Annotated in this window: 47 protein-coding genes and 2 pseudogenes (2 of these 49 only partly in view); 35 read left to right on the top strand and 14 right to left on the bottom strand. The window is 54.1% G+C overall.

What is annotated here, in order from left to right:
* The 10 genes from gntK to ETA_RS17410 form a co-directional block, all read left to right on the top strand.
* On the top strand, positions 1-340 hold the 3' portion of the coding sequence (gene gntK / locus ETA_RS17455; RefSeq protein ID WP_012442925.1) for a gluconokinase. 209 nt of this gene lie to the left of the window's left edge; the window shows 340 of its 549 coding nt (coding positions 210-549); the start codon falls outside the window, past its left edge; it ends in the stop codon at positions 338-340.
* Entirely contained in the window at positions 337-1,677 is a 1,341-nt protein-coding gene (gene gntU, locus ETA_RS17450) for a gluconate transporter (protein WP_012442924.1), read from the top strand. Before gntK ends, gntU begins: the two co-directional genes overlap by 4 nt.
* Positions 1,678-1,864: 187 nt before the next feature.
* Entirely contained in the window at positions 1,865-2,974 is a 1,110-nt protein-coding gene (gene asd, locus ETA_RS17445) for an aspartate-semialdehyde dehydrogenase (RefSeq protein ID WP_012442923.1), read from the top strand.
* Positions 2,975-3,384: 410 nt separating this feature from the next.
* Positions 3,385-5,568 carry a 1,4-alpha-glucan branching enzyme gene (gene glgB / locus ETA_RS17440; RefSeq protein ID WP_012442922.1) on the top strand — a complete coding sequence of 728 codons (2,184 nt, stop codon included), beginning with the start codon at positions 3,385-3,387 and terminating at the stop codon, positions 5,566-5,568.
* Entirely contained in the window at positions 5,568-7,544 is a 1,977-nt protein-coding gene (gene glgX, locus ETA_RS17435) for a glycogen debranching protein GlgX (protein WP_012442921.1), read from the top strand. The genes glgB and glgX overlap by 1 nt, the downstream gene beginning before the upstream one ends.
* Before the next feature lie 12 nt (positions 7,545-7,556).
* Complete coding sequence (gene glgC, locus ETA_RS17430; RefSeq protein WP_012442920.1) at positions 7,557-8,843, top strand: glucose-1-phosphate adenylyltransferase; 1,287 nt, start codon at positions 7,557-7,559, stop codon at positions 8,841-8,843.
* Between the two features lie 54 nt (positions 8,844-8,897).
* The gene (gene glgA / locus ETA_RS17425; protein ID WP_012442919.1) at positions 8,898-10,331 is read left to right on the top strand and encodes a glycogen synthase GlgA; all 1,434 of its coding nucleotides are present in this window, start codon (positions 8,898-8,900) and stop codon (positions 10,329-10,331) included.
* Positions 10,332-10,353: 22 nt separating this feature from the next.
* The gene (gene glgP, locus ETA_RS17420) at positions 10,354-12,801 is read left to right on the top strand and encodes a glycogen phosphorylase (protein WP_012442918.1); all 2,448 of its coding nucleotides are present in this window, start codon (positions 10,354-10,356) and stop codon (positions 12,799-12,801) included.
* Between the two features lie 177 nt (positions 12,802-12,978).
* Positions 12,979-13,806, top strand: coding sequence for a hypothetical protein (locus ETA_RS17415; protein WP_012442917.1), 828 nt, complete (start codon positions 12,979-12,981; stop codon positions 13,804-13,806).
* Positions 13,807-13,953: 147 nt separating this feature from the next.
* Positions 13,954-14,385 carry a hypothetical protein gene (locus ETA_RS17410; RefSeq protein ID WP_012442916.1) on the top strand — a complete coding sequence of 144 codons (432 nt, stop codon included), beginning with the start codon at positions 13,954-13,956 and terminating at the stop codon, positions 14,383-14,385.
* 96 nt (positions 14,386-14,481) lie between these two features.
* Here the strand turns inward: ETA_RS17410 and glpD are convergent, their stop codons facing one another.
* Positions 14,482-15,987 carry a glycerol-3-phosphate dehydrogenase gene (gene glpD, locus ETA_RS17405; protein ID WP_012442915.1) on the bottom strand — a complete coding sequence of 502 codons (1,506 nt, stop codon included), beginning with the start codon at positions 15,985-15,987 and terminating at the stop codon, positions 14,482-14,484.
* 227 nt (positions 15,988-16,214) lie between these two features.
* On the opposite strand from glpD, the gene glpE reads away from it, so the two are divergent.
* The 11 genes and pseudogenes from glpE to malQ all read left to right on the top strand — a co-directional run bounded on the left by glpE (position 16,215) and on the right by malQ (position 27,624).
* Positions 16,215-16,538, top strand: a complete 324-nt coding sequence (glpE, locus tag ETA_RS17400; RefSeq protein ID WP_012442914.1) for a thiosulfate sulfurtransferase GlpE — start codon at positions 16,215-16,217, stop codon at positions 16,536-16,538.
* 103 nt (positions 16,539-16,641) lie between these two features.
* The gene (locus ETA_RS20500) at positions 16,642-16,872 is read left to right on the top strand and encodes a hypothetical protein (protein WP_012442913.1); all 231 of its coding nucleotides are present in this window, start codon (positions 16,642-16,644) and stop codon (positions 16,870-16,872) included.
* A 145-nt stretch (positions 16,873-17,017) separates the two neighbouring features.
* On the top strand, positions 17,018-17,668 hold the full coding sequence (locus tag ETA_RS17390; RefSeq protein WP_012442912.1) for a hypothetical protein: 651 nt from the start codon (positions 17,018-17,020) through the stop codon (positions 17,666-17,668).
* 311 nt (positions 17,669-17,979) lie between these two features.
* Positions 17,980-18,312: a type II toxin-antitoxin system RelE/ParE family toxin gene (locus ETA_RS17385; RefSeq protein WP_012442911.1), complete on the top strand. Its 333-nt coding sequence runs from the start codon at positions 17,980-17,982 to the stop codon at positions 18,310-18,312.
* A gap of 1 nt (position 18,313) precedes the next feature.
* The gene (gene nadS, locus ETA_RS17380) at positions 18,314-18,598 is read left to right on the top strand and encodes a NadS family protein (protein WP_012442910.1); all 285 of its coding nucleotides are present in this window, start codon (positions 18,314-18,316) and stop codon (positions 18,596-18,598) included.
* A 191-nt stretch (positions 18,599-18,789) separates the two neighbouring features.
* A pseudogene (locus ETA_RS17375) lies at positions 18,790-19,694 on the top strand (replication initiation protein).
* A complete protein-coding gene (locus tag ETA_RS17370) occupies positions 19,681-21,198 on the top strand; it encodes an SIR2 family protein (protein WP_012442908.1) in 1,518 nt (505 codons plus the stop codon). The pseudogene ETA_RS17375 and the gene ETA_RS17370 overlap by 14 nt, the downstream one beginning before the upstream one ends.
* Before the next feature lie 77 nt (positions 21,199-21,275).
* Positions 21,276-22,088, top strand: a complete 813-nt coding sequence (gene glpG / locus ETA_RS17365) for a rhomboid family intramembrane serine protease GlpG (RefSeq protein WP_042959194.1) — start codon at positions 21,276-21,278, stop codon at positions 22,086-22,088.
* A 71-nt stretch (positions 22,089-22,159) separates the two neighbouring features.
* On the top strand, positions 22,160-22,918 hold the full coding sequence (locus tag ETA_RS17360) for a DeoR/GlpR family transcriptional regulator (RefSeq protein ID WP_042959193.1): 759 nt from the start codon (positions 22,160-22,162) through the stop codon (positions 22,916-22,918).
* Between the two features lie 222 nt (positions 22,919-23,140).
* Positions 23,141-25,542: pseudogene (gene malP / locus ETA_RS17355) on the top strand (maltodextrin phosphorylase).
* Positions 25,543-25,554: 12 nt separating this feature from the next.
* Positions 25,555-27,624, top strand: a complete 2,070-nt coding sequence (malQ, locus tag ETA_RS17350; RefSeq protein WP_012442905.1) for a 4-alpha-glucanotransferase — start codon at positions 25,555-25,557, stop codon at positions 27,622-27,624.
* A gap of 195 nt (positions 27,625-27,819) precedes the next feature.
* Here malQ and ETA_RS19750 read toward each other — a convergent pair whose 3' ends face one another.
* Positions 27,820-28,068 (bottom strand): ogr/Delta-like zinc finger family protein, encoded by a 249-nt coding sequence (locus ETA_RS19750; protein ID WP_083772854.1) that lies wholly within the window; start codon positions 28,066-28,068, stop codon positions 27,820-27,822.
* A gap of 489 nt (positions 28,069-28,557) precedes the next feature.
* On the opposite strand from ETA_RS19750, the gene ETA_RS17345 reads away from it, so the two are divergent.
* Positions 28,558-29,802, top strand: a complete 1,245-nt coding sequence (locus tag ETA_RS17345) for a hypothetical protein (RefSeq protein ID WP_157861822.1) — start codon at positions 28,558-28,560, stop codon at positions 29,800-29,802.
* Between the two features lie 80 nt (positions 29,803-29,882).
* Here ETA_RS17345 and nfuA read toward each other — a convergent pair whose 3' ends face one another.
* Both nfuA and gntX read right to left on the bottom strand, forming a co-directional pair.
* On the bottom strand, positions 29,883-30,458 hold the full coding sequence (gene nfuA / locus ETA_RS17340; RefSeq protein WP_012442903.1) for a Fe-S biogenesis protein NfuA: 576 nt from the start codon (positions 30,456-30,458) through the stop codon (positions 29,883-29,885).
* 58 nt (positions 30,459-30,516) lie between these two features.
* Positions 30,517-31,200 (bottom strand): DNA utilization protein GntX, encoded by a 684-nt coding sequence (gene gntX, locus ETA_RS17335; RefSeq protein ID WP_407919835.1) that lies wholly within the window; start codon positions 31,198-31,200, stop codon positions 30,517-30,519.
* 35 nt (positions 31,201-31,235) lie between these two features.
* On the opposite strand from gntX, the gene bioH reads away from it, so the two are divergent.
* Positions 31,236-32,009 (top strand): pimeloyl-ACP methyl ester esterase BioH, encoded by a 774-nt coding sequence (bioH, locus tag ETA_RS17330; protein WP_012442901.1) that lies wholly within the window; start codon positions 31,236-31,238, stop codon positions 32,007-32,009.
* 59 nt (positions 32,010-32,068) lie between these two features.
* Here bioH and ETA_RS17325 read toward each other — a convergent pair whose 3' ends face one another.
* The 5 genes from ETA_RS17325 to greB all read right to left on the bottom strand — a co-directional run bounded on the left by ETA_RS17325 (position 32,069) and on the right by greB (position 38,552).
* Entirely contained in the window at positions 32,069-33,757 is a 1,689-nt protein-coding gene (locus ETA_RS17325) for a sugar phosphorylase (protein WP_012442900.1), read from the bottom strand.
* A 289-nt stretch (positions 33,758-34,046) separates the two neighbouring features.
* A complete protein-coding gene (locus ETA_RS17320) occupies positions 34,047-34,481 on the bottom strand; it encodes a hypothetical protein (protein ID WP_012442899.1) in 435 nt (144 codons plus the stop codon).
* The gene (locus ETA_RS17315) at positions 34,478-35,179 is read right to left on the bottom strand and encodes a hypothetical protein (protein ID WP_012442898.1); all 702 of its coding nucleotides are present in this window, start codon (positions 35,177-35,179) and stop codon (positions 34,478-34,480) included. The genes ETA_RS17320 and ETA_RS17315 overlap by 4 nt, the downstream gene beginning before the upstream one ends.
* Before the next feature lie 431 nt (positions 35,180-35,610).
* Complete coding sequence (locus ETA_RS17305; RefSeq protein ID WP_012442897.1) at positions 35,611-37,944, bottom strand: Tex family protein; 2,334 nt, start codon at positions 37,942-37,944, stop codon at positions 35,611-35,613.
* Between the two features lie 128 nt (positions 37,945-38,072).
* Positions 38,073-38,552: a transcription elongation factor GreB gene (gene greB / locus ETA_RS17300; protein ID WP_012442896.1), complete on the bottom strand. Its 480-nt coding sequence runs from the start codon at positions 38,550-38,552 to the stop codon at positions 38,073-38,075.
* Between the two features lie 290 nt (positions 38,553-38,842).
* Between greB and ompR the strand changes: the two genes are divergently transcribed.
* On the top strand, positions 38,843-39,562 hold the full coding sequence (ompR, locus tag ETA_RS17295; protein ID WP_001157751.1) for an osmolarity response regulator transcription factor OmpR: 720 nt from the start codon (positions 38,843-38,845) through the stop codon (positions 39,560-39,562).
* The gene (gene envZ, locus ETA_RS17290; protein WP_012442894.1) at positions 39,559-40,908 is read left to right on the top strand and encodes a two-component system sensor histidine kinase EnvZ; all 1,350 of its coding nucleotides are present in this window, start codon (positions 39,559-39,561) and stop codon (positions 40,906-40,908) included. The genes ompR and envZ overlap by 4 nt, the downstream gene beginning before the upstream one ends.
* A 50-nt stretch (positions 40,909-40,958) precedes the next feature.
* Here the strand turns inward: envZ and pckA are convergent, their stop codons facing one another.
* From pckA to ETA_RS17270, 4 genes are all read right to left on the bottom strand, one after another.
* Entirely contained in the window at positions 40,959-42,578 is a 1,620-nt protein-coding gene (gene pckA / locus ETA_RS17285; protein ID WP_012442893.1) for a phosphoenolpyruvate carboxykinase (ATP), read from the bottom strand.
* 378 nt (positions 42,579-42,956) lie between these two features.
* On the bottom strand, positions 42,957-43,835 hold the full coding sequence (gene hslO, locus ETA_RS17280) for an Hsp33 family molecular chaperone HslO (RefSeq protein WP_012442892.1): 879 nt from the start codon (positions 43,833-43,835) through the stop codon (positions 42,957-42,959).
* A gap of 22 nt (positions 43,836-43,857) precedes the next feature.
* Positions 43,858-44,259, bottom strand: coding sequence for a ribosome-associated heat shock protein Hsp15 (gene hslR, locus ETA_RS17275; RefSeq protein WP_012442891.1), 402 nt, complete (start codon positions 44,257-44,259; stop codon positions 43,858-43,860).
* Between the two features lie 151 nt (positions 44,260-44,410).
* A complete protein-coding gene (locus tag ETA_RS17270; protein ID WP_012442890.1) occupies positions 44,411-46,549 on the bottom strand; it encodes an IgaA/UmoB family intracellular growth attenuator in 2,139 nt (712 codons plus the stop codon).
* A gap of 534 nt (positions 46,550-47,083) precedes the next feature.
* On the opposite strand from ETA_RS17270, the gene nudE reads away from it, so the two are divergent.
* Positions 47,084-47,650 carry an ADP compounds hydrolase NudE gene (gene nudE, locus ETA_RS17265; protein ID WP_012442889.1) on the top strand — a complete coding sequence of 189 codons (567 nt, stop codon included), beginning with the start codon at positions 47,084-47,086 and terminating at the stop codon, positions 47,648-47,650.
* A gap of 88 nt (positions 47,651-47,738) precedes the next feature.
* Here the strand turns inward: nudE and mrcA are convergent, their stop codons facing one another.
* A complete protein-coding gene (gene mrcA / locus ETA_RS17260; RefSeq protein ID WP_012442888.1) occupies positions 47,739-50,285 on the bottom strand; it encodes a peptidoglycan glycosyltransferase/peptidoglycan DD-transpeptidase MrcA in 2,547 nt (848 codons plus the stop codon).
* A 115-nt stretch (positions 50,286-50,400) separates the two neighbouring features.
* On the opposite strand from mrcA, the gene pilM reads away from it, so the two are divergent.
* From pilM to dam, 9 genes are all read left to right on the top strand, one after another.
* Entirely contained in the window at positions 50,401-51,228 is an 828-nt protein-coding gene (gene pilM / locus ETA_RS17255; protein WP_012442887.1) for a pilus assembly protein PilM, read from the top strand.
* Positions 51,228-51,776 carry a PilN domain-containing protein gene (locus ETA_RS17250; protein WP_012442886.1) on the top strand — a complete coding sequence of 183 codons (549 nt, stop codon included), beginning with the start codon at positions 51,228-51,230 and terminating at the stop codon, positions 51,774-51,776. Before pilM ends, ETA_RS17250 begins: the two co-directional genes overlap by 1 nt.
* Complete coding sequence (locus ETA_RS17245) at positions 51,769-52,269, top strand: HofO family protein (RefSeq protein ID WP_012442885.1); 501 nt, start codon at positions 51,769-51,771, stop codon at positions 52,267-52,269. The genes ETA_RS17250 and ETA_RS17245 overlap by 8 nt, the downstream gene beginning before the upstream one ends.
* Entirely contained in the window at positions 52,259-52,663 is a 405-nt protein-coding gene (locus ETA_RS17240) for a HofP DNA utilization family protein (protein ID WP_012442884.1), read from the top strand. The genes ETA_RS17245 and ETA_RS17240 overlap by 11 nt, the downstream gene beginning before the upstream one ends.
* Complete coding sequence (gene hofQ, locus ETA_RS17235; protein ID WP_042959190.1) at positions 52,584-53,828, top strand: DNA uptake porin HofQ; 1,245 nt, start codon at positions 52,584-52,586, stop codon at positions 53,826-53,828. The genes ETA_RS17240 and hofQ overlap by 80 nt, the downstream gene beginning before the upstream one ends.
* A 390-nt stretch (positions 53,829-54,218) precedes the next feature.
* Positions 54,219-54,740 carry a shikimate kinase AroK gene (gene aroK, locus ETA_RS17230; RefSeq protein ID WP_012442882.1) on the top strand — a complete coding sequence of 174 codons (522 nt, stop codon included), beginning with the start codon at positions 54,219-54,221 and terminating at the stop codon, positions 54,738-54,740.
* A 52-nt stretch (positions 54,741-54,792) separates the two neighbouring features.
* Positions 54,793-55,875: a 3-dehydroquinate synthase gene (gene aroB / locus ETA_RS17225; protein ID WP_012442881.1), complete on the top strand. Its 1,083-nt coding sequence runs from the start codon at positions 54,793-54,795 to the stop codon at positions 55,873-55,875.
* A gap of 96 nt (positions 55,876-55,971) precedes the next feature.
* Positions 55,972-56,952 carry an SPOR domain-containing protein gene (locus tag ETA_RS17220; RefSeq protein WP_012442880.1) on the top strand — a complete coding sequence of 327 codons (981 nt, stop codon included), beginning with the start codon at positions 55,972-55,974 and terminating at the stop codon, positions 56,950-56,952.
* Positions 56,953-57,070: 118 nt separating this feature from the next.
* On the top strand, positions 57,071-57,671 hold the 5' portion of the coding sequence (gene dam, locus ETA_RS17215; protein ID WP_012442879.1) for an adenine-specific DNA-methyltransferase. 221 nt of this gene lie beyond the right edge of the window; the window shows 601 of its 822 coding nt (coding positions 1-601); the start codon lies at positions 57,071-57,073; its stop codon lies off the right edge, out of view.

The following is a 57,671-nucleotide window of genomic DNA, read 5'->3' as shown; positions in this document are numbered from 1 at the left end:
CGATGCGGCGTTTGCTATGCAGCGCACCAATGCGGTTTCACTGATTGTCTGCTCGGCGCTGAAAAAAAGTTATCGCGATATTTTGCGCAAGGGGAATCCGAATCTTTCGTTCGTTTACCTGAAAGGGGATTTCGATACCATCGAATCGCGCCTGCGCGCGCGCAAAGGGCACTTCTTTAAACCCCAGATGCTGGTGACACAGTTTGCCACGCTGGAGCAGCCGGGCGACGACGAAAGCGATGTGCGGGTGGTCGATATTCATCAGCCGTTGGACGCGGTCGTCTCCACCACGCTGGAAACCATTGATACAGCCATCTCGCAAATAGGTAGGGCACCATGAGTACTGCAACGCTGGTCTTTACCGCGGCGGGTTCGGTGCTGCTGCTGCTGTTTTTGGTGATGAAAGCGCGTATGCACGCTTTCGTGGCGCTGATGCTGGTCTCCATTGGTGCGGGGCTGTTTTCCGGGATGCCGCTGGATAAAATCGCCGATACCATGCAGAAGGGCATGGGTGGCACGCTCGGATTTCTGGCTATCGTCGTCGCGCTTGGGGCGATGTTTGGCAAAATCCTGCATGAAACCGGCGCGGTCGATCAAATCGCTATCCGCATGCTGAAAACCTTTGGTGAAAGTCGCGCCCACTACGCGATGGGGATCGCCGGGCTGATTTGCGCCCTGCCGCTATTTTTTGAAGTGGCGGTGGTCTTATTAATCAGTATTGCTTTTGCCGTCGCCCGCCGCACCGGAGACAACCTGGTGAAGCTGGTGATCCCGCTGTTTGCCGGGGTAGCCGCCTCTGCGGCCTTCCTGCTGCCTGGGCCGGCACCGATGCTGCTGGCGTCACAGATGCACGCCGACTTTGGCTGGATGATCCTGCTGGGGCTGTGTGCCGCCATTCCGGGGATGCTGATTGCCGGGCCGCTGTTTGGCCGCTTTATCAGTCAGCACGTCCGGTTTGGTCTGCCTTCTGAAGGTGACCACCCCGAGTTTGATGAAAGCAAACTGCCGTCATTTGGCTTCAGCCTGTCGCTGATCCTGTTTCCGCTGATCCTGGTGGGATTAAAGACCATCGGCGCGCGTTTCACCACGCCGGGCACCAGCCTGTATGAGTGGCTGGAGTTTATTGGCCATCCGTTCACCGCCATTTTGCTGGCCTGTCTGGTGGCCATTTATGGCCTGGCTTATCGTCAGGGCATGGACAAAGAGCGCGTGATGCAGATTTGCGGCGCGGCGCTACAGCCTGCGGGCATTATCCTGCTGGTTATCGGTGCTGGCGGCGTCTTTAAGCAGGTTCTGGTGGATTCCGGCGTTGGCCCGGCGTTGGGCAATGCGCTGACCGGGGCGGGTTTACCGGTAGCGCTGGCGTGTTTTGTGCTGGCGGGCGCGGTACGCATTATCCAGGGCTCTGCGACCGTTGCCTGTCTGACCGCCGTCGGCCTGATTATGCCGGTGATTGAGCCGTTGCATTATTCCGGCGCGCAGATGGCCGCGCTGTCGATCTGTATTGCCGGTGGCTCAATTATTTGTAGCCACGTTAACGACGCAGGCTTCTGGCTGTTTGGCCGCTTTACCGGGGCTAGCGAAGGGCAGACGCTGAAAACCTGGACGCTGATGGAAACCATCCTTGGCACCGTGGGGGCGATTGTCGGGATGGTCGCCTTCGAGCTGCTGTCATAGCGTCTGCCGCACGCTGCTTATAATCGACGGTTTATCGCCGATTATAAGCAGCGCTGCTAAAAAAAAGCGGCTTATTGATTTAATTCACTTGCCACTTTTTCTGCAACTTGTAAGGTTTAACTCTGATTTTTTCACTCTAACAGGTCAGGCGTAGCCGATAAGTCAGGTCGCCTGAAGCAGGTTTAACATGAAAACAGTAGGGCTGATAGGCTGGCGCGGTATGGTGGGTTCCGTGCTGATGCAGCGCATGAGCGAAGAGCGTGATTTTGATGTGATTCGCCCGGTGTTTTTCTCTACCTCCCAGCATGGCCAGGCGGCACCGAGTGTTGGCGGGCAGTCGACGGGCACGCTACAGGATGCCAGCGACATTGAGGCGCTGAAAGCGCTGGATATCATCATTACCTGTCAGGGGGGTGACTATACCAGCGACATTTATCCTAAGCTGCGTGCTGCGGGCTGGCAGGGCTACTGGATTGATGCTGCCTCAACGCTGCGCATGGCAGACGATGCGATTATTATCCTCGACCCGGTTAACCATCAGGTGATCCGTGACGGTCTGGAGCGCGGAGTGAAAACCTTTGTTGGCGGTAACTGCACCGTCAGTCTGATGCTGATGTCGCTGGGCGGTCTGTTTGCCAATAACCTGGTGGAGTGGGCTTCTGTTGCCACCTATCAGGCGGCTTCTGGCGGCGGGGCGCGTCATATGCGCGAACTGCTCACCCAGATGGGGATGCTGCACGACAATGTGGCAAAAGAGCTGCAAAATCCGGCTTCCGCTATCCTCGATATCGAGCGTAAAGTGACCGAAATGGGGCGCAGCGGCGTGCTGCCAACCGACAATTTCGGCGTGCCGCTGGCGGGCAGCCTGATCCCGTGGATCGATAAGCCGCTGGAAAATGGCCAGACGCGTGAAGAGTGGAAGGGGCAGGCCGAAACCAACAAAATTCTGCGCACCAGCCATACTATCCCGGTTGATGGCCTTTGCGTGCGCGTGGGTGCGTTACGCTGCCACAGCCAGGCATTTACCCTGAAGTTGAAAAAAGATCTGCCGCTGGCAGAAATCGAACGGCTGCTGGGCGATCATAACCCATGGGTAAAAGTGGTGCCAAACGATCGTGACATCACCCTGCGTGAGCTGACGCCAGCGGCGGTAACCGGTACGCTGAATACGCCGGTTGGTCGTTTACGTAAGCTGAATATGGGGCCGGAATATCTCTCGGCCTTCACCGTGGGTGACCAGCTGCTATGGGGTGCCGCCGAACCGCTGCGCCGCATGCTGCGCCTGCTGGTGAATTAATTCCGACGAATTTCCCCCGTATCAGGCGGGGGAATATTTCCACTATAGATTGATTCTCTCTGTCTGCATCTTCTGTCGTACGCCCTTTCAACAGGCAATGTCAACGTCTTCACCGCAGGGGAAACCTGCCGTTGAATCTGCCCTTATCTCTGCTGATATCGCCTTAATCTGAAATAGAGACATTTGTCTCATTTGAGCCTGAATATTGCTATTACACTGGCTATGCTTAAAAAAGTCATCGTCCCGAATGTTCTCTTTTGTAACGCCAGTTTGTCATGCGCTGCGGCGGCTTTTTCATGGAGATCTACCAGCCCTGCCAGCGTGTTTAAGGCTCAATAAATAACAGTGCATTGGTGATGCCCGCTATCGGGTATCGCCCGTCGCCTGCCGACCTTCACGGGAAGAACACCATGTCAGAGCTAGTGGATCGTCATGTCATTAATGCAGTTGTCTCCGGTCACTTTGCCGATCCCTTTTCCGTCCTGGGGATGCACCAAACCCACCTCGGTCTGGAGGTGCGCGCCCTGTTGCCAGACGCCAGCGAAGTCTGGGTTATCGACACCCGCACCGGTAATCCATGCGTGCAGCTTGAGTGCCTTGACGCGTGTGGTTTTTTTCATGCGGTGATACCCAGGCGTAAAAAGCCGTTTCGTTATCAGCTGGCCGTCACCTGGCACGGTCAGCAAACTCTGATCGATGATGCTTATCGTTTTGGCCCGCTGCTGCCAGAAATGGACAGCTGGCTGTTGGCGGAAGGAACGCATCTGCGCCCCTATGAAACCCTGGGCGCTCACGGCTGTGTGATTGATGGCGTCACCGGCACGCGCTTTGCCGTCTGGGCACCTAATGCGCAGCGTGTTTCCGTGGTCGGCGAGTTCAACTACTGGGATGGACGTCGCCACCCGATGCGCCTGCGGCGCGAACTGGGGGTCTGGGAGCTGTTTATTCCCGGAGCGCGTGATGGGCAGCTCTACAAATTCGACATCATCGATAATCACGGTCAGCTACGGCTGAAGGCCGATCCCTATGCGTTTGAAGCGCAGATGCGCCCGCAAAGCGCATCGGTGATTTGCGGTATCCCTGAAAAGACCACGCTATCGCCCCAGCGCCAGCGCGCCAACGGCTTCGATGCGCCGATTTCCATCTATGAAGTACACCTCGGCTCCTGGCGGCGGCATACCGATAACCATTATTGGCTAAGTTATCAGGAGCTGGCGCAACAGCTGGTGCCCTATGCCAAAGAGATGGGTTTTACCCATCTTGAATTGATGCCGGTCAATGAGCATCCGTTTGACGGCAGCTGGGGCTATCAGCCGCTGGGCATGTACGCGCCCACCCGACGTTTTGGCACGCGCGATGATTTCCGTGCGTTTATTACCGCCGCCCATCAGGCTGGGCTAAACGTCCTGCTGGACTGGGTGCCCGGCCATTTTCCTGCGGATGATTTCGGCCTGGCGAAGTTTGACGGCAGCGAGCTGTATGAACACGGCGACCCGCGGGAAGGCTTTCATCAGGACTGGAATACGCTGATTTATAACTTTGGCCGCCGCGAAGTCAGTAACTATCTGGCGGGTAATGCGCTGTATTGGATCGAGCGCTTTGGCATTGACGGGCTGCGTGTGGATGCGGTGGCGTCAATGATCTACCGCGACTACAGCCGTACCGACGGGGAATGGGTGCCGAACCATTTCGGCGGACGGGAAAACCTCGAGGCCATCGCTTTTCTGCGCTATACCAACCATACGCTCGGCCACGCCGCGCCTGGGGCGATCAGCATCGCCGAAGAATCAACGGATTTTAACGGCGTATCGCGCCCGCCGGAAACGGGCGGGTTGGGGTTCTGGTTTAAATGGGATCTCGGCTGGATGCACGACACGCTGGACTATATGAAGCTCGACCCGATCTATCGCCGCCATCATCATAATCTGATGACCTTTGGCATGCTGTACAACAACACAGAAAACTTTGTGCTGCCGCTTTCTCACGATGAAGTGGTACACGGCAAGGGTTCAATCCTCGACCGTATGCCGGGGGATGCCTGGCAGAAGTTTGCCAATCTGCGCGCCTACTACGGCTGGATGTTCGGCTTTCCCGGCAAAAAACTGCTGTTTATGGGCAACGAATTCGCCCAGGGCAAAGAGTGGAACCACGACACCAGTCTGGACTGGCATTTACTGGAAGGGGAAGACGGCTGGCATCACGGCGTACAGCGCCTGGTGCGCGATCTGAATCACACCTACCGTGCACAGCCGCCGTTGTATCAGCAGGATTTTGACCCGGCGGGGTTTGAATGGCTGGTGGTGGATGACGTCGATAACTCGGTATTTGTCTTTGTGCGCCGCGATTGCGACGGCAATGAACTGATTGTTGCCAGTAATTTCACCCCGGTAACACGCCATGACTATCGCTTTGGCGTGTCGCAGGCAGGGCGCTGGCGCGAGGTGCTGAATACCGACTCCGGCCATTATCACGGCAGTAATGTCGGCAACCTCGGTGCGGTCAGTACCGATGAATGGGGCAGCCATAACCGCAGCCACTCCCTGAGCCTGACGCTGCCGCCGCTGGCAACGCTATGGCTGGTACGGGAGGCATAATGATGCCGATACGGGATGGGCAACCCGCGCCGCGTGGCGCCAGCTACGATGGCAAAGGGGTGAACTTCAGCCTGTTTTCGCAGCGCGCCGAGCGCGTTGAGCTGTGCCTGTATGACGATGACGGCGTTGAAACGCGGCTCGACCTGCCGGCGCACAGCGGCGATATCTGGCACGGATACCTGCCCGCCGTTCGCCCCGGTCAACGTTATGGTTATCGGGTACACGGCCCGTGGCAGCCGCAGCAGGGGCTGCGCTTCAACCCGGCGAAACTGCTGCTGGACCCCTGCGCGCGCGGGATAGAGGGTGAAGTTACCGACAACCCCTGTTTCCAGAGCGGCGAGGAGCAGCCGGACACGTTGGACAGCGGCCCACTGGCACCAAAAGGCGTAGTGCTGGCAGATGATTTTGACTGGGAAGATGATACCTGGCCGCGTGTACCCTGGGGCAGTACGGTGATTTATGAAGCCCATGTACGCGGTCTGACCCAGCTGCATCCGGGCATTCCGGCAGAGATGCGTGGCACCTATGCCGCGCTCGGCCATCCGGTGATGATTGACTATTTCCAGCGTCTTGGCATCACCAGCCTCCAGCTGCTGCCGGTGGCCTGTTTTGCCAGCGAGCCCCGGCTGCTGCGCCTCGGGCTGAGTAATTACTGGGGCTACAACCCGCTGGCCTGTTATGCGCTGGAATCTCGCTATGCCTGCGGGCAGAACCCACGGGAAGAGTTTCAGCAGGCGGTAAAAACGCTGCACCAGGCCGGGATTGAAGTGATCCTCGATGTGGTGTTTAACCACAGCGCCGAGCTTGATGAGAACGGCCCAACGCTGTCGATGCGCGGGATCGACAATCCGACCTACTACTGGCTGGACGGGCAGGGCAACTACGACAACTGGACCGGCTGTGGCAACACGCAAAATCTGGTTCACCCGGAGGCCGTGGCATCGACCCTGGACTGCCTGCGTTACTGGGTGGAGGAGTGCCATATTGACGGGTTTCGTTTCGACCTGGCGACCACGCTGGGGCGCACGCCTGAATACCGCCGCGATGCGCCGCTCTTTCAGGCGATAGCCGCCGACCCGCTGTTGGCCCAGTGCAAGATTATTGCCGAGCCGTGGGATATCGGGCCGCGCGGTTATCAGGTAGGAAACTTCCCGCCGCCGTTTGCCGAATGGAATGACCACTTCCGCGATACCGCCCGGCGCTACTGGCTACATGGTGACTTTTCTAACGGCGATTTCGCGCGGCGCTTTGCCGCTTCCAGCGATCTGTTCCAGAAGCAGGGGCGCCTGCCCTCCGCCAGCCTTAACTACATTACCGCCCATGACGGCTTCACCCTGCGCGATCTGGTCAGTTTTGAACATAAGCATAACGAGGCTAACGGTGAGGATAACCGTGACGGCAGCAATAATAATTTCAGCTACAACCACGGCGTGGAAGGGCTAAAAGCGCCGTTATTGGTCACCGAGCACCGGCGGCGCAGCATACACGCGCTGTTAACCACCCTGCTGCTGGCACAGGGTACGCCAATGTTGCTGGCGGGCGATGAACATGGCCACAGCCAGCACGGCAACAACAACGCCTACTGTCAGGACAATGTGCTGACGTGGCTCGACTGGAAGCATGGCGATCGCGGGTTGTTCTCTTTCACCGCCGCGTTAATCCATTTGCGACGCCGCATTCCTGCCCTGCAACAGGATCGCTGGTGGCAGGAAGGGGATGGCAGCGTGGAATGGCTCAACGGCCAGGGACGGCAGCTAAACAGGCTTGAGTGGGAGCAGGGCGTGCATCGTCTGCAAATAAGGTTGTCAAAACAATGGCTTATCACGCTTAACGCCACCGAAGAAGTGTGCGACCTGGTGTTACCCCCTGGGAAATGGCATGCCGTACCGCCTTTTGCCGGTGAGGATAACCCCATCCTGTTAACCGTCTGGCATGGAGCCGCTCAGGGAGTGTGCGTGTTCCAGGAAAAATCATAATAGGAGTCAGGCATGGTGAAATTAGAGAAGAATGACCCTGTGATGCTGGCAAGACAGCTGCCAACACAAACTGTAGCCCTGATCCTTGCTGGTGGTCGCGGAACGCGGTTAAAGGACCTGACCGCCAAACGTGCAAAACCGGCGGTTCATTTCGGCGGAAAATACCGCATCATCGATTTCGCGCTATCTAACTGTCTTAACTCGGGTATCCGGCGTATTGCGGTCTGTACCCAGTACCAGTCGCACACGCTGGTGCAGCATATTCAGCGTGGCTGGTCTTTCCTGAACGAAGAGATGAACGAGTTTGTCGACCTGCTCCCCGCGCAGCAGCGTCTGGCGACCGATCACTGGTATCGCGGTACGGCCGATGCGGTGACGCAGAATCTGGACATCATCCGTCGCTACCGTGCGCAGTACATCGTCATCCTTGCCGGTGACCACATCTACAAAATGGACTACTCGCGCATGCTGATCGACCACGTTGAAAACGGCGCACGCTGCACCATTGCCTGTCTGCCGGTGCCGCTGGAGGAAGCCAGCGCTTTTGGCGTGATGAAGGTGGATGACAACAACAAGGTCTTAGAATTCCTTGAAAAACCGGCTAACCCACCGTCGATGCCCGGCAACGGCAGTCATGCGCTGGCCAGTATGGGTATCTATGTGTTTGATGCTGAATATCTCTTCGATCTGCTGGAGCATGACCAGCAGCTGCCGCAGTCGACGCACGACTTTGGCCAGGATCTGCTGCCAAAAATCGTCGCCAGCGGTGAGGCGCTGGCGCACTCCTTTTCACTCTCGTGCGTCCAACAGGATGAGAGCGCAGAACCTTACTGGCGCGATGTCGGCACGCTGGAGGCTTACTGGAAGGCCAATCTTGATCTGGCCTCGGTGATGCCGGAACTGGATATGTATGACGGTAACTGGCCGATCCATACCCATATGGAACCGCTGCCGCCCGCCAAATTTGTTCAGGATCGCTCCGGCAGCCACGGGATGACGATGAATTCACTGGTATCAGGCGGATGCATTATCTCCGGCTCGGTGGTGGTCAATTCGGTGCTGTTTTCACGGGTTCGTATTAACTCCTTTTGCAATATTGAGTCGTCGGTACTGCTGCCGGATGTGGTGGTGGGACGTTCCTGCCGTCTGCGTCGCTGTGTGATTGACCGCGCCTGCGTGCTGCCTGAGGGGACGGTGATTGGTGAAAATCCGGATGATGACGCCCGGCGTTTCCATCGATCGGAAGAGGGGATTGTGCTGGTCACAACTACCATGCTGGCAAAACTTGGCTGGCGTTAACCGGGCGGGTATGGCCTGTTGCAGGTCGCGTTCGGCATTTTACAGGAGCCAATAATGCAGGTGTTACATGTCTGTTCAGAACTTTTCCCGCTGCTGAAAACCGGCGGGCTTGCTGATGTGGTTGGGGCATTACCTGCGGCGCAAATTGCAGCGGGAGACGATACGCGAGTGTTACTGCCGGCATTCCCCGATTTGAAAAAAGGGATTACGCAAATCCAGGTGGTGGCGCAGCTGCAAACTTTTGCTGGCTATGTCGAGCTACATTTTGGTCATTTTAATGGCGTGGGCATCTATTTGATCGATGCGCCGGGGCTGTACGATCGCCCCGGCAGCCCCTATCACGATGAATCACAATATGCCTATAGCGACAACTACCTGCGCTTTGCGCTGCTGGGGTGGGTAAGCTGCGAGCTGGCCTGCGGGCTGGATCCATGGTGGCGGCCGGAGGTGGTGCATGCGCATGACTGGCACGCCGGGCTTTCCTGCGCCTACCTTGCGGCACGCGGGCGGCCGGCCAAATCGGTATTTACCGTGCATAACCTGGCCTATCAGGGGTTGTTCAACGCCCGCCACATGGAGCAAATCCAGCTGCCGCATTCATTTTTCGATGTGTACGGAATGGAGTTCCACGGCCAGATCTCCTATCTCAAGGCCGGCCTGTTCTATGCCGACCATGTCACCGCAGTCAGTCCTACCTACGCCCGGGAAATTACTCAGCCAGAGTTTGGCTACGGCATGGAGGGGCTGCTGAAACAGCGCCTGCTGGAGGGGCGACTCAGCGGCATTCTCAACGGCGTCGACCCGGCAATCTGGAATCCGGCGCACGATCTGCTGCTGGCGGCACGCTATAACCGTGACGTGCTGGATGCCAAACGGGAAAACAAACGGCAGTTACAAATTGCGATGGGGTTGAAGATCGACGAAAAAGCGCCGATCTTCGCGGTAGTCAGTCGCTTAACCAAACAGAAAGGGCTTGATCTGGTGCTGGAGGCGCTGCCCGGCCTGCTGGAACAGGGTGGGCAGCTGGTCGTGCTGGGTGCAGGCGATGCCGAGTTACAGCAGGGATTTCTGGCGGCAGCGGCGGAAAATCCGGGCCAGGTCGGGGTACAAATCGGCTATCACGAGGCGTTCTCGCACCGCATTATGGGCGGTGCCGATGTTATTTTGGTGCCGAGCCGCTTTGAACCCTGTGGGCTGACGCAGCTGTATGCCCTGAAGTACGGCACGCTGCCGCTGGTGCGGCGCACCGGGGGACTGGCAGATACGGTGAACGACTGTTCACTGGAAAATCTGGCTGATGGCATTGCCAGCGGATTTTCCTTCGAAGACAGCAATGCCTGGTCGTTACTGCGCGCTATTCGACGTTCTTTCGTACTGTGGTCCCGTCCTTCGCTGTGGCGCTATGTCCAGCGCCAGGCCATGGGGATGGATTTTAGCTGGCAGGTGGCGGCGGTGGCCTACCGCGATCTCTATCAGCGTTTGTTGTAAACAAATAAAGTGGGGTACTGCTATGAACGCTCCTTTCTCCTATGCCTCGCCCACGCTTAGCGTCGATGCACTCAAGCATTCCATCGCCTATAAGCTGATGTTTACCCTTGGCAAAGATCCTGCGATTGCCAACAAACATGAATGGCTGAACGCCACGCTGCTGGCGGTGCGCGATCGTATGGTGGAGCGTTGGCTGCGTTCCAATCGTGCTCAGTTATCCCAGGACGTGCGGCAGGTCTACTACCTGTCGATGGAGTTTCTTGTCGGGCGCACGCTGTCTAATGCGCTGCTGGCGATGGGCATGTACAACGATACGCAGGCGGCGCTGGAGGAGATGGGCTTCGACCTGGAAGACCTGATTGAGGAAGAGAGCGACCCGGGCCTGGGCAATGGTGGACTGGGGCGGCTGGCGGCCTGCTTTCTTGACTCACTCGCGACGCTGGGCCTGCCCGGCCGTGGCTACGGCATCCGTTATGAATACGGCATGTTTAAACAGAATATTGTCGAAGGCCGTCAGGCAGAGTCGCCGGACTACTGGCTGGAATATGGTAATCCGTGGGAGTTTCAACGTTTCAATACCCGCTACAAAGTGCGCTTTGGCGGGCGTATTCAGCATGAGGGGAGCCGTGCGCGCTGGGTAGAAACGGAAGAAGTACTGGCCACGGCATACGATCAGATTATCCCTGGCTACGATACGGATACCACCAATACCTTGCGTTTGTGGGGCGCGCAGGCGAGTAATGAAATCAACCTGGGGAAATTTAACCAGGGAGATTACTTTGCCGCCGTAGAGGATAAAAACCATTCTGAAAACGTCTCACGCGTGCTCTATCCGAATGACTCCACCTATTCTGGGCGCGAGCTAAGGCTGCGGCAGGAGTATTTTCTTGTCTCGGCCACGGTGCAGGATATTCTTCACCGCCATTGGACGATGCACCAGACCTTCGATAATCTCGCCGATAAAATCGCTTTGCATCTCAATGACACTCACCCGGTGCTGGCCATTCCCGAGCTGATGCGCCTGCTGATTGACGAAAATAAATTCAGTTGGGATGATGCTTTCGACGTCACCTGTCAGGTGTTCTCCTACACCAACCATACCCTGATGCAGGAGGCGTTGGAAACCTGGCCGGTGGATATGATCGGCAAAATCCTGCCGCGACATCTGCAAATCATCTTTGATATTAATGACTATTTTCTGAAGACCGTTCAGGAGCAGTACCCGGATGACTGGGAGCTGCTGGCACGTATTTCGATTATTGATGAAAACAACGGCCGCCGGATCCGTATGGCGTGGCTGGCCGTGGTGGCCAGCCATATGGTCAACGGCGTCTCTGAACTGCACTCCAACCTGATGGTACAGTCGCTGTTTGCCGACTTTGCCAAACTGTTTCCGGGGCGTTTCTGCAACAAAACGAATGGGATCACGCCGCGCCGTTGGCTGGCGCTGGCGAATCCCCCGCTCTCTGCCGTACTGGATGAGACGATTGGCCGCACCTGGCGAACTGAGCTTAGCCAGTTGGACGAGCTAAAACAGCATATCGACTTTCCCAACTTTATTGAGCTGATTGCCCATGCCAAGCTGCAAAATAAAAAGCGCCTGGCCGAATTTGTCAGCCAAAAACTGGATATTGTCATCGATCCGCAGGCGATGTTTGACGTGCAGATCAAACGTATTCATGAGTACAAGCGGCAGCTGCTGAACGTGCTGCATATTATCACCCGCTACAACCGTATTAAGGCGGAACCGGACGCGGACTGGGTGCCCAGAGTTAGCATCTTCGCGGGTAAGGCGGCATCGGCCTACCAGACGGCAAAACACATTATCCATCTGATTAATGATGTTGCGCAGGTTATCAATAATGATCCTCAGGTTAAAAGTAAACTGAAGGTGGTGTTTATTCCCAATTATAGCGTCAGCCTGGCGCAGATAATCATTCCGGCGGCCGATCTGTCCGAACAGATCTCGCTGGCGGGGACGGAAGCATCGGGCACCAGCAATATGAAGTTTGCGCTCAACGGTGCGCTGACCATTGGTACGCTGGATGGCGCTAACGTTGAGATGCTCGACCATGTTGGCGCGGAGAATATCTTTATCTTTGGCAATACTACGCCGCAGGTAGAGGCGCTGCGCAGCAACGGTTATAACTCTCATCTCTATTATGAACAGGATGCCGAACTGCATCAGGTGCTGACACAAATCGCCACCGGCGTGTTCAGCCCGCAGGAGCCTGGACGTTACCGCAATATATTTGATTCCTTGGTGAATCTGGGTGACCACTACCAGCTGCTGGCCGACTATCGCAGTTATGTTGATACTCAGGATAAAGTGGACAAACTGTACCGTAACCCCGATACCTGGACACGCTGTGCGCTACATAATATCGCCAATATGGGCTACTTCTCTTCTGACCGCACGATTAAGGAATATGCCGATGAAATATGGGCAATTAAACCGATTCAGTTATAGGTATCTGTAATTTTCTTAAAGCACCGTGGCGATCCTTAGCGGTGCTTCCCCTTTTTTGTCTTTTCTGTTTGCCGGCAGTTTTCCATGTGGAATATGTGATTTATTTTTATGAGTAGCGTTTTATACAATGATAGTCGTATTTTTTTTGTAAAATAATGGCTTTTATGGAATAGAAACATGTCAGCTATAAATTGTCATCTCCTTTACTTAAAAGCTTGCAATGTGTTGGGTGCTACTATATCCGACTATGACGCAAGGAAAATACTAAAAAAATTAGAGAGCGTTGTAGATAGCTCTGTTGGTGCAGATCTTATCGGTAACTCCACTTTTCGCAAAGCACTGGAAAATAAGGCTATTAAAACTAAAAATAAGACATTAAGAGATAATATTTTAAGAGTTTCAACTTACAATCTGGGGTCGAGTGAATGTAATGCAAAAATCATCAATGCTATGGTTTACACCAGGCCAGAGGAATCAAAATTAATAACAACTAATAAAATAAACAATGCCTTTTTGAAGGGTAATGTCCCTGGTGTAGATGATATAAAACGTCAAGAAATAGCCCAGAAAATATTGGATGAAAATAAGGATAACTTGCCTGGCCTAAGAATTAAAATGGAATTGGAACGTAAAGGCATTCCTTTAAAGTTAGAGGTGAAACTCAACGAGCTCTTAGGAAGACGGAGCAAGGGTGTGTCTAAAATAAATAAAATCATTAGTGAGACAAATACATTTCAGGCAAAAATTAATAATAAACCTCTTGATGGTGAATTGGTGCCAGCAGACAGGGAAAAAACGTTTGACCTAAGGACCAGTAAGAGTCGTGAGGAAATAATGAAAATTGATAAAATCCTTGATGATAGACGCGAAGCCACCGAAATCATCATGGTGACGGTAGAGAAGTATCTCAGAGAGATGCCTCTTGTTCTTTCTGAACGGAGCAATCGGCTTATAAATGAATATAATAGGGTAGGCACAGAGGATACTGCACTCCTAAGAAAATAATTTTTTGCGTTCGACGGTTCTCTCTCTGTCATGTTTAATTTATTGGTCAATAGCCTGATGGACACAATAAAAAATCATGACTTTGAAGTCACGTCTCTTGTGGAAAAATGTCTTATGGATTTATAGTTTAATTTCAAAGGGGAAGTTATGGACATTAGACCAACGGATTCTAAAGATATTCTGCCTGATAATCAGGAAAGCCACACGTCGGATCGAGCTTGCTCTCAACTGAAAAGAAGACTGGGCAACATTGAGTATTCCAATGAGCCATTACCCAAAGCCACTAAGGAAAAAAAATCATCTTCTCTGAATGTTGTCGAACAACCCGACATCACTGCTCTATTGGAAAATAAACAAAAACTTGAAGAAAGTTTGGTAATACTCCAAAAAAAATTAGAAATCAACACTAATGTGACTGGTGAATATATCAAGAATGACGCGGAGCGTGATGCTCAATTAGCCTACCTTAATGAGTACACTCTCAATCAGATGAAGGACATCGAAAAGCAACTAGCAGAGACTAATAAGCAGTTGTCGGAATTGAAAAAAGAGGATGCGTCTTCCCGCAGCGGAAGCTAAAAGCCTTAATGCGGTTCACCACCTGGTGTAGCGGGCCTGCCCACAGAGGTTGGTGTTAAAGGGCGGCCCTTTATTTTTGGGTCCGCCCAATCTCCATCAGGATGCCAGCGACAGCAGAGGTTTGGCGTGTTGCGCCAACCATTCACCAATGCGTGCCTGCTGCGCTTCATTCAGCCACATGCCTTCTTTGGTTCGGCGCCAGATAGCATCATCGGTGGCGCGTACCCACTCATGCTCCACCAGATAGCGCAACTCGGCCTCATAGAAATGGTGACCAAACAGTTCACCCAGGTCTGCCAGGCTGGTCGCTCCTTTCAGCAGCTGCTCCGCGTTGCTGCCGTAGGTGCGCGCGTAGTGGCGCGCCATCTCAACGCTGATAAACGGGAAGCGGCGGCGCAGGCTGATGGCATAATCGTCGCGCGTTCCGGCAAAATTTCCGCCCGGCAGCACGCAGCTTTTGGTCCAGGCGGCTCCCGCATGCGGATAGTATTTGCTTAATTTCTCCATCGCGTGTTCGGCCAGTTTGCGATAGGTGGTGAGCTTACCGCCGAACACCGACAGCAGCGGGGCCTGACCGCCATCGTCATGCACGTCCAGCGTATAATCGCGGGTAATTGCCTGCGGGGAATCTGACTCGTCATCACACAGTGGGCGTACGCCGGAGTAGCTCCAGACGATATCGTCGCGGGAGAGATCCTTCTTAAAGTGCTCGTTAAATACCTTGAGCAGATAATTGATTTCGTTATCATCGATTTTCACATTGTGCGCATCACCTTTGTACTCGACGTCAGTGGTGCCGATAATCGAAAACTCATCCATCCACGGAATGACGAACACGATGCGGTTGTCTTCATTCTGTAAAATGTAGGCCTGCTTCTGCGTACCAATGCGCGGCACGACGATATGACTGCCCTTGATCAGGCGGATCCCGTACGGAGACTTAAGTTTCAGGCTGTCATCAAACAGCTGTTTTACCCACGGGCCGGCGGCATTGACCAGACCTTTGGCACGCCATGTGAAGGTTTTGCCGCTGTCGATATCTTCGGCCTCAACGATCCACAGGCCATCTTCACGCCGGGCGCGCGTGACGCGGGTCCGGGTACGAACTTCGCCGCCACGTTTCTCAACTTCCTGCGCGTTCAGTACCACCAGACGGGCATCGTCTACCCAGCAGTCGGAATATTCGAAACCGCGCATAATTTCAGGTTTAAGTGCTGATTCTGAGCCAAAACGCACGCCTTTACTCCCCGGCAGGCTGGTACGTTTGCCCAAGTGATCGTACATAAACAGGCCGACGCGGATCATCCATGCCGGACGCAGATGTGGGCGGTGCGGCAGCAGAAAGCGCATTGGGAAGGCAATATGCGGTGCCATTTTCAGCAGCACTTCGCGTTCGGCCAGCGCCTCGCTGACCAGACGAAACTCATAGTGTTCCAGGTAGCGCAGGCCACCGTGGATCAGTTTTGAACTGGCGGAGGAGGTGGCGCAGGCGAGATCTTGCGCCTCCAGCATCAGCACCGACAGCCCGCGTCCGGCAGCATCAGCCGCGATGCCGGCTCCATTAATGCCGCCGCCGATTACGATCAGGTCTTTGGTTTCCACGTCATCTCCTCCGGTATTCGGAATCTGTTACTAATGTTCGTTTTCGAACATTATATTAGTTGCAAACAAACATTGATACCAGCGTTAACCGGATAAAAACAATTATGCGTGATGCACATAACATATTTGTAGCAAATTAAAACGTCTTAACCCTGCTGTTATACGGGTTATCGTGCGTTCGCTTCAGGCTATAATGAGCGCTATTTCGCTTTTGATGAGACCCCGTCATGGAACAATTTGAGTGCATTAATATCCAGCAGGCGCAGCAGAAACTGGCAGACGATAACGCGTTGCTGGTGGATATTCGCGATGCACAAAGCTTTGCCGCCGCACATGCCAGCGGCGCCTTTCACTTGAGCAATGAATCACTGCCGCCGTTTCTCGCGCAAAGCGATCTCGCGCGCCCGGTGCTGGTCATGTGCTATCACGGTAACAGTAGCAAGGGTGCCGCACAGTACCTGCTGGGGCAGGGCTTTAGCGCGGCCTACAGCATAGACGGTGGCTTCGAGGCCTGGCGCATCGCTTTTCCACAGCAGGTTAGCGCGCAGTGATAGCCGTGCGGCGGCAACGTGACGTTTAACCGGTCTCGACAAAGACCAGTACGCCTGTCTGTGGGTTGAGCATCAGGACAAAGTCCGCCTCGAGCTGAACTTCGTGATCCCTAACATCGAATTACAGAGCGGGAAACGGCTGCAACCCTACTTTGACCGCGCCGAGCCGCAGCGACAGGGTGTGTCAGCACTTGAGCAGTCAGGTGAACAGCTTGCGCGGGCAGGTCGAGAGCTTGAGCGACAATCTCAGCCGGTTAATGCGTTCGTAAAACAGCACGAACACCAGCTGAAACTGGAAAAGCAGCGCACCCGCTATCACGGCCTGACGCTTTAGTACCGGTAGTTTCGATCAGGAATATAAGAATTTCAGCAGCTAACCGGCGGTAGGAAGGACAGGAAAAACTGACTTAAAAAATAGACCTGGCCGTAGTTTCGATCATCGTATGTAAAGCAAACTTAGTACAGTAAAAGGGATTATGATGCGTAGTTGTACTGAAATAGCGAGGCGTATAGCCCAGATAATCATGTCGCCGGAGTCGGTAATAGGTTTTTTAGATGGCGTTTTATCCGTGCCAAAAGACATTGGATATTTGGCTTATGGATTTATGGATACCGACACCAGATCTTGTCGTGAGATTGAAAAAACACGAATGGTCAGAGCTATCAGGTACGGTATTTTAGAAAATCATAACTTCACGAAAACTATCGAGATTGTTCTTCACGCATTCAACAAAGATGTACCTGAATCAAAGCAAAACGCGATTTATAGCAAAACCATTGCTTCAATGGCTGGGCGGGCTGTAACTAACTCTGTCATTTCTTCAAGGATAGCCACCTCAATCGCGCAAAGCAGCTCCCTGTTTGTCAAACTGCGCGGGGGGATCATTGGCAATACCTTACTGATTGGCGGCATGATCGAACGGTGTCTCTACACATCAGAACGTCTTCGCCAGGTAAACCCGGAAATTTATTATGCGCTTCGGCAAAGAAATTTCGACCTGCTTTATTTCTTTGCCGAACCAGCACTCAACCCATTTATTGAAGCCCTGAATGTCCGTAGAACGCAGGGGCAGCCTGCTTTTGAACGGATTCTTGACATCGTATCGAGTGAAATCAATGCAAAAAAATGAGCCTAAGAAACTGAATTTTTGGCAGCGCACATTCCATACCATTATTGAAACTGGTGTTTCACTTTTGGGTGGGGTACTTCTTATCGTTTGTTGCTACTGGTTTTTTCATTATGAAACGTGGCATGAGCGATTTATAGCGATCGGATTGACGATTTTTGTCGTCTACGTTGTCGTTAAGCTTCTTCCTGAACGCCCAGAATCGTAATTTAGTTAATTGGTCATGCTTTAGCACCGTACATGCGTGATAACCGAAGTAGACGCAACATTATCTTGGTGTACAATGTACCCTTGCAAGGCAAGGGAATAACACAGTGAGCCATGCGATAGAGTTTATCGAAACGCCGATGTTTACCCGTCAGATAAAGCAAATCGCCACGGACGACGAGCTAAAAGATCTCCAGAAAACGCTGATTGAATCACCGGATAAAGGTGATTCAATCAGGCAAACCGGCGGGCTGCGAAAAATCAGAATGGCAACCGGCAATCAGGGAAAAAGCGGCAGTGCGCGGTTGATTTATTTCCTGGCCACCGACCAGATTATCTATCTGGTGATGGCCTACCCGAAAAGCACCAAAGACAGCCTGACTGACGCCGAAAAAGTCGATCTGAAGAAGCTGACTAAACTACTGAATGACGAGGTGTAACATGAGTTTTTTTGACGAACTGAAGGCGTCTCTGGAAGAAGCCGTCGAGATCAAAAAAGGCGTTAAAGCGCCTGCCCGCGTCACGCGCTACGAACTGGCTGATGTGAAGGCACTCCGCGCCCAGCTGAACGTGACGCAGGATGAAATGGCGAAGGTGCTCGGCACCAGCCTCGATACCATTAAAAGCTGGGAAACGGGCAGGCGTAACCCGACCGGACTGGCGGCGAAGGTGCTGGCGACCATACAGGCCAACCCTAAATTCTTTCAGGAACTTGCCTCACATTAAGGCTTTGTGACGGAAGGATTCGACAGGAGTCGCTGTTCGCGTGTAACGTTAACGGCAGAAAAAACAAAGCCCCGAATTCATACCTCAACTTGGCGGAAGGGAATATGAAGTCAGGGCCAAGCATAAAACCTAAGAAGGATATTAGCACATGCACAGTGCAAGACAACAGCCCGCCAGAAGCGCTGGCATGAGTGACTAACCCAGCTCTCGACCTGTTCAACGACCGCTTACCTAACAAGCCGTACTTTTCGGACGATCTGCATTTTGGTGTACGCATCGCGGGAAAAGAGCGCGCGATTCTGGCGAAATACATCCAGTTTAACCAGCCTCACGCCATGTTCTGGCTGGGTTTTGACGTTGACCGTCTTGGTGCTGCCATCGACTGGAGCGATCGCAACGCGCCCGCGCCCACACTGACCATCACCAACCCTGAAAACGGCCATGCTCACCTGCTTTATGCGCTGAAAACCTCGATACGCACCGCGCCAGATGGAAAAATGAAGCCGTTGAAATACGCAGCCGCCGTAGAGAATGCGCTACGTAAAAAACTGGATGCTGACACGGGGTATTCGGGGCTAATTTGCAAGAATCCGAATCACGGGCACTGGAAAATTGCTGTATGGCAGCCTGAACTTTACACGCTGGACTGGCTGGCCGACTCTCTCGATCTGAACGCCGCGAACGACAAAGAAATCGTTGCCGATTACGGCTTAGGCCGTAACTGCACCCTGTTCGATAAAACCCGTAAGTGGGCTTACCGAGCTATCCGTCAGGGCTGGCCTGAGTATTACCAGTGGCTTCAAGCCTGCTACGAACGTGCCAGAGCCTATAATCAGCAATTTGCTACGCCTCTGGATGAAAATGAGGTGAACAGCATAGCTAAAAGCATTGCTAAGTGGACTAGCGGTAAATTTAGTGAGTCATCTTTCCTTGATTTTTTATTAGAACACACAAGCCTGATATTCAATCAGTCAGAGGAAAGCGTAGTAAAGGTGGAGGTCGCCCCTTTCTTGGTCATTCTTGGGAGGAATTGGAAATTAGTAGGGCTACCTATTTTAGAAAATTAAAGAATGGTGGTTTAAATGAATATAAATGATTTTGTTAGGAACTATAAAAACCATCCGGTATTATTTGTGGGTACAGGATTTAGTCTTCGCTACCTGACAGAGTCTTTTAGTTGGGATGCTCTTCTGAAAAGAGTTGTTATTGATCTTCGTGGAAATGTTGAGGAATATTTCGACATACGATACCGTCACCAATATGATGGGAAGGTTAATTATGAGAAGGTTGCCAGTGATATTGAGGATTTATTTAACACTGAAGTTAGTAATGATAGATATGGACCATTCTCCTTTATAAATGATGAGTTTTATAAAGACATGGAAGCCGGTGGTGGAGGGCGTAGTAGATTCAAAATGTACTTAGCGCATCTTTTAAGAAGCACTGATTATAAACTCGGGGTTGATGAAGAAATAAAGCTATTGACCAAAGCGAGGAAGAACATAGGTTCAATTATAACTACGAACTATGATTTGTTGATAGAGAAAATTTTTGAATTTAACCCTCTTATTGGTAATAACATACTCCTCAGTAACCCTTATGGTTCAGTCTACAAAATTCATGGGTGTGTAACTGATTCTGAAGGTATGATTATCACTGATAATGACTATCATAAGTTCAATCAAGAGTATGAGCTTATTCGCGCCCAGCTATTGTCGTTATTCATACATAACCCAATTATTTTCATTGGCTACAGCATTAGCGATTCAAACATAAAAGATATTCTAAAAACTATTTTTTCGTGTGTTGATTATAGATCTGAAATGGCGGAGCGTATTCGCAGAAATTTCTTGTTAGTAGAGCATGATTCAGAATCACAATCTGACGAGGTTGTGGAACACGATATAGATATAGAAGGACTGTCAACTATAAGAATAAATAAAATAAAGACGAATGCATTTAGTAATATATATAACTCGATATCCAATCTCCTGCTCCCTGTTTCTGCTATGGATATACGTAAAGTTCAAAGTGTATGGGGAGAGATAAGAAGCGGTGGAGATATAAAAGTTAGTATAACAGAAGATATCGACTCTCTGAGTAATGGAGATATGGTTCTCGCTGTTGGGTCGTCTAAAACAATAAGGTATGAGTACCAGACAACAACAGAAATGATGCAGAATTATTTTAGACTGGTCGAGGAAGAAAATTACCAGTTAATATTACTTCTTAATAAGCAGAGGATTTTAGCAACACAGCATTTCCCTTTCTATGCTTTCGGCAATATTTGCCCTGAGCTAACAGATATTGAAGATAAAAAAATAAGGCAACGCAGAAAGATCGATGAGGTATTTGCTAGGATACCTGCATCATGCCAGGCGGATATTATTGATATTACTGAAATAACCAATGCTGGTTATGCTCAAAGCAAACAGTTTTCGATGATATTTTACTCAGCCTATAGAGAAATTCTTCCACTTAAAGATGTGAAGAATTTCCTGATTAACTTCGCAGACAAAAAATGTACTGATTATCGCCGCTTACTTTGTCTGTATGACATGAAGGCACCACTACCCGATATCACTCATCGGGAGTCGTGAGACTACCCTGCAACTTGCCGGATGAAGCCGCTATACTGGCCCACCCTATCCGATTGAAAAAAGGAAGCCGTTCGATTATGCGCATTACCCATTTCACTCATTTACGCCCGGCGCAGGCGTTTGTTGACTACATGTCCACGCGGGGCATCAGGTTGCGCATTGAGCGCGACAACGGCTATACGCTGTGGCTGGACGATGAGTCGCAGTCTGGCGTGGTCGAAAACGAACTCGATCGGTTTATTCGCGATCCCAATCATGCGCGCTACCAGGCCGCAAGCTGGCACTCCGGTACCACCCACAGCGGCATCCATTATCAGCACACGTCGCTATTGGCTAATCTGCGGGAACGCGCAGGCCCGCTAACCCTGTCGGTGATCGCTGCCTGTGTGCTGGTGTTTATCCTGATGCAGGTGGTGGGTGACCAGGCGGTGATGAGCCTGCTGTCATGGCCGGATGAAACGCAGCATTATCAACTGTGGCGCTGGTTCAGCCACGCGCTGCTGCACTTTTCCCTGCTGCATATCCTGTTTAACCTGATGTGGTTCTGGTATCTCGGCGGCGCGCTGGAAAAGCGCCTCGGCAGCGGTAAATTGTTTGTCATCATGCTGATCTCGGCGCTGCTGAGCGGCTGGATGCAGGCGAAATTTAGCGGGGTGTTGTTTGGCGGGCTTTCTGGAGTGGTCTATGCCCTGATGGCCTACAGCTGGCTGCGTGGCGAGCGCGATCCCGACAGCGGTATCTTTTTGCAGCGCGGGCTGATGGCTTTCGCGGTTCTCTGGCTGCTGGTGGGGTATTTCGGCTGGTTTGGGCTGTCGATAGCCAATGCGGCCCATGTCACCGGCCTGCTGGTCGGACTGGCGATGGCTTTTGTCGATACGCGTCGACGCTAATTTTTCGGCAGCTTCTCCACGTGATGAGCAGCCGCCCGTCGCGTGCAGGAGAAAGGGATAAGGGGAAGCTTGTGAAGCAAACACAACGTCATGACGCCATCATCGACCTGGTGCGGCGTCAGGGATATGTCAGTACCGAGGAGCTGGTAGAGCATTTTGCCGTCAGCCCGCAGACCATTCGCCGTGACCTAAATGATTTGGCGGAACAGAACAGAATTCAGCGCCACCACGGCGGCGCGGCCTTACCTTCCACATCAGAAAATAGCGCCTGGCAGGATAGAAAAATGATGTGGTCGCTGGAAAAAGCACGTATTGCCCAGCGTGTTGCCAGCCAGATCCCGGATGGCGCTTCACTGTTTATTGATATTGGCACCACGCCGGAAGCGGTAGCCCATGCGCTGATGAACCACAGCAATCTCCGTATCGTGACCAACAACCTTAACGTGGCGGTGCTGCTGATGGCGAAGCCTGATTTTCGGCTGATCCTGGCCGGTGGAGAAGTGCGTACCCGCGACGGTGGGATTATGGGCGAGGCAACGCTGGATTACATCTCCCAGTTCCGCCTTGATTACGGTATTCTCGGGATCAGCGGTATTGATCTGGACGGTTCCCTGCTGGACTTCGACTATCACGAGGTGCGCACCAAGCGTGCAATTATTGAAAATTCTCGCTGCGTAATGCTGGTTGCCGACCATTCGAAATTTGGCCGTAACGCGATGGTGAATTTAGGAAATATGGGGATGATTGACTACCTGTTTACCGATCAAATGCCGCCGGCCAGCGTGCTGAAAACCATTGAACAGCATGATGTTCATCTGGAGCTGTGTTAGCGGATCGCCATCATCTGAAAAGCCGTTGCTGGCGCAGATGTACTCCCGTTCCGGCAACGGCTGGATAAATATCCTCCGGGCTGTCTGCCTGGAAAAGAGACTCTTTTACGCTTTTTTTCGCTCATCGGCCTCTGCGATGAGCTTTTTTCCGTTTTGCCGTCTTAACTGTAAAGTGTTTGTGCTCACATCTTCAGCTGTACCCAACTATTTGCGAGGGACGGTATGCCGCAGCAGAAATTCAGTAAGACCCGTTTTGAGTCAGCCCTGACCCGTCATTGGCGGCAATTGGGCTACGCCAGCGCGAGCGAAATGACGTCACATCAGTGGTGGCAGGCAATAAGCCACGCTCTGGCAGAACTGCTGGCGACCCGGCCAGCGGCAAAAACGGCGACCAATCAACGCCACGTTAACTATATCTCGATGGAGTTTCTGGTCGGCCGTCTGACGGGCAATAATCTGCTCAATCTCGGCTGGTACGATGAGGTGAAGGCGGTGCTGGCCGGCTATCAGCGCGATCTCAGTGAGCTTCTGGAGGAAGAAGTCGACCCGGCGCTGGGCAACGGTGGTTTGGGAAGGCTGGCGGCCTGCTATCTTGACTCGATGGCAACGGTGGGCCAGTCGGCCATCGGCTACGGCCTTAACTATCAATACGGGCTGTTCCGCCAGTCGTTTGCCGACGGTAAACAGCAGGAAGCGCCGGATGACTGGCAGCGCGATCGCTACCCGTGGTTTCGCCATAACGCCGCGCTGGACGTGGATGTCGGTATTGGCGGCAAGGTGGTGAAAAACGACGGCGGCGGCTTCCGCTGGCAGCCGGCTTTTATGCTGCGCGGCGAAGCCTGGGATCTGCCGGTAACCGGCTATCGCAACGGCGTGGTACAGCCGCTGCGCCTGTGGCAGGCCACGCATGCCCATCCGTTCGATCTCACCCTTTTTAATGACGGCAAATTTTTGCAGGCGGAGCAGCAGGGTATTGATGCCGCGAAACTGACGAAAGTGCTGTATCCGAACGACAACCATCAGCAGGGCAAGCGTCTGCGCCTGATGCAGCAGTATTTCCAGTGCGCCTGTTCGGTAGCCGACATTCTGCGCCGCCATCATCTTGCCGGGCGCACAATTCAGCAGCTGCCCGATTTTAAGTGATCCAGCTGAATGATACCCACCCCACGATCGCCATTCCCGAAATGCTGCGCGTGCTGCTGGATGAGCATCAGCTGGGCTGGGACGAAGCCTGGGAGATTGTCAGCAAAACCTTTGCCTACACCAATCACACCCTGATGCCGGAAGCGCTGGAGCGCTGGGATAAAAAGCTGTTACGCAGCCTGCTGCCGCGCCATTTTACCCTGATCAAAGAGATTGACCGCCGTTTTAAGCAGCGGGTCGACGAACAGTGGCCGGGCGATGAAAAGATGTGGGCGAAACTGGCGCTAATACATGATAAGCAGGTGCGCATGGCGAATATCTGCGTGGTGAGCGGATTTGCCGTTAACGGCGTGGCGGCGCTGCACTCGGATCTGGTGGTAAAAGATCTGTTCCCGGAATATCACCAGCTGTGGCCAGAGAAATTCCATAACGTCACTAACGGTATCACGCCCCGGCGCTGGCTAAAGCAGTGCAACCCGGCGCTGGCGGGGCTGATTGACGACACGCTTAAAGTTGAGTGGGCCAACCGGCTGGATGCGCTGCGGGGGCTGGAGAAGTTTGCCGATAACAAAGCGTTTCGGCAGCAGTATCGCCAGATAAAGCAGGATAACAAGCAGCGGCTGGCGGCGTATATCGCAGAGCGCACCGGTATTGTCGTCAACCCGCAGGCGCTGTTCGACGTGCAGATTAAGCGGCTGCATGAGTACAAGCGCCAGCACCTCGGCCTGCTGCATATCCTTTCACTCTATAAACGGCTGCGCGACAACCCGCAGCTGGATATCGTACCGCGCGTCTTTCTGTTCGGAGCTAAGGCCGCGCCGGGCTATGCCCTGGCGAAGAATATTATCTACGCCATTAACAAGGTGGCGGAGAAGATCAACCAGGATCCGCTGGTTGGCGACAGGCTGAAGGTGGTGTTCATTCCTGACTATCGTATTACCGCCGCCGAGCTGATGATCCCGGCCGCGGATCTTTCCGAGCAGATCTCCACCGCCGGTTATGAGGCTTCCGGCACCGGTAATATGAAGCTGGCGCTTAACGGCGCGCTGACTATCGGCACGCTTGACGGCGCGAATGTTGAGATAGCCGAACAGGTGGGCGGGGAGAATATCTTTATCTTTGGCAATACGGTGGAGCAGGTGAAATCGCTCAAGGCAGGCGGTTACGACCCGCTCAAGCTGCGCAAGAAGAACAGGCATCTTGACGGCCTGCTGAAGGAGTTGGAAAAAGGGCTGTTCAGCGGCGGCGATAAGCACGCGTTCGATATGCTACTGCACAGTCTGGGCAAAGGCGGCGATCCCTGGCTGGTATTGGCGGATTTCGCCAGCTACTGCGATGCGCAGCTCAACGTCGACGCGCTGTATCGAGACCCGGAAGCCTGGACGCGCGCGGCGATCCTGAATACCGCCCGCTGCGGGATGTTCAGCGCTGACCGCTCAATTCGCGATTATCAACAGCGCATCTGGCAGGCCAAGAGGTAGAGGAGCACGGCGATGAGTATGAAAAAGTTTGAACGGGCCGCTGCAAAGGCCGGGATTGCCACGACCTGGATCAATGCTGCCGGTCAGGAGCAGGCCGTCAGTCAGGCAACGGCTGAAAAGCTGCTGGCGGCGATGAATGCGCCGCAAAAAGCCCGTCATGCCCCTCTGCCCCCCTGTACCATATTGCTGCAAAAGTGTATTGAGCCACTACAGATTGGCGGCAAAGGCGATTATCAATGGCGGCTGGACAGCGAGTCTGGAGAGGCGTTTAGCGGCGGCGTCAGCGCCGGGGGACTGTTGACGCTGCCATTGGATCTGCCCAATGGCTATCATCAGCTGCTGCTTAGCCAGGGAAAAAAGCAGTGGTCTTGCCGCATTATTGTGGCACCGCAACGCTGCTATGAACCCCCAGCCCTCAGGCGGGGGGATAAGCTGTGGGGCGCGATCGTGCAGCTTTACACTTTGCGATCTGAGCAAAACTGGGGGATAGGCGACTTCGGCGATCTCAAGCGCATGGTGAGCGACATTGCCCTACGCGGTGGTTCCTTCATCGGGCTTAACCCGATCCACGCCCTGTACCCAGCCATGCCCGAAAACGCCAGCCCTTACAGCCCCTCATCGCGCCGCTGGCTAAACGTGATTTATATCGACGTGGCGGCGGTGGCGGACTTCCAGCAAAGCCAGGCCGGGCAGCGCTGGTGGCAGCAGAAAAATACCCGGCAGCGGCTGGAGAAGGCGCGTCAGGCAGAATGGGTGGATTATGCCACGGTAGGCGAACTGAAAATCCGTGGGTTGCGCTACGCCTGGCAGCAGTTTTTGCAGCGTGCGCAGCAAGACCCAGGCCGCCTTGACTTCGAGCAGTTTATTACCGATGGCGGGCAAAGCCTGGTCGATCAGGCCACCTATGACGCTCTCCACGGGCAGATGCTGAAAGAGGACCCGAAGCGCTGGGGCTGGCCGGCCTGGCCGGAAGCCTGGCAACATGGCGGTAGCGATGCGGTACAGCAGTTCCGTGATGAGCACGCTGATGAAGTGCGCTTCTGGCTGTGGCTACAATGGCTGGCCGACCGGCAGTTCGCCGAGTGCTGGCAATGCTGCCTGGAGCATCGCATGCCGATCGGGCTGTACCGCGACCTGGCGGTTGGCGTGGCGCAAGGTGGGGCGGAAACCTGGTGCGACCGCGAACTGTACCGCCTACAGGCATCGGTAGGCGCGCCGCCGGATATCCTCGGCCCACAGGGGCAGAACTGGGGGCTGCCGCCGATGGATCCGCAGGTACTGGCCATGCGGGGTTACCAGCCTTTTATTGATATGCTGCGTGCGAATATGGTCAACTGCGGCGCGCTGCGTATTGACCACGTGATGTCGCTGCTGCGTCTGTGGTGGATACCCTACGGTGAAACCGCTAATGTTGGTGCTTATGTTCACTACCCGGTGGACGATCTGATCGCCATTCTCGCGTTGGAAAGTGAACGCCAGCAGTGCATGGTGATTGGTGAAGATCTCGGCACGGTTCCGCCGGAGATCGTCAGCAGGCTGCGTGATAGCGGCATCTACTCCTGGAAAGTCCTTTATTTTGAACAGGAGCCGTCGGGGCGCTACCGCTCCCCTGATGCCTGGCCACGTCAGTCAATGGCCAGCGCCTCTACCCACGATCTTCCCACGCTGCGCGGTTTCTGGAGCGAAGGGGATTTAACCTTGGGTGAAACGCTGGGTCTGTACCCGGATAAACAGATACTCGGCGAATTATTTGCCGACCGGGCGCGGAAAAAGCAGGCGCTGCTGGATGCGCTGCACCGTACGGGCTGCGTACCCAAACGCTGTGGTAAACTGGCGGCTAACAGCGCTATGTCGGCGCAGCTCAACCGCGGTATGCAGCGTTTTATCGCCGCCAGCGACAGCGCGCTGCTCGGCCTGCAGCCGGAGGACTGGCTGGATATGGCAAAGCCGGTCAATGTGCCGGGCACCACCGACCAGTATCCTAACTGGCGACGCAAACTTAGCGTGACGCAGGAGGTGATGTTTGCGGACGCCAGGATCAACCGCCTGCTTAAAGACGTTAATACGCGCCGCAAAGGTTAATTGATTGTTTGCCGCCATCCTGTGCCCGGCGAAGGGTAAAAATAAATATCCTGCGCCGGGAGCTCCCTTTCTCAGAGCATAAATAAACATCATGCCCTCAATAGGGCCTTATCAGGATCTTACATCCATTTTTTTGCGCTCATTGTTTTTTTAAATATGGCCATATTTAAAAAAACACTATCGACCACCGGATTATCACTTATTGCCATCGTTACGCATTTTTTCAGCCTCCATCCCCCTGGTTTTCACCTGGCCCGTTGCCACATAATTGACTTCCTGGTTTTGTAATGGGGATGAAATAATTTTTGAAATGCTCTCAATACTCTTAAAAGTGCACGAACAGGTGATGTTCTGGCACTGATAGTATGACTCCTTTGTTTGCTCTGAGAGATATCTGCTGGTTCGTATATGGGCTGATTTATTACATATTGGGCAACGCATCATAAATTTTCACCTGATCTCTTTTAGGGTTGAAGTACTGACCGTATGAGTGAAATTTTTCAACGATCGGTTACAGGTGAAGGAATAATTAATGACTGATAAAGGTGATGGTATTTTTTTTCGTTGTTTTCATTGCCATACAACATTCCCTTGTTATATTTCATTTTTTTTGTTGTGTGATTGTTTATCCAAAAGCTTTCTCTTTGCGTATGGCGTTTTTTGCGTTGTTATAGGCGTTCAGCCATAAAAAATGGATAAGCCAGATGTGTAATGATTTTATTAGTCAAATAAACAGAATTCTTCTACGGATGGCGTTAAGCCGCCTGGTAATTTGCTGCCCACGGTAAGAATACCATTGCCCCTTTTTTTAAGTGAGACGATGATGTATTTACGCTGATGCCTGGAAAGTCATGGCATAAATTCAGAACGGCTGAATCTATGAGAATCCCAGGGTTAAGCATCAGCCTTGATGAATTTTTTTTCGAGGTGAATATGAGTGATGATTATATTTATGACAGATTATCCCTTCGGGTTCCTGAGCAATATGCAACTATCCAGCAGGCGCTTGATTTTCTGAAAGCTAAGGTCATCGTTTCGGGGGTAGATATCTTAGTTTCTGACGGTGAGTATGAGATCGCCTCCCCCATCAAATCTGAAGTGATATATTCAGACCGACTGACGATAAGAGGGAATGAATCCGATCCTTCTAAATGTGTTATCAAGGTTGATAACAGAAATAATGTCGATGGTTTTCTATTTAGCAACGGCTGCGGTATATCATGGCTTAATGGCTTTACGATCAGGGGAGAGAGCGGCTTTATCAGTAAGGGACAATGGCATGATAACAGCTACGGTTCTGGGATCAGGGCGGTAAACAGCATGGTTGTTTTAGGCGCGGAGATCGTAATTGAAAAAATGTATTACGGCATAAGGGCCATGAACGGCGCTTTCATTACTAATGAAACAGACCCTAAAAACGGTCAGCAGGGCGGTGGGATCAAGGTATACAACGCCGGTGATGCGGCGTTTCATGCCTTTGCTGCCAGCATGAAAGTCTCCTGTGCCGAAGCTTACGATACGGCTCACGATCCTGAAGGGCTGGGTTTCGGATTTTGTGCTGAGTCCGGCGGTTTTTTATCCTGTGAATATGCCATTTCCAATAACAATTTAAAGGCGGGTTATTATGCCCTGTCCAGCGGCAGCGTATGGGCTCATGGCGTTTCTGCCTCTTTTAATCTGTATGGCGTTTTATCCTGGGGCGGCAGTATTGAATGCAACGCGATTGGCGAATATGGTTCCACATTCAGTTTTAATGAGGCGGGTATCTATGCGACGTACAACGGTTTTATCGGGGCAAACGGCTCACTCTCCGTTAATAACAACGTGGGAATTCTGAGTGACAGACACTCTCTTATTGATATTACCAATGTGGTCAGCGAAAAGAATACCAGCGATGGTTTTAAATGCGACATGATGGGCGTGATATCAGGTTTTAACGCCACGAGTCAAGATAATGGCGGTGACGGATTCCACTGCACCGGTGGAAGCAAAATTAATATTGTTAATGCACAATCCCTGAACAATGCCGGGAATGGCTATTTTTCAAATAAGAACAGCTTTATCTTTGCCGAAGGGCTATATGGGGAAGGTAACCTGACGGGATTTTGTTCGCCAGAAAGATACAGCCTGAACCCGGCAGGCGGTAATTATAATAGCCTGATATTCGATATCTATTAGTGTTTTTATAACGTGCTGCCGGGGGGCCATGCGAGGGAAAAGCATGAGGAGGGGCCGGAATGTCGGCCCCGCACTTTCTGTCAGTAGAACGAGTGCTCACCGCGCTGGTGCTCGGTCAGATCGCGCACGCCTTTCAGCTCCGGGAACGCGGCCAGCATCTCTTTCTCGATGCCTTCCTTCAGGGTGACATCGACCATTGAACAGCCGTTGCAGCCGCCGCCAAATTGCAGGATGGCGTAACCCTCGTCGGTGATTTCCATTAAAGAAACTTTACCACCGTGGCTGGCCAGCTGCGGGTTGATCTGCGCCTGCAACAGATACTCTACGCGCTCGATCAGCGGGGCATCGTCACTGACTTTACGCATTTTGGCGTTGGGTGCTTTCAGCGTCAGCTGAGAACCAAGATTGTCGGTAACAAAGTCGATTTCAGCATCCTGCAGATAAGGGGCGCTCAGCTCATCAACAAACGCCGACAGCTTGTCGAACTTTAGTTCAGTATCGGTTGCTTCTACCGCATCGGGTGGGCAGTAGGAAACGCCGCATTCGGCGGTAGGCGTACCCGGATTAATAACGAATACGCGAATTTGGGTGCCATCTTCCTGCTTTGACAGCAGTTTTGCGAAGTGCTCTTGTGCAGAGTCGGTAATTAGGATCATGGCGATTGCTCAATAGTTGACTAATTTCGTTGGTTATAATACGCCCATCACCGCTGCTCTACAAGGTGCGGCACAGGCACCATATCTCGACGCTGGCAGCGCCGCTGGCCAGTAAAATGCGGCTGATTTCCGCTGCGGTACTGCCCGTGGTGAGGACATCATCAAGCAGAACAATATGGTAGCCACGCACCGCTGTTTCAAGGCGGAAAGCCCCGCGCAGATTTTTACGCCGCGCCAGCGCGCCCAGCCGGTGCTGAATTTTTCCGCCTCGTACCCGCCTGAGGGCATCAGGCAGATAGCGACATGGAATCCAGTGTGCAAGGCGATGCGCCATGTCTTCTAACTGATTATAGCCACGCCGCCAGGCCCGGTGATGATGCAGCGGCACCGTGAGCAGTAAATCGGGACGCCGAAGCCCGCTTTCATGACGCCGCTGTAACCAGCGTAGTAGTAATAACCGTGCCAGCGTGGCCGCAAGTGCGGTGTCGCAATAAAATTTTAGTCGGTTAACCAGCTGGCTTAACGGCGGTTGCCACGGCGATACGGCAATCAGACGCTGCCACGGCGGAGGACGGCGCAGACAGCGACCGCAGTCATAAGCGGCGGCGTATGAGGGTAGGCCGCAGCGTGCGCAGCAGGCAGAACGCACCAGCAGCAGACGCAGACAGACGTTGCACAGCCCGTGTATGGCGAAGGCCAGCGGCATCGCGCATAGCCAACAGCCTGCCGGTATTGATAGCATGGTGACCTCACTGGCAAATAACAGGACCATAACCCATGACGGCGCTTCATTGGGAGACTATCGGGCAGGGCGATCGCCATCTTGTGCTGCTGCACGGATGGGGGCTGAATGCCGCAGTGTGGCATAACATCAGCGCGCGACTCGGCGCACATTTTTGTCTGCATCTGGTGGATCTGCCCGGCTACGGTCGCAGCCAGGGATACCCGGCGATGACGTTAGATGACATGGTGGCGGCCATTTTGCCCCAGGCCCCGGAGCGGGCCATCTGGCTCGGCTGGTCGCTGGGTGGCCTGGTGGCCAGCCAGCTGGCGCTGAGCCATCCGCAGCGGGTGAGCGGGTTGATTAGCGTGGCTTCATCGCCCTGCTTCAGCGCGCAGCCCGAATGGCCGGGGATCAAAACGGAAACGCTCAGCGGCTTCCAGCAGCAGCTGCGTGAGGATTTTAAGCGCACCGTTGAGCGTTTTCTCGCGCTGCAAACGCTGGGAAGCGACAGCGCCCGTCAGGATGCCCGCATGTTGAAAAGCGTGGTGCTTGAGCAGCCGATGCCGACGGCAGAGGTGCTCAACGGCGGTCTGGAGATCCTGCGTACCGCCGATTTGCGTCAGGCGATGCAGGGGTTAACGATGCCGCTGCTGCGCCTGTACGGCGCGCTCGACGGGCTGGTGCCGCGCAAAATCGCGCCGTTACTCGACGCGGCCTGGCCCACTAGCCGCAGCCATATTATTGCCCGTGCGGCACACGCGCCGTTTATCTCCCACCCGGAGGCGTTCTGCGAGCAGGTCATCGCCTTTAGCGACACGTTGCTTTAGCCAACCGGCGGCTGGCATAGGCATCATGCCGGCGCTGCCCTGCTCAACAGTGAGCGGTTTCAGGCCCTGAGCCAGCGAAACTGCCATGCGCCCAGCGCCATATCCTGCTTACCATCGATTTTTTCGCCGCCGATCGCATCGTGGTAGTCGCGCGGTTCAGGCAGACGGTAGCTGACCGTGCTGGCGCTCACATTGAACACGCACCACAGCGTATCCTGTGGGTCTTTCGCCTGCCTTTGCATTACCAACAGCGTGTCATCGCTGTCGACAAGTCGCATGGGATTGTCCGGGTGGAAGGCAGGCTGACCCTTACGCACCTGAATCAGCTGGCTGAGCGCGGTATAGATCCGCTGGCGTAACGAGCCCGTTGTCGCCAGCGCCCGGCGGATATCGCACAGCGCATATTTTTGACGGTTGATCGCCCGGTTTTGTCCTGTCACCTTCATGCCCTCGATATCATTGCGCGAGCCGAGAATACTCTGCACGTAGACCGCCGGCACGCCAGGAAAAGCCAGCAGCAGCCCGTGAGCCAGCAGAAAACGTTGCAGGCGGGTATCATCGCTATCCTGTTGTTTATTCAGCGCGTCCAGATAGGTGACGTTAATTTCGTAGGGGCTGGAGGTGCCGTCAGTATCCGTTTTCCAGGAGATCTGCGCTCCCTCTTGCGCCAGATCTTGCGCCAGGGCAATGATTTCGCCTTCAGGTAAAATGCCGCGCAGAGGATTCAGGCCGATACCGTCATGAGAAGCAAGAAAATTAAAGAAGGTGGTGCTACCGCCGCCGCCGTCAAGTGAGGAAGCCCAATGGCGCAGTGCGCGTGACGATCCCCGGTGGATGGCGTGCAGCACCAGCGGCGGCAACGGAAACTGATAGACCATCTGCGCCTCGTCGCGGCCGTTGCCGAAATAGCGGATATTGTCACGATGCGGCACGTTCGTTTCGGTCAATAACACCGCGCCTGCGGCCACCTTATCGATGATGGCGCGGAACAGCTTCACCAGCAGATGAGTTTTCTCCAAATGGATGCACGACGTTCCCGGTGTCTTCCACATATAGCCCACCGCATCCAGCCGCAGATAATCTGCTCCCCGCTGCAAATAATCCAGCAACACCCTGACCATATTGAGCAGTACGTCGGGATTGGCATAATTCAGATCGACCTGGTCGGCGCTGAAGGTGGTCCAGATAAAGCGCGTCTTTCCGTCTGCCAGCACAAACGGCGTGAGCAAAGGTGAGGTGCGTGGCCGGGTCACCGCAGATAAATCAGCGGTGGGTGGCTGGCTGATAAAAAAATCATCCCAGCCGACATCCTGCGCCAGATAGTGGCTAAACCAGGAACTGTGTGCGGACATATGGTTGCAGACGAAGTCAAACATCAGGCGCGTGTGCTGATGCAGGTCGGCGATCTCCTGCCAGCCGCCGTAGGGCGGGTTCACCTGGTGATAGTCAATCACCGCAAAGCCATCGTCTGACGACGAGGGGAAAAAGGGCAGCAGATGGACGAGGTTAAAGCTGGCCTGCAAATACTGCCGGTAGAAGCACGAGAAGGTGGTCAGGGTGGGGGTGTTATCTTCACGAACCTGATCCGCGTAGGTGATGAGCACCACGTCCTTTTCATCCCAGTGCGCTTTGCGCGGCGGGTGAATCCCCGTGCGGGCAGCGGCAATCAGGGCGTGCAGCCGTTGCAGGTGTCCTGACGGGAAGGTGGAACCGTAAATCTCGCCGATTAATCTATTGATAATATTCATTATCTTTATCCATGACGCTTCAGATGACAGGTGCACTGGCGGCAACTCTGGTGGTCAGAGGAGGGAGGGTTGCCACAGGCGAAAATTCAGCGATGATTTCTCACTGTAGATGCTGATCATGGGATTTGAGGCCCACTGATGTAAAAAACCATGCTAAAAGTTTAATTTACTTTTTTTATTGAAAATAATGTTCTGAGGTTGTGTTTGAGCATTCTTTAAGAAACCCGGCATCAGCCGGGCTTGCGAAGGTTAGTGAGTTGGGTCTTTCGCTATTCCTGGCCAAATCTCGTCAATTGTATCCTGCCTTATCTACCATCTCGACACGAATGATGCTCGGGATCTCCTCAATACCCACCGACACGGTTATATTGGGATTTTTTCCGATCCAGCAATTTCCGTTTATATTGCACATTCCTGTTTTTTCATACCCGTTTTTTTTCAGGTAGGTGTCAATTTTGCTTGTATCCGTTGTACCGGAAAAACTCGCCTGATAAATCAGTGCGGGATTGGGTCCGGACACATTGCTGTAATGGAAGTTGTAGACGTTACTAACGCGAGGCATATTTTTGAGCAATTCTGGAGTGTAATAATCATACTCCCGCTTATCTTGTTCCGTGTAATCAGCACCGTCAGTGAATTCCATGCTGAGATATTGCAAGCCATAAAAAAGACCCATTACGCATATCATCAGAACGGCCAGCATAATTTTTAGTGACTTTTTCATGCCCGTGGTTCTCCCCTGTCAAAATGGATAAAGCCCCGATTAGGGTCAACAACACCGACATCTTCAGATGTCCACCTGTTATAAGGCGTGACGGTTTTCATGAAGTTTGGTAATTGCCCAAAGTGTGGTCTGCCGTTAGGGAAATGGGCCGGGTTAGGGAATAGCAGCGGTTTGAACATTTCATTTTTCCACGAGCCTATTTTTCCGTAATGGTCCCACCGTTTTAAAGCCTCTTCCTTGCTTACCGGTTTCAGGTAGCTGAACACGTTATTCATACACGACATAACCCGGTAAAAGCCGAGTAGGTCCGATACCAGGTCTTCGCCGCTGAATCCGCTATCTGTAGCCCAACTGAATGGGAAAGAGCCCTGAAGCCCTTCGAATCTTCGGGCCACTGTCATCATCATGGCAAGAGCAATGCTTTGCTTTTGATGATGTGGCAGGCCTTTTTTAAGACGCCAGGTGATTGATTTCCCGACCGTTAGACGATGTTTAAGGCCAATCATCGATTGTTTATAGGTAACATCATAAGTTGGTCTGCTTTGGGATTCACCACGCAGCATTTGCGCCCACAAATTTCGGATGTCTGTGCCCTGCGCATGTCCGAGATCCACCCAGCCCAATACTTCCGTATATATCAATCCGTATGAACTTCTTTGTGCCAATTTGCCATCAATGATTTCGCTTCTTATACTCATCCTTATTCCCCTTCCATTGGGTAGCAGCCATCAGATATTGGACTGATATTTCCCGTTAACTCCATAAATAAAAATGCTACTTTAGCATTCATTTTATTCGGCCAAAAATATCTATGGCAAGAAAAACTGCCAACTTAATTGGTACGCTTTTTCAGACGAAAATATGCTGTATGGGGGATGTCTTTTTTCTCTGTCACCATTTTCAACGATTGTCCCAGCCGGATCAGATCAAGGACTAAAAAAGTAGCATGATGTGGCTTTATGCCGAACCGAACACCAGAGACCATTGCAGCACCCCGTCCGTTCTTGCCCTCAAATCCCATACTAAAATCACAACCTGACAAGACTGGCGGGGAGGGAGAAATAAGCGGTGACGGCGGATAAAAAGGTATGGGTGACAAAGGGCGGGCCGACAGGCCAGCCCGGTCAGACTAGTTTTTCTTGCCGAAGGCGGCTGCCAGCGCATCACCCATCGCGCTGTTTCCCGCACTCTGGGCGGCAGGGCGCTTGTTACCGGCCCTGGCCGGACGGGCATTATTGCGCTCATTAGCCGCGTTTTGCGTACCGCCGCGCCGGGCGTTGGTTTCCCCCGGCTGCTCGTCAAGGCGCATGGTCAGGGCAATGCGTTTGCGTTGCAGGTCGACTTCCATCACCTTCACTTTAACAATGTCTCCCGCTTTCACCACCTTGTGCGGGTCATCGACAAATTTATCGGCCAGCGACGAGATATGCACCAGGCCGTCCTGATGAACGCCGATATCAACAAAGGCACCAAAGTTGGTGACGTTGGTCACCGATCCTTCCAGCACCATCCCCGGCAGCAGGTCGCTCATGGTGTCGATACCGTCAGCAAACTGCGCGGTTTTAAACTCTGGACGCGGATCGCGACCCGGTTTTTCCAGCTCTTTGATAATGTCACTGACGGTCGGCACGCCGAAGCGCTCGTCGGTGAAGTCCACGGCTTTCAGGTCGCGCAGGGCCGCAGGATTTCCCATCAGATCGTTCAGCGCCTGCTCGGTAGCGGCAAGAATGCGCTCGACCACCGGATAGGCCTCCGGGTGAACCGTGGAGGTATCCAGCGGGTTATTGCCCTGGCTGATGCGCAGGAAGCCGGCACACTGCTCAAAGGCTTTCGGCCCAAGACGGCCCACCTTCAGCAGCTGCTGGCGATTCTGGAAACGGCCATTCTCGTCGCGCCAGCTAACGATATTCTGGGCGATCATTTTGCTCAGGCCCGCTACCCGGGTCAGCAGCGGCACCGAGGCGGTGTTGAGATCGACCCCGACGCCGTTCACGCAGTCTTCCACTACCGCATCCAGTTTTTTCGCCAGCTGGCTTTGGCTGACATCATGCTGATACTGGCCAACGCCGATCGATTTTGGATCGATTTTCACCAGTTCGGAGAGCGGATCCTGCAAACGACGGGCGATGGACACCGCGCCACGCAGCGACACGTCGAGGTCGGGGAACTCCAGCGCGGCCAGCTCGGAAGCGGAATAGACCGATGCGCCCGCTTCGCTGACGATCACCTTCTGCCCCTGTACCTGGGGGAACTGCTTCTGCACGTCGAGGTAGAAACGCTCGGTCTCGCGTGAGGCGGTGCCGTTGCCGATCGCAACCAGCTCAACCTGATATTTCGTGCACAGCGCCGCCACGGCGGCGGCCGCTTTCGCCGCCTGGCCGGTATGCGGATAAATGGTATCGGTGGCCACTACCTTCCCGGTTGCATCCACGACCGCGACTTTCACCCCGGTACGCAGACCCGGATCGAGGCCCATCGTGGCACGCATCCCGGCCGGAGCGGCCATCAGCAGGTCATGCAGGTTGCGGGCGAAGACGTTAATCGCCTCGTCTTCCGCCCGTTCGCGCACGCTGCCCATCAGCTCGGTTTCAAGATGCAGCAGCACCTTGATACGCCAGGTCCAGCTCACCACCGCCTTGCGCCAGCTATCTGCCGGGGCGTTATTCAGACGCAGGTTGAGGTGTTCGCTGATAATCTGTTCACCGTGACTTTCACGCGGCGGCTCATCGAACTGCGGGTCGGCATTCAGCGCCAGCTGTAAGATGCCTTCGTTGCGGCCACGGAACATCGCCAGCGCGCGGTGAGAGGGCACCGTCGACAGCGCTTCGTGATGGTCAAAGTAGTCGCGGAATTTTGCGCCTTCCTCTTCTTTCCCTTCAACCACACGGGAGACCAGATGGGCATTTTTCCACAGATAGTCACGCACTTTAGCCAGCAGGCCGGCATCTTCCGCGAAGCGCTCCATCAGAATATAACGCGCCCCGTCAAGGGCGGCCTTGCTGTCGGCAACGCCTTTATCCGCGCTGATATACTCTGCTGCCAGCTGTTCCGGGTGATTTTCCGGCTGCTGCCACAGCGTATCGGCCAGCGGTTGCAGGCCAGCCTCGATGGCAATCTGCCCGCGTGTGCGGCGCTTCTGTTTGTACGGTAGATAAAGATCTTCCAGCTCGGTTTTACTGAGCGTGGCATTGATGGCGCTGGCCAGCTCATCGGTCAGCTTGCCCTGATCGGCAATCGATTTCAGAATCGACTGGCGGCGATCGGACAGTTCGCGCAGATAACCCAAACGGGTTTCAAGCTGGCGCAGCTGGGTATCATCTAACCCACCGGTCACTTCCTTACGATAACGTGCGATAAACGGCACGGTATTTCCTTCGTCCAGCAGGCGAACGGCGGCTTCAACCTGTTCTTCTCTGGCCTGCAACTCATTTGCAATCAGGCGACTTAGCGAATCTTTCATCATGTTTTGATACTTTAATGGCTTGAGAAATTGGCACCAGTTATACGGACTGCCGCCGCATAATGCCAGACGCGGTTTCACTTTCAGATTACCGGATGTTGGCGGGCGGCGGTGCGTGCTGGCGTGGAAAATCAGGGCTGTGCTATGTAGCGGATGTCGTTAACATACCACAGCGCTTCGCCTGCCGGAGTCAAGACGGTGGCGGCATCGCCAACCTCTTTTTTCAGCAGGGCGCGTGCCATCGGCGAATCGATAGAGATATAGTCGTTACGGCCAAAAATCTCATCGTAACCGACGATACGAAAACGCTTGATGTCGCCGTCGTCATTTTCGACCTCGACCCAGGCACCAAAGAAAACTTTGCCCTCCTGCTGCGGTGAGTAGTCGACAATACGCAGCTGCTCGAGACATTTGGTCAGATAGCGCACGCGGCGATCGATTTCACGCAGGCGTTTTTTATTGTACTGGTAGTCGGCATTTTCACTGCGATCACCGAGGCTGGCCGCCCAGGTCACCTTTTTGGTCACTTCCGGGCGCTCTTCGCGCCAGAGAAAATCCAGTTCCTGCTTGAGCAAATTGTAGCCTTCGCGTGTAATCAGTTTGGTTTTCATCGTCAGCCATCTTTTTATCTGGTTTTACCGCTATTGTGTGGCGTTGGGTGCAGGGATGCAAATACGCGGTTGCCCATTTTTCCATGACGTTACTGGTTGTTTGTCTTGGGAAATACCGTTGCAGGGCCGGGTCAATTAAAAAGGTTTTTGGCCGGGTAACGCATGATAAGCTGCTGTTTAATATGCTTTGTAACAATTTCAGCTACAATATAAACCATAATTGACTGTTACATTCAGGCATCTTTTTTGAAAATACAGACTCAGGCAATAGCGCCTTTGGGAGTAGCGAAATGCAAGAAAACTACAAAATTCTGGTGGTCGATGACGATATGCGTCTGCGCGCACTGCTGGAACGTTATCTGACCGAACAGGGCTTTCAGGTGCGCAGCGTGGCAAACGCGGAGCAGATGGATCGTCTGTTAACGCGCGAATCCTTCCACCTGATGGTGCTGGACCTGATGCTGCCCGGCGAAGATGGCCTGTCCATTTGCCGCCGTCTGCGCAGCCAGAGCAACCCGATGCCGATCATTATGGTTACGGCGAAGGGGGAAGAGGTTGACCGTATTGTCGGTCTGGAAATCGGCGCGGATGACTACATTCCCAAACCGTTTAACCCGCGTGAGCTGCTGGCCCGTATCCGCGCCGTGCTGCGCCGTCAGGCCAATGAGCTGCCGGGCGCGCCTTCACAGGAAGAGGCGGTGATTGCCTTCGGCAAATTCAAACTGAACCTGGGTACGCGTGAGATGTTCCGCGAAGATGAGCCGATGCCACTGACCAGCGGCGAGTTTGCGGTGCTGAAAGCGCTGGTTAGTCACCCGCGTGAACCGCTGTCGCGTGACAAGCTGATGAATCTCGCGCGCGGTCGTGAGTACAGTGCAATGGAGCGCTCCATTGATGTGCAGATCTCCCGTCTGCGCCGTATGGTGGAAGAAGATCCTGCCCATCCACGCTACATTCAGACCGTTTGGGGTCTGGGCTACGTCTTCGTTCCGGACGGCAGTAAAGCATGAGGCGACTCCGCTTCTCTCCCCGTAGTTCCTTTGCCCGCACGCTGTTGCTGATCGTTACCCTGCTGTTCGTCAGCCTGGTAACGACCTATCTGGTGGTGCTGAACTTTGCGATCCTGCCGAGCTTGCAGCAGTTCAATAAAGTGCTGGCTTATGAAGTACGTATGCTGATGACCGACCGGCTACAGCTGGAAGATGGCACCCAGCTGGAAGTGCCACCGGCATTTCGTCGTGAAATTTACCGCGAGTTAGGTATTTCGCTGTATACCAACGCGGCGGCGGATGAGAGCGGATTACGCTGGGCGCAGCACTATGAATTCCTGAGCCAGCAGATGGGGCAGCAGCTTGGCGGCCCGACCGATGTGCGCGTGGAGGTGAATAAGAACTCACCGGTGGTTTGGCTGAAAACCTGGCTGTCGCCGGATATCTGGGTGCGCGTGCCGCTAACCGAGATCCATCAGGGCGACTTCTCTCCGCTGTTCCGTTATACGCTGGCGATAATGCTGCTGGCGATAGGCGGTGCCTGGCTATTTATCCGCATTCAGAACCGCCCGCTGGTGGAGCTGGAACATGCGGCCTTGCAGGTAGGTAAAGGCAATATTCCCCCTCCGCTGCGTGAGTATGGTGCTTCTGAGGTGCGCTCCGTTACGCGGGCGTTTAATCAAATGGCATCCGGCGTGAAGCAGCTGGCCGATGACCGTACCCTGCTGATGGCCGGGGTAAGCCATGATTTGCGTACCCCGTTGACGCGCATCCGTTTGGCCACTGAAATGATGGCGGAGCAGGATGGCTATCTGGCGGAGTCGATCAATAAAGATATCGAAGAGTGTAACGCCATTATTGAGCAGTTTATCGACTATCTGCGCACCGGGCAGGAGATGCAGTTCGAGCGTGCCGATCTGAACAGCGTGCTGGGCGAGGTGGTTGCGGCAGAAAGCGGCTACGAACGTGAGATTGAAAATGCGGTACTGCCCGGCGAGCTGATGGTCGATATTAACCCACTGGCGATAAAACGCGCGGTGGCGAATATGGTGGTGAACGCCGCGCGCTACGGTAACGGCTGGATAAAAGTCAGCTCCGGGCGCGAGCTACAGCGCGCGTGGTTCCAGGTAGAGGATAACGGGCCGGGCATTGAACCGGATCAGTTACAGCACCTGCTGCAGCCGTTTGTGCGCGGTGACAGCGCCCGCAGTACCAGCGGCACCGGACTTGGGCTGGCAATAGTACAGCGTATTGTTGATGCCCATCACGGGGCGCTGGAGATCGACAGCAGTGAACAGGGCGGATTACGTATTCGGGCTTATCTGCCGCTGCCGCAGGTCAGCCTGCCAGCAGGACCGATGGCATAAGTCAAAGCGGGTCGGCCCAGGACAGGCCGACCCGCATGCCTTACTATCCCTTAAAGCTTCGGCCCGGCCTGAACCAGGGCTTCGCCGGCAGGCGTATCGGTAAACTTATCGAAGTTAGTGATAAAGCGCTGTGCCAGTGCGCGCGCCTTCTCTTCCCATGCCGCCTCGCTGGGGTAGCTGTTACGCGGGTCAAGCAGTTTCCCGTCTACGCCAGGCAGTGAATCCGGCATTTCCAGATTGAAAATCGGCAGGGTCGAAGTCTGCGCATGGGCGATCTCACCGCTAAGAATGGCGTTAATGATTGCCCTGGTCTCTTTCAGCGAAATGCGTTTCCCACTGCCATTCCAACCGGTATTGACCAGCCAGGCTTCTGCGCCTGCCGCCTGCATCCGTTTCACCAGCACTTCAGCATACTGCGTTGGGTGCAGCGTCAGGAATGCCGCGCCGAAGCAGGCGGAGAAGGTTGGCGTTGGTTCGGTCACGCCGCGCTCGGTGCCGGCCAGCTTGGCGGTAAAGCCGGACAGGAAGTGGTACTGGGTTTGATCGGCGGTCAGGCGTGAAACCGGGGGCAGTACGCCAAAAGCATCGGCGGTCAGGAAGATCACTTTTTTCGCATGACCCGCTTTGGAAACCGGCTTGACGATATTATCGATATGGTAAATCGGATAGGAAACGCGGGTGTTCTCGGTCTTGCTGCCATCGTCGTAATCGACGGAGCCATCGTGGCGCACCACCACATTTTCCAGCAGGGCATCGCGGCGGATGGCCTGATAGATCTCCGGCTCCGCCTGTGGCGACAGCTTGATGGTCTTGGCGTAGCAGCCGCCTTCGAAGTTGAATACGCCGTCATCATCCCAGCCGTGCTCGTCGTCGCCGATCAGCTGGCGCTGCGGATCGGTGGACAGGGTGGTTTTTCCGGTGCCGGAGAGACCAAAGAAGACCGCGACGTCGCCATCAGCACCGACATTGGCCGAGCAGTGCATAGAAGCGATGCCCTTCAGCGGTAGCAGATAGTTCATGATGGCAAACAGCCCTTTCTTCATCTCGCCACCGTACCAGGTGCCACCGATCAGCTGGATCTTCTCCGTCAGGTTAAAGGCAACGAAGTTTTCCGAGTGCAGCCCCTGTGATTGCCAGTCAGGGTTAGTGCATTTTGCGCCGTTCATCACCACGAAGTCGGGCTTGAAGCTGGCGAGGCTTGCATCGTCCGGGCGGATAAACATGTTCTTCACAAAATGTGCCTGCCAGGCCACTTCGGTAATAAAGCGCACGCTCAAACGACTGTCGGGATTGGCGCCACACCAGGTATCGACGACAAACAGACGCTTGCCGGATAGCTGGCGCGTGACCAATGATTTAAGCGACTGCCAGGTCTCCTGCGTGAGCGGCTGGTTGTCATTCTTGCCTTTACCCTGGTCGCTCCACCACAGCGTGTCACGGGTGGTTTCATCGCGCACCAGGTACTTGTCTTTCGGTGAGCGGCCGGTAAAGATGCCGGTATCCACCGCGACAGCGCCCGACTCCGTGACAATACCGCGCTCATAACCGGCCAGACCGGGCTGGGTTTCTTCCTTAAACAGCATGTCATAATCAGGGTTATGAACGACTTCAACCGTATCAGTGATGCCATAAGCGACGAGTTCCTGCGGGGTCAGGCCGTTATTGCCCATGTTACTGCTCCTTCTCGGTTTTTTTTGTACTGCACATTAAATTGTAGGGGGAGTTTCAGGTCCTTGACGTGCTAACCCAGGGTGATATACGGGGTTGTTACGATGGCGCGCAGTGTACACTTGTCAGTTTGAAGAAAAAGAGGCAAACGGAAGAAATGAGAAGCAGCGCGTGATTAACTGAAATGCAACATGACCATTTACATTTGTGCGGCTAAATAACTGAGAAGATTCAGGCGTGAATTGTCAGAAACTGTAGTTTCTTCGCCGGGGAAAGGGCTAAATCTGACCGTCTATCAGGGCGTTTTTTTGCATTAATAACCAAGTGACCAGGCGTGCGGAAGAGAGATAAACGGGCCGGAAGCTATCCGGCCCTGGTGCTTAATGAACCTGTCGGTCGTTGTCCGCAGAATCAGTGCGCAGAGCGGCAATATCGACCGCATCGTACACATAATTATTGCCGCAGTAGTCGCAGTGCATGTCGATATGCCCATCCTCCTGTAGCATTTGATCCACTTCTTCTGGCGGCAGCGTGCGCAGAACTTCACCACAGCGCTGGCGTGAACAGCTACATTTGAAGCTAACCGCCTGCGGGTCGAACAGCGTCACTTCTTCCTGGTGATAGAGACGCCACAGGACATCGTGGGCTGGCAGATCGAGCAGCTCTTCAGTTTTAATCGTTTCGGTTAACGTCGCCAGATGGTTAAAATCATCCAGGCTGGCGTCCTGAGCAGGCAGTACCTGTAGCAGGATGCCGCCCGCGCCCAACCCCTTTTCGGCTTCGCCGGAGCGGATAAACAGGCGCGTGGGCAGCTGTTCAGAACGCATAAAGTAATCTTCCAGGCAGGCCGCAAGCGTATCGCCTTCAAGACCCACCACGCCCTGATAACGTTCGCCAACTTCAGGTGAAATGGTGATCACCAGATAGCCATTGCCAATCATTTCTTTAAGGCTGCTGCCCTCGGCGATTTCACCCTGCATCCGCGCCACGCCGCGCATTTCCTGCCGATTGTTACCGTTAATCACCGCCATCTTCAGAGGACCGTCCCCCTGTAGCTGAACCGTTATATCACCATCAAATTTCAGGGTGGCGGTCAGCAGGCTGGTGGCGACCAGCAGCTCACCGAGGATCTGCTGCACCGGCTGTGGATAGTCGTGGCCCTGAATGATCTCATTCCACGTCTGGGAAACGGTGACCAGTTCGCCACGTACGGCATGGTTTTCAAACAGGTAACGGTGCATCTGGTCTTGCTGGGACATAGGTTTTCTCTCTGATATGGCGTTATTCGTCGCCAGAATGTTTAAATTTCATCAGGTCACGACGCTCTTTTTTGTCCGGGCGTCGGTCAGGGTGGGGCATGCTGAGCGCGTTCATTTTTCGCGCCAGAGACACCTTTTCCCGCTTCTCAATACTCTCTGCCGTTTCGCTGTATAGCCGTTGAGCCTCTGGCGCAGGGCCACGTTTATCGCTGACGGCTGCAATCACCAGGGTACGCTCGTCGTTGCCCTGGCGCAGCGTTAAGCTGGCCGCAACTTCTACCAGCTTGCTGGGTTTACTGCGCTGGCCGTTATAATGAACCTTGCCGCCTTCGATCATTTCACGCGCGGCGGCGCGGGTTTTATAGATGCGTGCGGCCCAAAGCCATTTATCGAGTCGCACCCCTTCGCTGGGTTTATCTCTCATCGTATCGAGTCCTTTGGGAATACCCTATGTATGGGTGATGCGCGATAAATCAAGGCACCTTGCGGCGGATAGCTCACGCGCTAAGAATTCAGATTATTTCGGGTAGGAGAGCCAGATTGTCTGCTTTAAAAATAGCACAGATGTGGCTGGCTCAGAAACGTGGCCGTACCGGCTTGATATCGCCTAAAGTGTGGTTAAAACACTTTTCATAGTACTGGTGAATTTCCATCAGACGTAGGCGATTGCGGTGAATGCGGCGCAGCGCCAGCCAGCTATTGACTGCAAGAGTCAGACACAGCGCCAGCAGCAGCAGGCTACTGCCGAGGTAGCGCCATAACGTCATTTTGCCCGGCGCGCCGTGTAAGGCAATATGGCGAGTGCCGTTGGCATCGGTGCTGATGCTGGTGATAATGCCACTGGCACTAAACGGCGTTTGCAGCAGCATACCTGCCAGCCGCTGCAGTTCAGGCCATTGCTCCGGTGCATCAAGATCGAACAGTGACGCTGCCGGAGGCGAGTACTTCACCAAAGGCCGGCCTTCATCGTTGATAATCAGGAAACCGCCTGGAGGTGGGCTGTTAAGCGCCTCCGCCGCCCGACGCGTTTCACGATAGAAGAAGGATGAGGTCGCCGTATTGACCAGGTTTTCCAGCGCTTCCGAACTGACCGGACGTAGTAATACGTTCATGCCATTTAGCTCGCCGGAGTTCGCGTTACGCACCAGAGTTTGCCAGTCTTTCGCATTGCTGAGATTCACCAGCGCATTCTTCAGCCGCATGCAATCCTGATCCTGGCTGCATAAATGCTGGGTGCGGAGCACGATATCGGAGAAATCATCCAGCAGGATCATGCCCGATTTCTGGATAGCGGTTGCCAGATGCGGGTTCAGTTTCGGGTCGATGTTGTTCAGGGGATGCAGCTGCCGTCTGGTGGTATCCAGCAAGGCGCTGGCCTTATCGATAATATCAGATTGCGGCAATGGAAGCGGTTCGGCTTCATTCCAGTACATTGCCGAGCAATCAAATGGCATAAAGGCGTAACTGCGGTTGTTTTGGTAGTTGGCCGGAATGGAGCACATGCCGGTGCCGCTCAAGGTCAAGCTGTCGCCGACACGCAGCGAGGCGTTGGATAATTGCGTCACCTGGGTCACTTCCAAACTTTTAGCGCCTTTGATCCAGGCCATGCTCAATTTAAGCGGCATGCAGAGCGGGATCCAGCCGATCAGCAGCACCAGTACCAGCAGTGAGGCGGCGGCCAGCACCACATTTTTGCGCCAGCGCTGAAGGGGGAAATTACTCACCTCGTCATGCAGTGACAGAAAGCGCCCCTGGCGCACCACCTGATGGTTCAGATTAATATCAATGTCGGTGGTTTCGCCGAGGTCGCGGTCGATGTAATTTTGCCAGTGGGGCGGATAATTCAGATCGAGAATACCAAGCGAAATATTACTGACCTGGCCTTGGTTGGATTCTCCAAACAATCCCCAGCGCTTTGGCGTACCACGCAAGCAGTGAATTTCACGAAAATGATCTTCTTTCGGGCGCAGGTAGAGCAGCCAGCTACTGACCGCGATCGTCGTCAGGCCTGCCAGCGTTAGCCAAGGCATAACAATCAGTGGCGCAATCAGGCTGATAAACAGTACCAACAGACCGACGCCAACGATCAGCGCTTCGCGGGTGCCGTCGGGGCGGCTTAGCGCATATTCTTCAAGGGTCTCTTTGCGAACGCTGAGCAGTTCAACATTTTCGCCTTCCTCTTTACGGATAGAGGCATTCTGTCCGGGGGCAGGCACCAGAGATGCCAGGGCCGGAGATTCCATACGGTACTGGGTAAGCGAGTGCCCGTTCAAAGAAATAACCAGCGGAATGGTTTGCGTTTTGATCAGCTCAACGTAGTTTTCTTCCGCAATGTACTGCTCCCAAAGAGGGGGGAGGTGTACTTCTACCGTATCAAGATAATAGCGCCATTTATAAGGTTCATCCGTGGTGAGCCCGTAGCGGGTAATGGCGCGGGTAACCGGGTAAACATTCTTGCTTTGCGCGGTCAATACCAGCGGAGCGGGGGCTCTGCTGGCACCGCTGAGTGGTGTGGCGTGGCTGTGGATAGCCTGCTGTTTGACGTAGTGCTCAACCGCCGCGTGCTCTTCAGCGTTCAATTTACGGTGGGGGGGACTGATAAATGGCAGTGGTTTCGCCAATGGCGGGCGATGCCGCATAGCGTACCAAAAGAAACAACCCGCCGTTATCAGACAGGCCAGCATTACAGCCAATATGATGACTATTGTGCTCATGCTTCCCTCATTCCTGCCACGATGCTCCTGTCATAGTTCTCGCGTAAGACTGTGGTCATATTCAAACCAAACGTGGCGAGCTTCAATCGCGTTGGCCACCAACGGCGTATTGAAAATAGCACTAGAAATCATAAATTTAGCATAGTTCAATATCATGGCGAGTCCATGTTATCAAGCATTTAGATTGCAAAGTATCGGCCTATTCCTATTTATGAACCGGCTGGTTGACATCGTTCAAAAATATTCCCTTATATTAACAACGATTTGTTATAAATGACCTAACTGATTTGTGCGATGATTGGTTTTTTGCTCAGGCTGCCGCACAATGGAACAGGTACTGTGTCCGTAGCGTTCCAGAGCTTGCCCTGCGAGGCGGCTCTCTGTATTCAGCTTTGCCGGAGGCCCAGAGTGGCCTGTAGTTTGCTTCAACATCGACACTTTACTTTTGCGACCGTTGCGTGACGCGACCTGACACGGTCATCCCCGATAACGATGGGGAATGACATTTATTTTCGGCTTTCAGCTGGGGCTATTATGACCAGACAACTCAAGAAACCTGACATCCTCAACGTTGAGACCGTGGCGCGATCGAAACTGTTTACCATCGAAGCGGTCGACCTGGAATTCAGTAACGGTGCACGTCGAGTGTATGAGCGTATGCGTTCTTCAGGCCGTGAGGCCGTGATGATTGTTCCAATCATAGACAACCACCTTATCCTCATCCAGGAGTATGCCGTTGGGCTCGAAAGCTACGAACTGGGTTTTCCAAAAGGCCTGATCGATCCCGGTGAGACGCCGTTTGCTGCAGCAAATCGCGAGCTGAAAGAAGAGATCGGTTTTGGCGCACATCAGCTGCAAACGCTGGGGAAACTGACCACCGCCCCCTCTTATTTCTCCAGCCAAATGAATATTGTGGTGGCGGAAGGTTTGTACCCGGAGCAGTTGGAAGGGGATGAACCGGAGCCGCTGCCGCAGCTGCGTTGGCCACTGAATAATCTGCTGGCGCTGCTGGAAGAGCCCGATTTTCGCGAATCGCGTAACGTCAGTGCCCTGTTCCTGGTGCGCGAGTGGCTGATCGGGCAGGAGCGTCTAAGCTACTGAGCTATCTGGATGACAGGACGCTTGCCGTTAGCGACGAACAGGACAGACGGCCCCAGCGCAATCGCCGGGGCTGTCTGTTTCTGGGAGGCTAGAACAGCTCGTGGCTCTCGCCGTTGTCTGTCAGCGTGGTGCCAACGTCATGCACGGAATACTCGGTTGGCTGAGTGCCGTTGATAAAGTATTCGTCGCGCGTGTTGCCGCCGCCGTTAGCCAGTTTGCCAGTACTACGATCGATTTTGACCGTCACCACGCCTTCTGGAGGCGTAAGCGGCTGTGGCGGTACGCCGTCCAGCGCGGACTTCATATAATCGTCCCAGGCGGGCTGCGCACTTTTCGCTCCACCTTCGTAGCCAGAGATTTGGTCTTTGATAGCGCCAGATGCTGTGGTACGCCCCAGGTCACGACGATGGTCGTCAAAGCCGATCCATACCGATGTCACCACGCCAGGCCCGTAGCCGGAGAACCAGGCATCTTTCGAGCTGTTGGTGGTGCCGGTTTTACCTCCAATATCATTCCGTTTCAGGTCACGCCCGGCACGCCAGCCGGTTCCCATCCAGCCCGGTTCACCAAAGATATTCGAGTTCAATGCGCTTTTGATCAGGAACGACAGCGGCGTGTTGATCACGTGTGGCGCATACTGCTGCTCGCCGCTCTGCGTCCCTGGAACCTGCTCCAGCTGGGGCTGTGGTACGGCAAGGTTGTTGCCTTCTTGTGAGACCGCCACGTTTTCAATGCTGTCCTCACTTAACGCCACCGCCTTTTGCGTTTCTCCGTAGATAACCGGCAGGTTGCATTCCGGGCAGGCCACTTTGGGCTGGGCCTCGAACAGCTTATTGCCCATCTCATCTTCTATACGCGATATAAACCAGGGGTCAACCAGGAAACCGCCGTTTGCCATTACCGAGTAGCCGCGCACCATCTGCAATGGCGTAAAGGACGCAGAGCCCAGCGCCAGTGATTCAGTATGCACAATATTCTGTGCCGGGAAGCCGAAGCGCTGCAAATATTCGGCAGCGTAGTCAACGCCCATAGCCCGCATGGCGCGCACCATCACGACGTTTTTCGACTCACCTAAGCCCTGGCGCAGGCGGATAGGGCCTGAATAGGTGTTAGGCGAGTTTTTTGGCCGCCAGTCTGCACCGGCACCGGCATCCCAGCGCGAAATAGGCACATCGTTAAGGATCGAGGCGAGCGTCAGGCCACGATCCATCGCCGCGGTATACAGGAACGGCTTGATATTCGAACCGACCTGACGCAAGGACTGGGTAGCACGGTTAAATTTGCTCAGGGTGAAGTCAAAGCCGCCCACCAGGGCGCGTACCGATCCGTTATGCGGGTCGAGCGAGACCAGCGAGGAGTTGACGTCCGGCACCTGTGCCAGCTGCCAGCTGTTGTCGACCTGGCGCAGCCAAATCTGCTGGCCCGGCTGTACTACCTGACTGACAGAACGCGGCGTAGCGCCCTGTAACGTGTCCGATTTGTATGGGCGAGCCCAGCGCACGCTGGCAATATTTAACGCCACGTTGCTGCCGCTGCGCATCATTACGCGGGCCTCATCGTTGTCGCTGGCGGTGACCACTGCCGGGAACAGCGGGCCGTAAACCGGCAGCGTTTTCAGCTTTTTAGCGATTTCCGCATCATTCCAGGCCTGCTCACCGGGCTTCCACAGCAGGCTGGCCGGCCCGCGATAGCCGTGGCGCATATCATAGGCCATCACGTTTTCCTGCACCGCTGCCTGGGCCGCCAGCTGCAATTTGCGCGTTATGGTGGTGTAAACCTTGTAGCCATCGGTATAGGCATTTTCACCATAGCGCTTGATCATCTCCTGGCGCACCATTTCAGTCAGCCAGGGCGCTGAAAAGGCAATTTCAGGCGCATGATAATTGGCGACCAGCGGGGTCATGCGAGCTTCATTGTACTGCGCCTGGGTGATGTACTGCTGGTCGAGCATACGTGCCAGCACCGTGTTACGGCGCGCTACCGCACGGTCATGCGAATACAGGGGGTTGAACGTTGAAGGGGCTTTTGGCAGGCCCGCGATCATCGCGATTTCGCTGAGCGACAGCTGGTCAACATTTTTGCCGAAGTAAACCTGTGCCGCTGCCCCCACGCCGTAGGCGCGGTAGCCGAGGTAAATCTTGTTCAGATACAGCTCAAGGATCTCATCCTTGCTCATCGTCTGCTCAATACGGATGGCGAGGAAAGCCTCCTTAATCTTACGCATCAGGGTGCGCTCAGGACTCAGGAAAAAGTTACGTGCCAGCTGTTGAGTAATGGTGCTGGCACCCTGTGAGGCATGCCCGGATGTCAGCGCAATGCTAGCTGCACGGAAAATACCAATCGGATCGACGCCGTGATGCTCGTAGAAACGGCTATCTTCCGTGGCGATAAACGCTTTCACCATCTGGGGAGGAACGTCTTGCAAAGTCAGCGGAATTCGGCGTTTCTCACCGTACTGTGCGATAAGCTCGTTATCGGCACTGTAGACCTGCATCGGCGTTTGCAAACGCACATCTTTCAGCGTGGCGACATCAGGCAGCTGCGGCTCGATATATTTGTACAAACCATAGATCGAGGCGGCTCCCAGCAAGATGCAACACACTGCAAGGATCAATAAATACTTTACGAACTTCACCTGATATTTCCCATTTAAAGTCGATTGAGCGGTTTATAAACAATCGCGCGGTAGTATAAAGGCAAGCCAGTACCTTGGATATGTCCTTTTAACTGACGATAAGGAGATCGCGTCAATGGCTTTTAAGACATGGCAAGTCGGGCTGGATATTCAAAACGGGCAGCTTTGTGCTCTGGGCATCCAGCGCCATCGCAACGGCTGGCAGCTGCGTCACTGGTGGCAGCATACGTTGCCGCAAGATACGTTAAGAAATGGCCTGGTGCAACGTCCGGACGCCCTCGTGCCATTACTCCAACGCTGGCGTAGGCAATTACCTGGCCGGATCTCGTTGCGGGTTGGCTTTCCACCGCAGCTGGTGATGCAGCGCCAGCTTGCCCCGCCGCCAACAGCGCTACGTGAACCGGATCGTAGCCGCTATATTATAGCCGCCGCGCGCCGATTTTTCCCCATAGCGCCCGAAGAGCTGGCCTTAGACTACCGCACAAGCGGTGATGAGGCGGGCTCGCTGTACGTCACTGCGGCCCGTCAGGAGGCCCTGCAAAGCTGGCTGGACTGCCTGCAGCAGGTCTCACTCACGCCTGACGTGCTCGAGCTAACCCCGGCAGCATTGTTCGCACTGGCCCGGACACTGGGGCTGGAGGCATCTGCCGCGTTGGTGCATCGGCTAAGCGATCACTGGCTATGGTATGCGCCTCAGCAAAACGATCGGCCCTGGGGCTGGTGCCCACTTGCCGAAGCGCAGGACTTCACCCAGCTGCAACGGCGCTTTTTGCCTCATAGCAGTACCGTTTGGTACAGCTCAGCGCTGACGGAAGCGGTGCCAGCGGGCACCCGTGCGCTGGCACCGCTCAGCGTTTTGCGCAGCTACCAGCCACCTTTACCTGCCTGTGACGGGGCTTTTGCCCTGGCGACAGGACTGGCGCTGCGCCCGGAGGACTGCTGATGGTTTGGGTAAACTTGTTGCCCTGGCGGCGTGCAGAGCTGAAAAAACGCTGGTCCTTCTGGCGGCTGATTGTGGGGGGGCTGCTGCTAATCCTGATCGCCGGGCTTTGCTGTGGTCAGTGTCAGCGATGGCTGAATCAGCAGCATGTCACGACGTTGGCATTGTGGAATACGGCATTAAAAAGCGCTGTGGCTCTGTGGGGCCAGATGCAGAGTGCTTCCCAGCAATCCACCCGCCTGCAACGGCAGTTGGAGCAGCAGCAGCGTCGTCAACGGCAGTGGGATCTGTGGCTGAGCTTTGCCCGTACGCTGGGGCACGATTTTCCGGCAGACGTATGGCTGTATACATTGCGTAAAACCCCTCTTGGCCTGGAAGTGCAGGGAGCGACTCGCCGTATCGGTGCATTACACCAGCTACGCGATGGATTACGTGCCAGCCCGCTGTTCGACGCGGTGAGGCTGCAACAGGTTGAGCGCGTCAAAAGGGGAGAAATGACATTCACACTGCAGGCCCGGCTGGTCGTTTCCGGAATGCCCAATGATGAATAATCGCTGGCTGATGGCCTGGCTTCAGCTGGAACCGGGGTGGTTACGTCTGACCAGCTTCTGTGGGGGGGCTCTGCTGCTCACGTTTCTGTTGTGGTACGGCTGGCTTTATCCGGCACGGCGTCAGCAGCAGCAGCAGGAACAGCAGCTGCACCAGCACATCCTTCAATATCAGCAGCAGCTACGGTCGCTGGCCGTATTACCACCGCTGACCGTTTCTCAGCGGCGGGTGAACTGTTTACAACGGCTGTTGCTGCCGGCGACAGCGGTAGATCTCTCTCTGCCTGCTCTGCTCCTTACCAGCGGCGCGGAGTTAGAGTACTGGCATCCGACCGAACACGGTGGAAAACTGGCCGTCACCCTACAATGGCCCCAGTTTGCCGGGCTACTGAACTATCTCTCTGAGTTGCGGCCGGTGCCCGCTTTTCCCGCGTTCAGCCTCAAGCGTGAAGAGGCGAAGCTGCGCCTGATGATGGAGCTGATTGATGAAAGCTAAACTCGCCTGCGCGCTACTGACGCTGATGATGTTTTATAGCCGGGCGCGTGACCCCTTTTTCCCTGCCCCAGCCGGCCATTGTCAACCTCTCACCGGTGCAGATAGCGCCTGGCGCTTATTGGGAGTCATCGGCAAATCGGGACATTATGATGCCTGGCTCACCGACTCCGCAGGGGCTGCGTTACGGCTTAAGACCGGCAATCTACTGCCCGGAACAGTATGGCGAATCGCCCGCATTGACGCGCGCAGCGCTACCCTCATCCCATTTAAGGATTGCCTGCCGCCGCAGCGGCTGGCGCTAAAAGGACAATACGATGCTCAGGATAATTTGTCTGTGGATGGCGTTAATTACCCCTTTGTCAGCAGCGCAGGCCCCGTTAAGCCTGGCTTTTGACGATGCCCCGGTGGCCCAGGTACTACAGGCATTGGCAGACTACCAGCAGCTTAACCTGATGGTGGCTCCTGGCGTAAAAGGCACACTTTCCTTGCGGCTAAAAGATGTTTCCTGGCGGCAGGCACTGCGGCTGGTGGCCAAGCTCGGCAAGCTCGATATGGAACAGCAGGAAAATGTGTTACTGGCATTTCCCGAAGGCTGGCAACAGGAGGAGCAACGCAAAACGGCAGCCCGGCTGGAAGCACAGGAACAGATGCTGCCGCTATTTAATCGGAGCCTGACGCTGGTACATGCAGATGCAGCAGCGGTCAATACCAGCTTACAAAACGAGCGTACAAGATTAATGTCGGCGCGCGGCAGCGTCACTTTGGACAGCCGTACCAACAGCCTTTTGCTGCGCGATACCGAGAAAGCGCTCACGCAAACCGAACGCTGGATACGTCAACTGGATGTGCCGTTGGCGCAAATCGAGCTGGCGGCGCAGATTGTTACCATCAGTGAAGAGAGCCTTCGTGAGATGGGGGTAACCTGGGGAATGAGCGGCGAAGCACAGGTGTCTGATGCGCTGCGCACCAGCCAGCTGCGTGTGGAACTCGCCACGGGCCGGCCTGCCGGGGTTGCCGGTTTTACCCTGGCAAAACTGGATGGTCGCCTGTTAGCGCTGGAATTGAGCGCTTTAGAGAGTGAGCACCAGGCCGATATTATCGCCAGTCCGAGGCTTTTTACTTCACATCAGCAGACGGCAAGTATTAAGCAAGGTACTGAAATTCCATACGAAGTATCAACCGGTAACAGCGGCTCTACCACGATGGAGTTCAAGGAGGCAATGCTGGGAATGGAGGTGACGCCTGTGGTACAGCCCAACGGACGGATCCTACTAAAACTGCATATTTCTCAGAATGTCCCTGGGCGCAATATGCGTAGTGGGGAGAATGAGGTACTGACTATTGATAAGCAGGAGATTGACACGCAGGTGATACTGAAGGATGGTCAGACGCTGGCGTTGGGCGGAATATTTCAGCAGCAGAGCGAATCCGGCAGGACAAAAGTTCCCTGGCTGGGGGATATCCCTCTACTGGGCGCCCTGTTTCGCCACGATGTTCGCCAGCAAAAAAGACGCGAACTGGTGATCTTTATCACGCCGCGTCTCATCCGTAGTGATTGAAAAAATTTGGCGGCAAATGATGAATCCCACAGTTTTTTCCCGAATTGGTCACGGTTGCGTTTGACGCAAGGGCGGAATTAGCTTACAAGGTTTAGCGATTTTGAATAACGGGCCTGGTGCCCACAGCAGCGAATGCTATTTAACCGTTTTTTATCGTGCGCAACCGGCGTAGCCGATGCAACCACATCCGGCTGATAAATGAAGCGGACTGAAACGCGCCAAAATATCGTGCGCAATGGGCAAGGTAATTTAATCGGTTGCCAAAACACCTTCAGTGTTGAGATAATTTCCCGTCTGATTCTCGCACTATCGCTCATGAGGTTTCAGTTCATGTCCTGTCTGCTTTAAGGCGGGGTATCATTAACGAATTGTCTTAGTAATACCGAAAAAATGGCAGAGAAACGCAATATCTTTCTGGTTGGGCCTATGGGTGCCGGCAAAAGCACTATTGGGCGACAGTTAGCTCAACAACTCAACATGGAATTTTTCGATTCCGATCAAGAAATTGAGCGACGTACCGGAGCGGATGTGGGCTGGGTTTTTGACGTCGAAGGCGAAGAAGGCTTTCGCGATCGCGAAGAAAAAATCATCAATGAACTCACTGAAAAGCAGGGCATTGTGCTGGCGACAGGTGGCGGTTCCGTCAAGTCGCGCGAAACGCGCAATCGTCTCTCCGCTCGTGGCGTAGTTGTCTATCTTGAAACGACTATCGAAAAACAACTGGCGCGCACTCAGCGTGACAAAAAACGTCCGCTGTTGCAGGTGGAATCTCCACCACGTGAAGTACTGGAAGCTTTAGCTGATGAACGCAATCCTCTGTATGACGAGATTGCTGATGTCACTATCCGCACTGACGATCAAAGTGCCAAGGTAGTGGCTAATCAGATTATCAATATGTTGGAAAAGAGCTGATTAAAACTCCGGTCGCCCACCCGTGGGCGCAGCAAAAAGGTGATACAGCGTCATGGAGCGGATTACCGTAACTCTTGGGGAACGCAGTTACCCCATTACCATCGCCGCCGGGTTGTTCTCCGATCCGACCTCTTTTTGGCCGCTTAAAGCGGGCGAACAGGCTATGCTGGTGACTAACCAGACGCTGGCACCTCTTTACCTTGATACGTTATGTGCCCGGCTTGAGGGCGCAGGCGTAATCGTCGATAGGGTTATCCTGCCGGACGGTGAGCAATACAAAACCCTGGCGGTTATGGACCAGGTGTTTAGCGCACTGTTAGCTAAGCCACACGGACGTGATACCACGCTCATTGCGCTGGGCGGGGGGGTCATTGGCGATTTAACCGGTTTTGCCGCTGCCAGCTATCAGCGTGGCGTGCGGTTTATCCAGGTGCCAACAACACTGCTGTCGCAGGTGGACTCATCCGTTGGCGGTAAAACGGCGGTTAACCATCCGTTGGGCAAGAACATGATTGGTGCCTTCTATCAGCCTGCTGCGGTCGTGGTCGATCTCGATTGCCTGGATACTCTGCCCGCGCGCGAGCTTTCCTCCGGGCTGGCGGAAGTGATTAAGTACGGCATTATTCTCGACGGTGATTTCTTTAGCTGGCTGGAAAAGAACCTCGATGCGTTACTGGCGCTGGACGGCACGGCGATGTCCCGGTGCATTCGACGCTGTTGTGAATTGAAAGCTGAAGTGGTCGCAGCCGACGAGCACGAACATGGCCTGCGTGCATTGCTGAATCTCGGCCATACTTATGGTCATGCTATCGAAGCGCATATGGGCTACGGTAACTGGCTGCACGGCGAAGCGGTAGCGGCAGGGATGGTGATGGCGGCCAGAACCGCCGAACGTCTTGGGCAGTTCAACCCACAAGATACCGATCGCATTATCTCCCTGTTGCAGCGTGCCGGTTTACCCGTAAAGGGGCCGGAAAGCATGACGGCGGAAGAGTATTTGCCGCATATGATGCGCGATAAGAAGGTACTGGCTGGCGAGATGCGGCTGGTTCTTCCGCTGGAAATCGGCAGAGCTGAACTGCGCAGAGGCGTTGCGCATGATATCGTTCTGGCATCCATTCGGGATTGTCAGTAGCCTTAGCTTATTCTGAGCCGGGGATCCTGGCCAGGACTGAAATATGCGCCGTCCACAGGATTGTGGCGGCATTGCCGCTCTATGGGAGGAGGTTAAATGGACGAGTTTAAGCCGGAAGACGAGTTGAAACCTGACACCAGTGACCGTCGTCCGACGCGATCACGTAAAGCGTCTGCCGCCCCAAAATTGCCGATCTCCCGTCAACATATGATGATGGGCATTGGCATCCTGGTGCTGTTGTTGCTGATGCTGGGCATTGGGTCGGCGCTAAAATCACCGGACAATGGCCACAGCCAGGGTGCACAACAGGTGCAAAACCCTGCGGGCAGTCGCGGTGAGAAGAGTATCGATCTTTCCAATAGCTCGTCGATGAGCGGGCAGTCCGGCCAGCCGTTATCCGCTGAAAACAGTCCCGCAGGCTCAATGCAGGATGCGACACCTCCTCCGATCTCTTCTACCCCCACTCAGGCACAGCCCGTACAGACGCCCTCTGGGCAACAGCGTGTCGAGTTGGCGGGCGATCTGAATAGCGCCTTGAGCGGTCAACAGGGCCAGGTAGATGCTGCGGTACAGGACAACAACACCTCGCTGCCAACGGCAGCGGCAACGGTCGCGCAAGGGGCCGAAAAACCGCGTCAGGCTGTCGGTAGTGTACCGGCCGTGCGCGGTACGCCGTCACATCAGCAGAAACCAGCCGTGGTGCATCGCACCACCGTGAACAAATCGGCGGAGAAAGAAAGTAAGCCTGTTGCATCGTCTGGGAAAAGCTTGTCTTCTGGCAAAGCAGTGGCGCCAGCCAGCCATAGCGGCAGCGTACCGGGCGGTAATTTTACACTACAGCTAAGCAGTGCTTCCCGGGCCGACTCGCTCAACGCCTGGGCCAAAAAGCAAAATCTGAACGGTTTTCACGTCTATAAAACCACGCGTAATGGCCAGCCATGGTATGTGCTGGTAAGCGGCTCTTACGCGACCTCTGCGGAGGCTAAAAAAGCCGTTGCGACGCTACCGTCAGAGGTTCGTGCCCAGAAGCCGTGGGTAAAACCGGTTAGTCAGGTTAAAAACGAAGCGAATAAATAAAATTCTGCCGGGGCAACCCGGCATTTCCTGAAGTGTGTGTGCCTTGGCATGCAGCATTTAAAGCGCAGATATGCTGTCGGTATAGCCACAGCCTTACGAGTAAGTAATTAACGACGGCATGAAAAAAAATCGCGCTTTTTTGAAGTGGGCTGGTGGCAAATATCCGTTACTTGATGATATCAAAAGCCATCTCCCGGAAGGAGACTGCCTTATCGAGCCGTTCGTCGGTGCCGGATCGGTGTTCCTCAATACGCAATATCCACGTTACATTCTTGCTGATATCAACAGCGACCTGATTAATCTCTACATTATCGTTAAAGAACGTACCGACGAATTTGTCCTCGATGCGCGCGCGCTCTTTACCCCGGAAACCAACGATGCCGACGTCTACTACGTCTACCGGAAAGAGTTTAATCAGTGCCGCGATGCCTATCGCCGCGCAGTGCTGTTCTTGTATCTTAACCGCCACTGTTACAACGGTTTGTGCCGCTATAACCTGAGCGGAGAGTTCAACGTCCCGTTTGGCCGCTACCGTAAACCTTATTTCCCGCAGGAAGAACTGTACTGGTTTGCTGAGCGTGCGCAAAATGCGACCTTTGTCTGTGAATCTTACGATGTTACGCTAGGTAAAGCGCGTCAGGGGTCGGTTGTCTACTGTGATCCTCCCTATGCGCCGCTTTCTGCGACGGCGAACTTTACCGCTTATCATACCAATAGCT

It is taken from the genome of Erwinia tasmaniensis Et1/99 (assembly GCF_000026185.1).
GTDB classification, from domain to species: Bacteria; Pseudomonadota; Gammaproteobacteria; order Enterobacterales; family Enterobacteriaceae; genus Erwinia; species Erwinia tasmaniensis.
Note: the sequence above shows the minus strand (reverse complement) of the source record. Positions and strands in the feature narration are given on the sequence as shown.

Bases quoted from the DNA above. Each gene is read 5' to 3' on its own strand.
- ompR (WP_001157751.1), top strand. From the start codon at position 38,843: ATGCAAGAAAACTACAAAATTCTGGTGGTCGATGACGATATGCGTCTG.
- nadS (WP_012442910.1), top strand. From the start codon at position 18,314: ATGAGTTTTTTTGACGAACTGAAGGCGTCTCTGGAAGAAGCCGTCGAG.
- ETA_RS17270 (WP_012442890.1), bottom strand. From the start codon at position 46,549: ATGAGCACAATAGTCATCATATTGGCTGTAATGCTGGCCTGTCTGATA.
- malQ (WP_012442905.1), top strand. From the start codon at position 25,555: ATGAGTATGAAAAAGTTTGAACGGGCCGCTGCAAAGGCCGGGATTGCC.
- bioH (WP_012442901.1), top strand. From the start codon at position 31,236: ATGACGGCGCTTCATTGGGAGACTATCGGGCAGGGCGATCGCCATCTT.
- greB (WP_012442896.1), bottom strand. From the start codon at position 38,552: ATGAAAACCAAACTGATTACACGCGAAGGCTACAATTTGCTCAAGCAG.
- asd (WP_012442923.1), top strand. From the start codon at position 1,865: ATGAAAACAGTAGGGCTGATAGGCTGGCGCGGTATGGTGGGTTCCGTG.
- gntX (WP_407919835.1), bottom strand. From the start codon at position 31,200: ATGCTATCAATACCGGCAGGCTGTTGGCTATGCGCGATGCCGCTGGCC.
- envZ (WP_012442894.1), top strand. From the start codon at position 39,559: ATGAGGCGACTCCGCTTCTCTCCCCGTAGTTCCTTTGCCCGCACGCTG.
- glgX (WP_012442921.1), top strand. From the start codon at position 5,568: ATGATGCCGATACGGGATGGGCAACCCGCGCCGCGTGGCGCCAGCTAC.
- ETA_RS17315 (WP_012442898.1), bottom strand. From the start codon at position 35,179: ATGAGTATAAGAAGCGAAATCATTGATGGCAAATTGGCACAAAGAAGT.
- hofQ (WP_042959190.1), top strand. From the start codon at position 52,584: ATGCTCAGGATAATTTGTCTGTGGATGGCGTTAATTACCCCTTTGTCA.
- glpG (WP_042959194.1), top strand. From the start codon at position 21,276: ATGCGCATTACCCATTTCACTCATTTACGCCCGGCGCAGGCGTTTGTT.
- gntU (WP_012442924.1), top strand. From the start codon at position 337: ATGAGTACTGCAACGCTGGTCTTTACCGCGGCGGGTTCGGTGCTGCTG.
- ETA_RS17320 (WP_012442899.1), bottom strand. From the start codon at position 34,481: ATGAAAAAGTCACTAAAAATTATGCTGGCCGTTCTGATGATATGCGTA.
- ETA_RS17305 (WP_012442897.1), bottom strand. From the start codon at position 37,944: ATGATGAAAGATTCGCTAAGTCGCCTGATTGCAAATGAGTTGCAGGCC.
- hslO (WP_012442892.1), bottom strand. From the start codon at position 43,835: ATGTCCCAGCAAGACCAGATGCACCGTTACCTGTTTGAAAACCATGCC.
- pckA (WP_012442893.1), bottom strand. From the start codon at position 42,578: ATGGGCAATAACGGCCTGACCCCGCAGGAACTCGTCGCTTATGGCATC.
- aroK (WP_012442882.1), top strand. From the start codon at position 54,219: ATGGCAGAGAAACGCAATATCTTTCTGGTTGGGCCTATGGGTGCCGGC.
- ETA_RS17415 (WP_012442917.1), top strand. From the start codon at position 12,979: ATGTCAGCTATAAATTGTCATCTCCTTTACTTAAAAGCTTGCAATGTG.
- nfuA (WP_012442903.1), bottom strand. From the start codon at position 30,458: ATGATCCTAATTACCGACTCTGCACAAGAGCACTTCGCAAAACTGCTG.
- ETA_RS17240 (WP_012442884.1), top strand. From the start codon at position 52,259: ATGAAAGCTAAACTCGCCTGCGCGCTACTGACGCTGATGATGTTTTAT.
- aroB (WP_012442881.1), top strand. From the start codon at position 54,793: ATGGAGCGGATTACCGTAACTCTTGGGGAACGCAGTTACCCCATTACC.
- glpE (WP_012442914.1), top strand. From the start codon at position 16,215: ATGGAACAATTTGAGTGCATTAATATCCAGCAGGCGCAGCAGAAACTG.
- glgB (WP_012442922.1), top strand. From the start codon at position 3,385: ATGTCAGAGCTAGTGGATCGTCATGTCATTAATGCAGTTGTCTCCGGT.
- glgA (WP_012442919.1), top strand. From the start codon at position 8,898: ATGCAGGTGTTACATGTCTGTTCAGAACTTTTCCCGCTGCTGAAAACC.
- ETA_RS17410 (WP_012442916.1), top strand. From the start codon at position 13,954: ATGGACATTAGACCAACGGATTCTAAAGATATTCTGCCTGATAATCAG.
- glgP (WP_012442918.1), top strand. From the start codon at position 10,354: ATGAACGCTCCTTTCTCCTATGCCTCGCCCACGCTTAGCGTCGATGCA.
- ETA_RS17370 (WP_012442908.1), top strand. From the start codon at position 19,681: ATGAATATAAATGATTTTGTTAGGAACTATAAAAACCATCCGGTATTA.
- ETA_RS17220 (WP_012442880.1), top strand. From the start codon at position 55,972: ATGGACGAGTTTAAGCCGGAAGACGAGTTGAAACCTGACACCAGTGAC.
- ETA_RS17390 (WP_012442912.1), top strand. From the start codon at position 17,018: ATGCGTAGTTGTACTGAAATAGCGAGGCGTATAGCCCAGATAATCATG.
- nudE (WP_012442889.1), top strand. From the start codon at position 47,084: ATGACCAGACAACTCAAGAAACCTGACATCCTCAACGTTGAGACCGTG.
- ETA_RS17325 (WP_012442900.1), bottom strand. From the start codon at position 33,757: ATGAATATTATCAATAGATTAATCGGCGAGATTTACGGTTCCACCTTC.
- pilM (WP_012442887.1), top strand. From the start codon at position 50,401: ATGGCTTTTAAGACATGGCAAGTCGGGCTGGATATTCAAAACGGGCAG.
- glgC (WP_012442920.1), top strand. From the start codon at position 7,557: ATGGTGAAATTAGAGAAGAATGACCCTGTGATGCTGGCAAGACAGCTG.
- ETA_RS17250 (WP_012442886.1), top strand. From the start codon at position 51,228: ATGGTTTGGGTAAACTTGTTGCCCTGGCGGCGTGCAGAGCTGAAAAAA.
- ETA_RS17245 (WP_012442885.1), top strand. From the start codon at position 51,769: ATGAATAATCGCTGGCTGATGGCCTGGCTTCAGCTGGAACCGGGGTGG.
- ETA_RS17345 (WP_157861822.1), top strand. From the start codon at position 28,558: ATGAGTGATGATTATATTTATGACAGATTATCCCTTCGGGTTCCTGAG.
- hslR (WP_012442891.1), bottom strand. From the start codon at position 44,259: ATGAGAGATAAACCCAGCGAAGGGGTGCGACTCGATAAATGGCTTTGG.
- ETA_RS19750 (WP_083772854.1), bottom strand. From the start codon at position 28,068: ATGATGCGTTGCCCAATATGTAATAAATCAGCCCATATACGAACCAGC.